This window comes from Embleya sp. NPDC059213, from assembly GCF_042754445.1.
GTDB lineage: Bacteria > Actinomycetota > Actinomycetes > Streptomycetales > Streptomycetaceae > Embleya.
Genome location: NZ_JBHZAV010000008.1, coordinates 32,551 through 90,221, shown reverse-complemented (window position 1 = coordinate 90,221; position 57,671 = coordinate 32,551). Strand labels below are relative to the sequence as shown.

Genomic DNA, 57,671 nt, shown 5'->3' with positions numbered 1-57,671 from the left:
CCGCTGACCTGCACGGCCGCACTGATCGAGGCGGCCTTCCACGACCCGGTGAAGAGCACCGGTCGGCGGGCCCGGATCCGGCTCGCCGATCCGCCGTTGGGCGCGGTCGCGCTGTTCGGCCGGCCCGGCCACGTCGCCCTGATCGAGGAACGCGCGGGCGAGCCGACCCACGTGCCGTTCGATCCGGATCGGCTGGGCCTGCGGATCGTGCTGGCGGTGCCCCGCCGGCCCGCCGGCGACGCGGACCCGGTCGGCGGCCCGGCCGTCGACCGAAACGCCCACCCGTCCCCGCCGGCGCGCAACGCACTGGCCGCGGGCGCGATCGAGGCCCGGCCGCTGGGTGCGGGCGGGTCCACGATCGCGGTGGTGCCGGGCGCGGCGCTGGCCGCTGTACGCCGGGCGTTGGTGGACACCTACACCCGGGCCGGCGAACCGGCGCCGCGGGTACTCAGCGCCTGGGTCGGGTCCCCCTGCACCCGGGTGGCGTAGGGCGGGCCCGGCCGATCCTCAGCCGCGGTCGAACGCGCCGACCCTCACACGTACTCCATCTCCTGAACGCCCTGGCGTCGGGTGTAGTCGAGCAGCGCCCGCACCTCCCGACTGATCGGCCCGCGCCCGCGCACCAGGCCGACCGTCCGGATCAGCCGAGGACTCATCGACCGCACGGCGACACTCGACGCGAACGGCTGGGCCAGGTCGGCGTACCACAACACCGAGCCGTGCCCGGCCACCACGCACGGGATCCAGGCGCCACGATCGTCGGTCTCCATCGCGACCGTCGGCCGCGCCCCGGCCGTGGCGAACAACATCTCGAAGTCGGCCCGCCGCGCGCTGCGCCGGGGCGGCAGGATCATCGGCAGCCCGTCCAGGTCCGTCCAGGAGACCGGATCCGGCAGTCGGGTGTGCTTCGGCGAGACCAACACCACCTCGTACGAGCGCAGCGGCAATACCTCGAAACCGCCGGGCGCGGGCAGATCCACCAGCGCGATGTCCGTCTCGCCGGAGCGCAGCGACGCGAACAGCGCTTCGCGGCTGTCCTGTCGGTCCACCACGATGTGCAACTCCGGGTGCAGCTTGGCCAGACCGGGGAGCAGGCCACTGGTGCACTCGATCGCCAGCGTGGCGGTCGCGGCGAGGTGCACGGTGTCGCGGCAGGTCGGTTCCTCCGCCTGCACGATGTCCTTGATCGCCTGCACTCCGCGCAGCACCTTGCGGGCGAGATTGACCACCTGCGCGCCGGCCGCCGTCGGCACCAGGCCGCGGCCGACCCGGGTGAACAGGACCACGTTCAGCTCGCGTTCCAGGCTCTGTAACGATCGGGACAGGGCCGGCTGGACCACGAAGAGTTCCTGGGCGGCACCGGTCATGCTGCCGTGTTCGGCCACGGCGATGAGGTAGCGCAACTGTTGGAGGGTCACGGGGTATCGCCGCCTTGGCCCGGGACCCGGGCCGCGAAGGTTCGATCATGCGCTCGGATCCGGCTTGGCTCTCGGTGTGCCGCACGGTGGCTGTCGACCATGGTGTTCCTCCAAGGTGTGCCGTGGTGCCGGGGGGCGAATGAAGAGGTGACGCGGTGCGGCCGGGCGGGCCGCGCAGCGCCCGAGGCACATGCCCCGAGCGCCGAGCCGACCGGCCCGGCGGAAGTGGTGCGCTTCGACTGTGGGTCAGAACCAGCTAACGGTCCAGGGGAACGACGCGGTGGTTTTGGCCCCGGTGGAGTCGGTGGCGGTGACCTCGACGGCGAACGTGCCCACTCCCCACGCCCGACCCGAGACCACGCACGAGAGCGGATTCAGGAACAACCCCGCCGGGAGACTGCGCCCCGCACACGAATACGGTCCGCTCCCACCGGAGACCCGAAGCGTCAGATTCACCTGCTGGTTGAACTTCGACCGGGTGAGCCGATCGGGGACGAATCCTCGGCCGGTTTTCGGAATGTGATCTGTTCATGTTTCCAGGAGATGAGGCCGATCTCACCCACGTCCAATACCGGTCCGGCATGCATTCATGACGGACGGACATGTGTGCGCCGGCAACGCACCGCTTGGGCATCGGTGCATGAGCGCTGGTTCTGAGTGCGACCGGGCGCACCCGGGCCGGCCGGCTCGGCCGGCGCCGTTCCGGGCCAGTTCAGGCCCGGCAGCGCCCCGGTGGCGGGCCCGGCGGACCGCGGTGCCGGCGGTTCCGTTGCCCGCGACGGACGTTGATTCCGCAGGTCACCGCATCCACGCTGCGATTCCGCTTCGTCCACGCCCAAGGAGGCGCCAGGTCATGTCCGACTCCGGATCCAGGTCCCGGTCGACGGCCCGGGGCAAGCCCCGATCGGCCAAACTCGTCGCGTTGTCCGTCGGGTTCGCGCTCGGCGCGATCGCCGGCGTCACCGCTCCCGCCTCGGCCGGTCCACCCGACCGGGCACCGGCGGCGGTCGCCGCCGCGATCCCGCGCTACGACCACGTGGTGGTCGTCGTGCACGAGAACAGCAACTACGAGGAGATCATCGGAAGTTCGCAGGCGCCCTACCTCAACCAGTTGGCCGCCGGCGGAGCCTCCCTGACCGACTTCCACGGCGAGACCCACCCCAGTCAGCCCAACTACCTGGCGATGTTCTCCGGTTCCACGCAGGGCGTCACCGGTGACGAGTGTCCGCCGCCCGGCGCGCCGTACACCGCGGACAACCTCGGTCGGCAGCTCATCGACGCGGGTGTCACGTGGGGCAGTTACAACGAGGACTGGTCGGCGGCGAACCCGGGGGTGTGCACGAGTGGTTCGTACGCACGCAAGCACAACCCGTGGTTGTCCTTCTCGAACGTGCCCGCCGCCACCACCTATCCGGTCACCGCGTTCCCGACCGACTACAACACCCTGCCCACGGTCTCGTACGTGGTGCCCAACCTGTGCAACGACATGCACGACCGCCTGTTCAACTCGGCCTGTGGCATCTCCACCGGGGACACCTGGACCCGGAACAAGCTGAGCGGCTACGCGGAGTGGGCCAAGACGCACAACAGCCTGCTCGTGGTCACCTGGGACGAGGACAACTTCCGCAGCGAGAACCGGATCGCGACCATCCTGTACGGCGCGCACGTCAAGCCCGGCCAATACCCGGGTCGCAAGGACCACTACAGCCTGCTGCGCACCTTCGAGGACATGTACGGCACCCGGCGCTCCGGCCAGGCCGCGACCGCGACCCCGATCACCGAGATCTGGCAGGACGGCAATCCGTCGTCGGTGTCGGTGGTGAGTCCGGGTGCGCAGGCGGGGTCGGTGGGTGTGCCGGTGTCGTTGGCGGTGCAGGTGTCGGGTGGTACGGGTCCGTACACGTGTGTGTTCCAGGGGTTGCCGGCGGGGTTGGCGGCTTCGGGTGGCGGGTGTGTGGTGTCGGGTTCGCCGACCGCGGCCGGGAGTTCGCAGGTGTCGGTGACGGCGACGGACAGTGCCGGGGCGGTGTCGGCTCCGGTGTCGTTCGGGTGGACGATCTCGTCGACGCCCTCGGGTGGGGTGGTGATCGCGAGTCCGGGGCCACAGGTGTCGAAGTTCAACCAGCAGGTGAATCTGACGCTTCGGGTCTCCGGTGGGAGCGGACCGTATTCGTGTGCGGGGCGCAGTCTCCCGGCGGGGTTGTTCCTGAATCCGCTCTCGTGTGTGGTCTCGGGTCGGGCGTGGGGAGTCGGCACGTTCGCCGTCGAGGTCACCGCCACCGACTCCACCGGCGCCAAGGGCACGGTCGCGTTCCCCTGGACCGTGAGCTGGTTCTGATCGTTCGACGCGTCGTCGAATAGGCCCGCCGTCGTGGGTGTCGAAGGCCCGAACCCGCCCTCGACACCCACGACTTCCGCCCTTCCCCGTGCCGAACCGCAGCCGGAGGCCCACGATGTATCTGTCGTCCAGCCGTTCCGCCGACCTCGCGTCCGGTGCGCGCGGCGGCCCGGGTGCGCAGGCACCGCCGCCGCCGACCGGGCGCGGCGCCCGGCGGGTCGCGCCCGTCGTACTCACCCTCGGCGTGGTCTCGCTGGTCACCGACGTGTCGGCGGAGATGGTCACCGCGGTGCTCCCGGTCTACCTCGTGCTCGGACTCGGGCTCTCGCCCATGGCGTTCGGCATGCTGGACGGCCTGTACAACGGCGCCACCGCGCTGTCCCGGTTGCTCGGTGGGCTGGTCGCGGACCGCTTCCGCCGGCACCGCACGGTCGCCGCGATCGGCTATGGGATCTCCGCCGGGTGCAAACTGCTGTTGCCCGCGGCCGGCGGGGTCTCGGCGATCGGCGGGGTGCTCGCGGCCGATCGGGCGGGCAAGGGGCTGCGTACCGCGCCGCGCGACGCGTTGATCTCGATGGCCGCGACGCCGGCGGAGCAGGGTCGGGCGTTCGGCGTGCATCGGGCGATGGACACGGCGGGCGCGTTGTTCGGACCGCCGGTCGCGCTCGCGGTGTTGTGGGTTACGGCCGACGCGTACGACGCGGTGTTCGTGCTGAGCTTCTGCTTCGCCGCGTTCGGGCTGTTGGTACTGCTGCTGTTCGTCCGCGACCCGACGCCCGGAGGCGTCACGACCGGCGTGGAGAGGGGCGTGGACGCAGCCGCCGGCGCGGGCCCTCGCGCGGGGCGGACGGCGGACCGCGCGCCGGTGCGACTGCGGGACGCGGCGGCGGTGTTGCGGGTGCCGGGCTTCGCCCGGGTGTGTCTGGCCGCGCTGGTGCTGGGCGCGACGACCGTCGGTGACGCGATGCTCTACCTGCTGCTGCAGCGGCACACCGACCTGTCACCGCACCTGTTCCCGCTGTTGCCGCTGGGCACCGCGCTGGTCTTCCTGCTGCTCGCGGTCCCGGCCGGCGGTGCCGGGGATCGGTACGGACGCGCCCGGGTGTTCCTGGCCGGCCATGTCGCGCTGCTCTGCGGCTACCTGGTGTTGCTCGCGCCGCTGCCCGACGGCGCGCTGATCGTGGCGATCCCGGGTCTGCTCGGGCTGTTCTACGCGGGCACCGACGGCGTGCTGATGGCGCTCGCGGCCCCGGCCGCACCGGCCGCGCTGCGTGGTGGAGCGCTCGCGCTGGTGCAGACCGGGCAGGCCGGCGGGCGGGCGCTGGGGGCGGCCGGGTTCGGCACGGCGTGGACGCTGTACGGCCCGCACACCGCCGGCATCCTGGCCGCCGCCGCGTTGGCCCTCGCGCTGCTCGCCGCCGCCGTGCTGTTGGCCGGCGGCACGCTGACTCCGGGCGGCACCCGCCCGACCGGCCCGAAAGGGGCATCCCGATGACCCGAACCACGCGCCTGATCGTGCTGACCGTGGTCACCACGCTGCTCGTCGGCCTCGCGGTGGTGTACACGCTGCGCGCGGCCGGCGACGCGGAGGCGGGCCGGAACGGCGACTACACGACGCTGAGCCTGGATCGCCCGGGGCGGATCCTGTTCCGCAGCACCGCCGCCGACGCCGGCCGGGACCACCTCGCGGCGGTCGACGCGGCGCGTCCGGGCGAGCGGGAGGTCGCCGCGCGCAGTTGCCTGGTCTTCCACGCCGCGCACGGCACGGGGGTGTGCCTGCAACCGGCCCGACTCGCGCTCGGCACGTACGACGCGGTGCTCCTGGATGCGAACCTGCGCGAGAAGGGTCGGCATGCGCTGGCCGGGACGCCCTCACGCGCCCGGGTCTCACCGAGCGGACGGCTGGTCGCGTGGACGTCGTTCGTGAACGGCGAGTCGTACGCGGGCCTGAACTTCGCCACCCGGACCGCGATCCTGGACACCCGGACCGGCCGACTCGACGACAATCTGGAGTCGTACGCCCTGCACCGGGGCGACGAGTCGATCCATTCCCCCGACGTCAACGTCTGGGGCGTGACCTTCGCCGCCGACGACAACACCTTCTACGCGACGGTGGCCACGGGCGGACACACCTGGCTGGCCCGCGGCGACGTGGCCGCCCGCACGCTGCGCACGGTGCGCGAGAACGCCGAGTGCCCGTCGTTGTCCCCCGACGGCACACGCGTCGTGTACAAGAAACGTGTCCCCGGCGCGGACCCCGACCGCCCCTGGCACCTCTTCGCCCTCACCCTGGCCACCAACACGGAAAGCCCCCTCGCCGAAACCCGAACCCTCGACGACCAGGCCGAATGGCTGGACAACGACCGCGTCGTCTACAGCCTCCCCGGCGACCTCCGCGCCGACATCTGGACCACCGACGCCGACGGCTCGGGCCACCCCACCCTGCTGATCCCGCATGCCCTGTCCCCGGCGATGCTGCGCGGTTGAGCCGATCCGGAGTGCGCGCGGCGCCGAAGGCCATCGACCCCACGCGGCGCGATGAGTTCGGGCGGCGGATCGGGTCTACCTTGACATGACTCGAATCATCGCCGACATCTCCGTGTCCCTCGACGGCTTCGTCACCGGGCCCGATCCCGGCCCGGACAACGGACTGGGCACCGGCGGCGGGGCCCTGCACACGTGGGCGTACTCCGACGACCCCGACGACCACCGGATCCTGCGCGAGGGGACCGTGCGCTCGGGCGCCGTCGTCCTCGGCCGCCACCTGTTCGACCTGGTCGACGGGCCGAACGGCTGGGACGACACGTGCGGCTACGGAGCGGGCGAGGTCGGCAAACCCCCATTCGTCGTCGTGACCGGCTCGCCGCCGGAGTCGGTACGGACGACCGACCTCGACTGGACGTTCGTCACCACCGGCCTGTCCGACGCCGTCGCCGCCGCGCGCAAGCGAGCCGAGGCGGCGTCGGCGGCCGGCGGCCGGGACCTCGACGTCGTCCTCATGGGCGGCGGCGCCACGATCCGCTCGGCGCTCGACGCCGGGCTGGTCGACGTACTGATCCTGCACCTCGCCCCCGTCGTGCCGGGCGCCGGCACACCACTGTTCACCGGTGGAACGCCGCGCACCCTGGTACAGCGGAGCGTGGTCGCGACATCGACCGCGACCCACCTCGCCCACGACGTCTCCCGGTGACCCGATGACCACTGTCGAAGCCAATGAAATCGCCCTGGGCATCGAGTCGTTCGGTGCCGACGACGCGCCGCTCGTCCTGCTCGTGGGCGCAACGACGATGCTCTCCTGGCCCGACGCGCTTTGCGCGCACCTGGCCGCCGGCGGGCGCCGGGTGGTGCGCTACGACCTGCGCGACAGCGGGGAGTCGACGACGAGGGACCCGGAGGCGCCCACCTATACCCTGCGCGACCTCGCCGACGACGCGGCGGCCCTTGCCGACGTGCTCGGCGGAGGGCCCGCGCACCTCGCGGGGATCGGCGTCGGCGGGATGGTCGCCCAGGTGGCCGTGCTCGACCATCCGGGCGCGTTCTCGGCGCTCACCCTGGTCGGCACCCGCGCGGTCGCCCCCGGCCCGCCCGACGACGACCTCCCGGACCACGACCGGGCGACGATGGGCCGGCTGTTCGCGCGGGCGCTGCCCGACTGGAGCGACCGCGAGGCGGTTGCGGAGTTCTCCGCCGCCGGCGCGGAGATCCTCGGCAACGACCCCGTCGCCGCGCGCGCGGTCGCCGCGCGCATCTGGGATCGCACGCCCGGCACGGCACCACCGGTCCAGACCGCCAACCAGATGGGCCTGGTGTTCTCCAGGCTCGACTGCAAACCCCGCTGGCGCGAACGCCTGCCCGAGGTCGCGGTCCCCACGCTGGTCGTCCACGGCCGCCGCGACCCGTTCTTCCCCAGCGGCAACGGCGAGGCGCTCGCCCGCGAGATCCCCGGCGCCCGCCTGCTCGTCCTCGACGAGGCCGCCACCACCATCCCCGACACGGCGATCGCCGAGGTCGCCAAGGCGATGCTCACCCTCGGCTAGAAAACGGCGCGTGCCGCGTCGGCACCGAATCCGTTACGCCGCGGATCCGGCCGCGACGGCCGCCGTACCTCGTCCTCGACGGGTATCCGGCACGACGCGTTGCTTCGGTGCCCGGAAGCCGCCGATCTGCTGTTCGAGCAGTTCGGCCAGCCGCAGTGGGGTGCGGTCCTCGAACATCGGACCGATGAGCTGCACTCCCACCGGCAGGCCCTCGGCGGACCGGCCCGCCGGTATCGCGGTGGCGGGCAGGCCGGGCATGGTGGCCAGACCGGCCCAGACGAGCTGGTCGAAGAACGGGTATTCGACGCCGTCGATGTCGATCCGGCGTGCCAACAGGTCGGGGTTGTGGTCGTGCGGGAACGCGGGAGTCGGCGTGATCGGGCACACCACGGCGTCGAACTCGGCGAACAACTGCCGCCAGCCGTGGCGGTGGAGCTCGCGACGGTTGTTCACCTCGACCCAATCGCGGTGGCTCAGCACCATCCCGCGCAGCCGCGCCGCGTCCAGGCTCCGGTCTTCCGCGCTCAATCCGGCGGCGCGGGTTTGCAGCCGCTCGTACTCTTCGACGGGAAAACGCGCAACGGAACCCGAGAACAGCAACTGCGTGTAGATCAACGCGGCTTCGGCCGGGTCGGGCAGCAGCGGACTGTGCCGTTCGACGTGGGCACCGCCGTCGACGAGTGCGTCGGCCACCCGGTTCACACCGGCCCGCACCGCGGACCCGGTCGGAATCAACGGATGCTCGTCGAGGACCAGGACCCGGAAGTCGCCCAGCCGTTGGTGGCGTGCGGGCGGCAGGTTCAGGTCGTGCGCCACGCCGAACGTCAGCGGATCCGGCCCGGCCATGACGTCGAGCAGGAGCGTGAGGTCGCGGGCGGTGCGCGCCATCGGGCCGACGACGGCGAGGTCGAGGTCGATCGGGAATGCCGGCGTGGCCGGCGGGACCATGCCGCGGTTCGCCACCAGCCCGAGTGTCGGCTTGTGCGCGTGGACACCGCAGAAATGCGCGGGGGTGCGCAGCGAGCCGCCGATGTCGGAGCCGATGGACAACGCACCGAACCCGGACGCCAGGGCCGCCGCCGATCCGCCGGAGGACCCGCCCGCCGTACGACCGTGATCCCACGGGTTGTTGGTGGTGCCGTAGATCTCGTTGAAGCTCTGCAGATCCTGCAGTCCCAGGGGCACATTGGTCTTGCCGAGCACCACCGCGCCGGCGGCCTTGATCCGCGACACCTGTACCGCGTCCTCGGCGGGCACAAAGTCCCGGTACTGCGGCATGCCCCAGGTCGTGGGCAACCCGGCGATGTCGTAGGACTCCTTGACCGTCACCGGAATACCCAGAAGCGGCCGATCCTCGCCCCGGCCGAATGCCCGGTCGGCATCACGCGCAGCCGCCCGGGCCCGATCGAAGTCGGACACACAGATCGCGTTGATCACGCCCTCGTCCCGCTCGATCCCAGCGATCGCCGCCTCGGTCAATTCCACCGAGGACACCTCACCGGCACGCAACGCAGCCGCCGACTCTTTGGCCGACCGAAAATTCCAATCCATGATTCCGACGCTAACGGACCGCCGCGGAAGCCATAAAACTCCACTTCCCACAACGGAAAAGTCCGCGAAGAATCGCCGTTCGGCGGACAGGCCGACTTGGTTTGGCCGGCCCGGGCGGGAGGGCCGGCGTTGCGGGAGGGAATCCCTGCCTGGGCGGGTGCGCTCAGCTCGGCCCGGACTCACGCCCAGAGCAATGCTCGGGCACAGCGAAGGCGCCCGGCAAAACGCCGACGTCTCCCCCGATGGAGTTGCGACAATTCCCGGCATGGCGCGCCGCACCCACCACTGCCGTTCGAGCGTTCGTCACCGGAGCAACAGCGGAAGCGAAAACGCGGAACCTCCCCGACCAAGCCGAACGGTGGACCTCGCTACTCGCGCGGTGACGGCCTGGCCGTGACCCACAAGTGAAAGCCCCGGCGACCGCTGGAACGGTCCCGGGATCGGCCGACAGTTTTCGAGGAGCCGACGACGTGACCCACTTTATCGCTGCCATTCTCGGATGGCTGTGCCAACCGCGCACCCCTCCGAAGTCGGCCGGCAAGCACGCCCGGACCGCCGAACCGAAGCGGCCCCGGCCGAGTCGACCCACCAGCCCCAAGCCGCAAACCCACCCCCGGTGGCGCGACTTCGTACCGCCCACCCCCGCCGCCGACGATCCGCCGATCCAGGACTCGGCCACAGTCGTCCCGCCCTACCCGATGACACCCGAGGAAGTCGCCCAGCGACGCCGCAAGGTCGCCGAAGCCACCCGACAAGGCCGCCTCGCCGCGATCGCCACACCCGATTCCCGCCGGCCCGCGCAGCCCGTGGCGCGGGGGTGACCGCGTGATCCTCGCCCTGTCCTACCGCCACTCCTGCCGCTGCGAGCAACACGACGGGCTCGTCCCGGTGCAGGTGATCGACTCCGTCCGTGGCGCGGCCGGCCGGACCCTGTGGGCCTGCCCCGAGCACGCCCCGGCGTTTCCGCCACTTGCCCGACCCAACGCCGACACCACCTCGCTGCCGCCGGTCGCACGCGCGTCCCGGCTCCGCTCGGCCCCGGCCGGTCATCCGGCACCGGACGGGGGCGGCCCGAGCGCGAATCGCTCACTCGTGCCGGAACACCACGCGCGCCGACGTCTGGTCCCGCGCCAGCACCATCATCGAGTCGATGTTCACGTGCGGCGGCCGAGTCGCCACCCAGCCCACACATTCCGCGATGTCCCGGCCGACCAGCGGCGTCATCCCCGCGTAGACCGCCGACGCGCCCTCCGCGTCGCCGCCGAGCCGGTTGAGGGTGAACTCGGTCTCCACCATGCCCGGATCGATCTGGCACACCCGCACCGGCTGCCCACGCAGTTCCAGCCGCAACACCCGGGTCATCGCCGTCACCGCGTGCTTGGCCGCGTTGTACCCCGCGCCGCCCTCGTACGGCTCGCGCCCGGCCACCGAGCCGATGGTGATCACCTGACCGTCGCCGGAGGCGATCAGCAACGGCAGGAACGCCTTGGTCACCCGCAGCGTGCCGAGCACATTCGTCTCGTACATCGCGGTCCACGCCGCCTCGTCGGCCTCGGCCACCGGCTCGGTGCCCCGCGCGAAGCCCGCGTTGTTGACCAGGAGGTCACAACGCTCGACGGCGGCGGCGAACGCGGTCACCGAGTCCGGGTCGGCCACGTCCAGCGGCAACGCCCGGCCGCGTCCGGCGCACCGCGCGACCACCTCGTCCAGCCGGTCCTTGCGCCGCGCGCCGAGCACGACGTCGTAGCCCAGACTCGCCAAATGCACGGCGGTCGCCGCGCCGATCCCGCTGCTGGCGCCGGTGACCACCGCACAGCCTCGGGACGGGGTCGTGGGGGTCGCGCTCTCGCCCTGGGTCATCGCGGGATTCCTCTCGTCCGTGCCATCCGTGCCGCGGGCACCGCATACCGCCCGTGCGGATGTCGGTGACCACGGTGCCGATCCTCCCGCACCGTACGACGAACCGACGCGGCCCCGATCGCCGCCCCGCCTCAGTCCGAGCCGCTGCCGTGCCCCGACGCCCAGGGCCACCCGAGCCGCCCCCGCCGCGGGGCCGGCGAAGCGGGCGCGGACGGCGCGGGCCGGGCGGCCGGCGACGTCGGCAACGGCGGCAACACCTCGCGGTACAACCACGCGTCGAACAGCTGCTGCAACGACCCGGCGGCGTACCGCGCCGCGTGCGCGACGAAGTCGTCCGTGGTGACCACGCCGTGCCGGTGCGAGGTGACCCAGTCCCGCAACATCGTGAAGAACGCCGGGTCGCCCAGCGCGCACCGCACCGCGTGTACCGTCAACGCGCCCCGGGCGTAGATGCGTTCGTCGAAGATCAGCTTCGGGCGCGGCGCCCCGAGCAGCAGATCCTGCGGCGCACCGCCCAGTCGGGTGTGCTCGACGGCGGCCTGCACGGCGGCGGGGCGCCCGCCGGAGCGCTCGGCCCACAACCACTCCGCGTAGCGCGCGAAGCCCTCGTTGAGCCAGATGTGCCGCCAGTCCGCCAGTCCGACGCTGTTGCCGAACCACTGGTGCGCCAATTCGTGCGCGACCAGCCGCTCGGCCCCACGCGCGCCGTCGACGTGGTTCGCCCCGAAGGTGGCCAGCCCCTGGGCCTCGATCGGGATGTCGAGATCGTCGTCGGTGACCACCACGGTGTATTCGTCGAACGGGTACGGCCCGAACAACTCCTCGAAGAGCGTCATCATCTCCGGCTGCCGGGCGAAGTCGACCAGGAAGCGCGGGACCAGCCGGCCCGGCAGGTGGGCGAACTGCGGCACGCCCGCGTTCGGCTCCAGCGGCCCGATCGTGTCGTAGCGGCCGATCGAGACGCTGACCAGGTAGCTCGCGGTGGGCGCGGGCTGCTCGTAGACCCAGGTCGAGGTGCTGCCCCGGGTGCTGCGGGTGAGCAGCGCGCCGCTGACCACCACGGTGTAGGCCGACGGTGCGGTGACCGAGATCTGGTAGGCCGCCTTGTCGTCGGGCCGGTCGTTGCACGGGTACCAGGACGGTGCGCCGATCGGTTGGCCGGCCACCAGCGAGCCGTCGGTCAATTCCTCCCAGCCCACCCCGCCCCACGGGCTGCGCACCGGCTTGGGATTGCCGACGTAGTGCACCTCGACGGTGAACGCGGCCCGCGCAGCGATCGCCGCGCCCGGCCGCACCCGCAGCTTGCCCGCGCGGTGCGTGTAGCGCGCCTGGCGGCCGTTCACCAGCACTCGGCCGATCCGGAATTCGCCCAGGTCGAGCGCGAACTCGGTGAGCGGCCGATCACCGGCCACCGCGCCGATCCGGGCGGTGCCGGCCAGCCGATTGGGGCCGGGGCGGTAGTCCAGGTCCAGCTCGTAGCGATGCGCGTGATAGCGCGGATCGCCGTGGGTGGCGAAGTACGCCTCCCCGGCGGCCGAGCGCGGCCCGTGGTCGATCACCGATTCGTGCTCCGTCCCCGTCGCGCCCACCGTCGCGGGACGGGCCGTGTCCCGCGACGCCGTCTCGAAACGCATTACCGTCGCCATGCCTCGATCGGATTGCCCAGCCAACCGGTGTCCTCGGGGACCGTCTCGCCGCGCATCACCAGCGAGGCGGGACCCAGCGTGCTGCGTGCCCCGATCGTGCTGCCCGGCAGCACGATCCCGCGCGGGCCCAGGGTGGCACCCTCGCGAAGGATCACAGTATCCATCCGCATGATCCGGTCGTGGAAGAGATGCGTCTGGAGCACACAGCCGTGCCCCACGCTGACCGCGTCCTCCAGGGTGACCAGGTCCGCCTCCGGCAACCAGTAGCTCTCGCACCACACGCCGCGGCCGATGGACGCCCCGAGCCCGCGCAACCACACGTTGAGCACCGACGTACCGGGCACCCGGCCGATCAGCCACGGCACCGCCAGCACCTCGACGAAGGTGTCGGCCAACTCGTTGCGCCACACGAAGCCGCTCCACAGCGGGTGCTCGACCGGCTTGAATCGGCCGACCAGGAGCCACTTGGCCGCGATCGACACGACGCACGCGAGCACGCCGCAGCCGAGCAGGACCAGGCCGGACAGCAGCGCGGCCAGGATCGGCGAGTGCGCGCCCAGCCAGGCCAGCGTGGCCAGGGTGAGCACGGCCAGCGCGGCCGAGCACAACACCGGCACCACCCGGCACACCTCGACCAGGCCGCGAGCCCAGCGCAGCCGGGCGGGCGGGTCGTAGGTCAGGCCCTGGTCCGCGACGTCCGCCGAACGCGGCAGTCGCATCGGCGGCATGCCCAGGTACGAGCCGCCCTTCTTGGTCTTCTTCGGCGTCGCGGACAACACGCCGACCAGGCCGCGGGCGGGCACCGAGCGGCCCGGCGCGGTCATCCCCGAGTTGCCCAGGAAGGCCCGCTCGCCGATCCGCGCCTCGCCGATCCGGATCCGGCCGCCGCCGAGTTCGTAGGAGGCGATCAGCGTGTCGTCGGCCAGGAACGCGCCGTCGCCGACCGTGGTCAGGCTCGGCAGCGCGAGCACCGTGGACGCCTCGACGCCCTTGCCCACCTTCATCCCCAGCGCCCGCAGCCACACCGGTGTGAACAGGCTCGCGTACAGCGGGAACAACTTGTCCCGGGCCAGGTCCATCAACTGGGTGACGGTCCACGCCTGCCAGCCGATCCGGCCGTGCAGCGGGTGATAGCCCGGTCGCAGCCCCAGGCTGAGCAGGCGTACCAGGAGCACGATCGACAACGCGTAGACCAGCGCGAACGCGGCCACGGCGGGCACCAGGGCGAGCATGGCGCCGGCGAGCGCCGCGCCGAGGCCCTCGCCGGGGCGCACGAACACGCCGAGGATCGGCAGTACCGGCAACACGGCCAGGATCGGCAACAGGGTCGGCAACAACCCGCTCAGGCCGTACAGCACCGCCCAGTGCGTCCTGCGCGGCGGACGCTCGCCGAACCGGCCCCGGTCGACCTTGCCGAGCCGTATCGCCGGCACCCCGCCCCAGCGGCGCCTCGGCGGCACGTTCCCGGTGACTGCGGAACCCGCCGCCACCTCGGCCGAACGACCGATCCGGGCCCCGGGGAAGAGCGTGCTGCGGGTGCCCACGATCGCGCCGGCGCCGACCTTGATCGCGCCGATCTCCAACCGGTCGCCGTCCAGCCAGTGGCCGGACAGGTCCACCTCGGCCTCCACCGCGCAGCCTCGGCCGAGCTTGAGCAGGCCGGTGACCGGCGGCAGGGTGTGCAGGTCGACGTCCGGGCCGATCCTGGCGCCGAGCGCGCGGGCGTAGCGCTGCAACCAGGCACCGGAGAGCGCGGTCGCGCCGGCGGCGTCGGCCAGTTGTTCGGCCGCCCACAGCCGGATGTGCACGCCGCCACCGCGCGGATAGGTGCCCGGGCCCACTCCGCGCAGCAACAGCCGGGCGCCGCCGGCGGCGATCGCCACCCGGGCCGGGGGGCTGAACAACACCGCCCAACCGGCCGCGACCCACCACCACGAAGCGGTCGGCGCCCACGGGTACTCGCCGAACCAGGCGGCGACGTTGCCCAGCGCGAGCAGGCCGACCGTCCAGCGCAGGCCGATCAGGGTGAACAGCGGGATCAGCAGGAACAACTGGGCGATCCGGGCCCGGGTGGGCGTCGGGGCGACCTTGCGCACCGCGCCCGCGCCCTGGGCCGAGCGCTCCAGCCGGCGGGCCAGTTTGCGCAGCGTGGGCTGCTGGTAGATGTCCGCGACCGCGGCGGCCGGGTACCGCTCACGCAGCAGCGTGGTCAGCCGGGCGGCGGCCAGGCTGTTGCCGCCGATCGCGAAGAAGTCGTCCTGGGCGGTCTCCGGGGCGATGCCGAGCACGTCGGTCCACTGCTCGGCGAGCCAGGCCTCGGTGCCGTAGAGCTGCTCGGTGGGTCCGGCGTCCTCCGCGTCGGTGAGCGGCCACGGCAGCGCGTCCCGGTCGACCTTGCCGGAGGTGCGGGTGGGCAGGTCGGCCACCGGGGCCAGCCGGGGCACCAGGGCCGCGGGCAGCTCGGCGCGCAGCCGGTTCACCGCCTCCTCGCGGTCCCAGCCCTCGCCGGTCACCAGGTAACCGACCAGGAGCTGGTTGCCGCCCTTGACGGTGCGTACGGCGGCGGCCGCGCCGACCACGCCCGGCAGGGCCTGCAGGGCCGCGTCGATCTCGCCGAGTTCGATCCGCCGGCCGCCGAGCTTGATCTGCTCGTCGCCGCGGCCGACGAAGACCAGGCCCTCCTCGTCGGCGCGCACCACATCGCCGCTGCGGTAGGCGCGGTCCCAGCCCATCGACTCCAGCGGCGCGTACTTCTCCGCGTCCTTGGCCGGGTCCAGGTAGCGGGCCAGGCCGACGCCGCCGATCACCAGCTCGCCGGTCTCGCCCATCGCGACGGGTCGGCCGGTCGCGTCGACCACGGCCAGTTCCCAGCCGTCCAAGGGCAGCCCGATCCTGACCGGGCCCTCGCCGGTGAGCAGCGAGCCGCACGCGACCACGGTGGCCTCGGTCGGGCCGTAGGTGTTCCACACCTCACGGCCGTCGGCGACCACCCGCTCCACCAGCTCGGGCGGGCACGCCTCGCCGCCGAAGATCAGCAGTCGTACGTCGAGCAGCGCCTCGGTCGGCCACAGCGCGGCGAGCGTGGGCACCGTGGAGACCACGGTGATCTCCTGCTCGGCCAGCCACGGCCCCAGGTCGGCACCGGAGCGCACCCGCGAACGGGGCACGGTGACCAGGCACGCGCCGTACCGCCAGGCCAGCCACATCTCCTCGCAGGACGCGTCGAAGGCGACCGACAGGCCCGCCATCACCCGGTCGCCGGGGCCCAGCGGCTCCTCCCGGAGGAACATGCCGGCCTCGGCGTCCACGAAGGCCGCCGCGTTGCGGTGGGTCACCGCGACGCCCTTGGGCTTGCCGGTGGAGCCGGAGGTGAAGATGATCCAGGCGTCGTCGCCGGGGCCCGGGCGGGCGGGGGCGACGGGCTCGCCGGCGCGGGTGACGCGCAGTTCGCGCTCGGCACCGAGCACGGCGCGAACGCCCGCCTCGCCGAACACCAGGTCGGCCCGCTCGTCCGGGTCCTCGGCGTCCACCGGGACGTAGGCGGCGCCGGCGGCCAGCACGGCGAGGATGGCGATGTACAGGTCGTTGCTGCCGGAGGGCACCCGGATGCCGACCCGGTCGCCGACGCCGATCCCGGCGTCGGCGAGCCGGCGGCGCAGCGTGTCCACCTCGGCGGCCAGGGCGCGGTACGTCAGCGTCCGCCGGCCGTCGTCGAGGGCGGGCTCGTTCGGATGGTCCCGGACGGTGGCGTCCAGGATGTCCACGAGGGTGCGTGGCGCGGGGGCGGGGCGCCCCGGGTAGACGGCCGGGGTCGGCGTCGGTGCGGTGCCGGACGGGTCGTCCTGGGCTCGTACTGGTAGCGCGATGGCCATGAGGTCCTCATCATCCCTGGTCCCCGCTACGGCCCACTGGAAGGCTTCCGGGGAGGTGTCGCGGTCCCCGGTCCTGGCCGGCCGGGTCGCTGCTGGAGCGTGGCAACCCGACCGACACTAGCTCTGTTCGACGCACAACGACGACCCGTGATGCGATCAACTTCCTTTAGGACAAAGGGATCTGACGAACCGTCAGATATGAATTGACGACCCGTCAGATATCATCTGCCCCTGAAATGAAGCTTTTTGACGTCCCGTCAGCCCAGAACTCGACTTGGACACCAACACTCACTCCTGTGACCCACACAACACCGTAAGCCCGCCCCGAGCCCGCCGCCCGACCGGCTCGGCCGGACGGATGACGCCCCCGAGGGCATGGCGGACCGGGGCTCGGCGGCGTTTCGGGCGCCGCTACCTGCTCGACTCGCGGTCGGCGGCGGGCCCGGTGCCGGCCTCGGGGCGGTGCGTCGGCCCGGTGCGGCGCGGCCGCAGGACCGGGCCCGGATGGCGGAGCGCGAACACGGTGGCCCGGGTGACCGTCTCCTTCAGGCGGGCCGAGGAACGGCCGGTGAGCACGGCGGCGCCCAGTGCCGTGTCGTCGGCCCGGACGAACTGGGTCACGCCGTCGCGGCGACCGAGGCTGATGTTCTGCCACGCGTAGCGCAGCCGCAGTGGACCGGGCGTACGTCCGGTGAGCAGGTCGGCGATGCCGTTCGCGACGTGGAAGCCCATCGGCAGCGCGGTCTGGCAGGACATCCGCGAGGGACGGCCGTCCGGGCCGAGCGCGGCGGCCGCGTCGCCCACCGCGTACACCTCGGGGTGCGAGGTCGAGCGCTGCCGGTCGTCGACCGTGATCAGCCCGCGCCCGTCGACCGCGAGACCGGATTCGGCCGCGATCGGGGACGCCCCGAAGCCCGCCGCCCAGACCGTGAGCGCGGCGGGCAGGTCGCTGCCGTCGGCCAGCTCCAGGCGATCCGCGCCGACCCGGACGACCCGGGCGTGTTCGCGGACCGGCACGCCGAGCCGGTCCAGCCCGAGGCGCAGCCGAACCCGCCCGCGCTCGGACAATCCCGCGCCGAGTTCGCCTCCGGTGACCAGCAGCGGGCGCGGCCCACCGGGTGCCTCGGCCAGCTCCGCCACCAGCTCGATGCCGGTCAGCCCACCGCCCACCACGACCACCGGCCGATCCGGCGCCGCCGAGGCCAGCCGCCCGCGCAGCCGCACGGCGTCGTCGTGGCCGGCCACCGCCGACGCGTGCTCGGCCGCGCCCGGCACCGAAGCGGTCTCGGCCACACTGCCCAGGGCGTAGACCAGCGTGTCGTACTCGAGCACGTACGGCGCCGTGTCGATGCGCACCGTCCGCGCCCCGGCGTCGACCCCGGTCACCCGGGCCGGCACCAGCTCGACCCCGGTGCCGGCCAGCAGATCGGCCAGCGGCAGGTCGCGCAGCCGCTGTCCGGCCGCGAGCTGATGCAGTCGAACCCGCTCCACGAACCGGTCGCCGGCGTTGACGAGCGTGACGCGGGCATCGGTGTGCCGCAATCGCCGGGCCGTGCGCTTGGCGGCCATCAGTCCGGCGTATCCGGCGCCCAGCACCACGATGCGATGAGTCATGGTTCCTCCCGTTCGAGTCGGTCCCTCTCGGTCCCTCTTGAACCGGGCGGCGGGCGGATCCGTGACGGCCTCGAAGGTGAGCCGGGTCACACCTGCCGGGTCGCACTCGTCGGGGCGCGCTCGCCGGGGGCGCTCCCCCGATCACGCTCCCCGAGTCACGCTCCCTGCCGGGCGACGAAGGCCAACTTGTCGGGGTTGAGGATCAGCCGCACACAGGTGATCAAGCCGTCGGTGATCTCCGGTACGACCACCGCGGCGAGCGTGTCGCCGAGGTGGATCAGCATGGCCGATTCGCCGTTGATCTCCGCCGGGGCCGACCCGATCGGCCCGCCCTCCAGCCGGGCACCCAGGCCGAACAGGTAGCGCAGCACCTTCTCCCGGCCGACGATCGCCCGGCGCGCCGCCGTCATGTTGCCGCCGCCGTCGGCCCACGAGACGACATCCTCGGCCAGGAGCCGTTCCAGCCCCGCGACGTCCCCGGCGATGGTCGCGGCGAAGAACCGTTCCACGATCCGGGCCCGCTGCGCGGCGTCCACCGCGTAGCGCCCACGCGGCTCGCCGACCCGCAGCCTGGCTCGGCGATGCAGTTGCCGCGAGTGCTCCTCGCGCACGTCCAGGATCTCGGCGATCTCCCGATGGCTGTAACCGAACGCCTCGCGCAGCACGAAGACCGCCCGCTCGGCGGGGGTCAACTCCTCCAGCAGTGTCAGCAGCGCGAGCGAGACCGACTCCCGCTGCACGGCGGTCTCCAGCACGCCGAGCACCTCGCCCCGGTCGGTCCGCACCGGCTCGGGCAACCACGGCCCGACGTACGACTCGCGCCGCGCCCGCGCGGAGGCCAGCCGGTTCAGGCAGAGGTTGGTCAGCACCTTGGTCAGCCACGCGGCCGGCACCAGCACGCCCGCGCGGTCGGCCCCGTTCCAGCGCAGGTAGGTGTCCTGCACCGCGTCCTCGGCCTCGCTCACCGACCCGAGCAGCCGATACCCGACCGCGAACAACCGAGCCCGATGCGCCTCGAACTCCCGCGCCGCCGACTCCGCGTCCCCACCGGTTTCCATCGTCACTCCTTCAGCATTCCAGCCCACCTTGAACACCGGGCACGGCGCACACCCGGGCGACGGCGCGCGGGTGGCAGGCGGCGCGCGGGCGGGATCCCGGACCGGCGATCCGCGCCCGCGGCTTCCGCCTCGGGTCAGATTCCGGTTACCGCCAGGGGGAGTTCGGCCAGCCGGGCGGGGTCGGCGATCACCTCGATCCGGGTGATTCGGCCCGCCTCGATGGTCAGGCGCAGGGCGGCGAAGAGTCGGCCGTTGGGCGCGATCACGATTCCGGGTCGGCCGTCCACGAGGGCCGGCTCGCCCGCTCGGGCCCGGTGCGCGAAGATCCGGGTCTCCTCGGCGACCGCCCGCGCGCCCCGCACGTCGCGGGTGACCCCGTCCGGCACCGCGAAACGGTCGGCCACGCGGACCACGTCCGGCGCGAGCACCCGGAGCAGGGTGTCCAGGTCGCCACCGCGCGCGGCGGACAGGAACGCGTCGACCACGCCGTAGTCCTCGGCCCGCTCGGCCTCGTCCGGGGTGACCGGCCCGCGTACCCGCTCCCGGGCCCGGCTGGCCAACTTCTTGCTCGCCACCGTCGTGCGGCCCACGACCGGCGCGATCTCGGCGAACGGAACGGCGAACAGGTCGTGCAGGACGAAGGCGACCCGCTCGGCGGGGGTGAGCCGGTCCAGCACCACCAGCAGGGCCCGGCCCACCGACTCGGCCAACACCGCCTCCTGCTCGGGTTCGATCCCGCCCGGCCGCTCCAGCACCGCCTCCGGGATCGAGGTGAGGGATTCCTCGCCTCGGGTCCGCCGGATCCGCAACATGTCCAGGCACACCCGCGCGACCACGGTGGTCAACCACCCGGCCAGGTTTTCCACCCCGTCCACGCCCGCCCGGTCGACCCGCAACCAGGCGGCCTGTACCGCGTCTTCGGCGTCGTCCAGCGAGCCGAGCATCCGGTAGGCGACCCCGCGCAGGTGGTCGCGGTGTGCCTCGAAACGCGTGGCCAGGCCCTCGGGTCCGTTCATGGTCACCTTTTCGGTCGAGCATCGGTCAAAGGGGAGACGACCACTCCGCACGATGCCGACGGCAAGGAGACAACAGGCGAGTTTACCGTCGCCGCACCGCGCCGGGCCTGGCGCGTGCCACCCGGCCACACCCACCCGAGCCGCCCGCCGAACCGGAACCGACCCGGTTCGCGCGGCACCCCGTGTTGCCCCGAGCGGCGCTTCCGGCCGCCCGATCCGTACCAAGGAGAAGCCCGATGAAGTTCTTCCGACTCGACTCCAGCATCCGCGTCGACGACTCGGTCAGCCGCACCCTCGCCGACCTGGTCGAGGCCGAATGGCTGCGCGCCTTCCCGGACGCCGAGTTCGTCCGCCGCGACCTGGGCCGCCGACCGCTGCCCGGCGTCTGGCCCGTCGCCGAGGCGAGCCGGACCACCGAGGAGTGGGCCCGGACCGACGAACAGCGCGCGGCGACCGCGCTCGCCGCCGAACTCACCGACGAGCTCCTCTCCTGCGACGCCTTCCTGCTGGCCGTGCCGATGTACAACTTCGGCGTCCCGCAGCAGGTCAAGCAGTGGTTCGACGTGGTCATCACCGACCCCCGGGCCGCCGACGTCAGCCGGCCGATCCTGCCGGGGAGGCCGGCCGTACTGGTCGAGGCCCGAGGCGGTGGCTACGCGCCCGGGACTCCGCGCGCCGGCTGGGACCACGCCACGCCGTACCTGAACCGCATGCTCACCGACGTCTGGGGCCTGGACGTGGTCACCGCCCGAGCCGAACTCACCGCCGCCGACGTCAACCCGGCGATGGCGGAATTCAGGCCGCTCGCCCACCGCCTCCTCGCCGAGGCCCGCGTCGCGGCGACCGAACACGCCCGCGCGGTCGCCGCGCGACTGCGCGCCGTCCCGAACACCCGCACCCCCACACCCGCCTGACCCCCCGCCCGCGCCCCGCGTCGGCGTGGGGCGCGGGGCACGGGTCGACGCCGCCTACCCGCGACCGGGCCTTCGGTGCGGCGCCCGACGGAGTGCGGTGGTCAGTCGGCCATGAAGGTGGTGGTCTCCGGGATCGGGGCCCGGTCCGTGCGCACGGGGTGCGTGTCCAGGTCCTCGAAGCCGATCGACATGCCGCAGAACAGGAGCAGGCCGTCGGGCGGCGAGACGACCTCCGCGACGGTCGTGCGGTAGACCGACCAGGCCATCTGTGGGCAACTGTGCAGGCCCTCGGCGCGAAGCAGCAGCATGACCGTCTGGAGGTACATGCCGACGTCGGCCCACTGGGCCGCGCCCATCTCGCGGTCGATGTAGCAAAAGAGCGCGGCGGGCGCGCCGAAGCAGTCCCAGTTCGCGGCGACGGCCGCCGAGCGGGCCTGCTTTTCCCCGCGCGAGATGCCGAGCGCGGCATAGCGCCGCTCGGCGGCGGCGAACCGCCGCTCGCGGTAGGGCGTGCGCAATTCGGGCGGGTACATCGGGTACTCCCGCTCGTCTCCGGGGTCGCCCGCGGCCACCCGCTCGCCGGTGCGCTTCTTGAGCCGGTCCAGCGCGGGGCCGGTGAGCACGTAGGTGTTCCAGGGTTGGAGGTTCGCTCCCGACGGTGCCCGGGACGCGGCGGACATCACCCGTTCGAGTACTCCGCGCGGGATTCGCTCGTCCGCGAAACCGCGTACCGCGCGCCGACTCGCCACAGCCTCGTACACGTCCAAGAACATGTGCCTCTCGCATCCGATCTCGTCGCCCCTCGGCCGTCGTCTGCGGCGCCGACGGGGCTCCTTCCGCATTTCTGACGATCGGGAGGGCGCGGAGGTGACGGCAAAACACCCGTAACGGGCAACCCGGGCGTCGGGCGGGCGGCGTCGGGCGGCGACTGAACCACGACAGATCCGGTCGCCGGTCGGCCGCGGAACCCTAGCCTTGAGCCCTGCCGCAGGCCGCGACACCGCGACGGTCCGTCCGCGCCCGGCAACCCTTCGGCCCGGCGAAAGGCGACCCGTGAGCACCATCACCGTCATCCCCGGCGACGGCATCGGCCCCGAGGTCGTCGACTCCGCGCTGCGGGTCCTGACCGCGCTCGACCTGGGCCTGTCCATCGACGTGCTCGACCATGTCGACGCGAACGGATACACGCCGGGCAGCGGTGCGCTCGACGACGCGGACCTCGCGCGCATATCCGCGAGTTCCGCGCTCCTGCTCGGGGCGATCGGCCGGCCCGATCTCGACGAGACCGACTACACCCGCAGCGTGCTGCTGCGCATTCGCCAGGAATTCGACCTGTACGCCAACCACCGTCCGGTCAGGCTGTGGCACGACCGGCTGAGTCCGCTCCGGAACGCGGCGAGGCGCACGATCGACTGCGTGATCGTGCGGGAGAACACCGAGGGGCTCTACAGCGGGATCGGCGGCAGTCTCCGCGGCTTTTCGCCGAACGAGATCGCCATCGACACGGACGTCAACACCTGGCACGGCGTCTCGCGCATCGTGGACTACGCCTACACGGTGGCCCGCCGCGAGGTGTGCCTGGTGGACAAGGCCAACGCGGTGCGCAACGGAGGTCGGCTGTGGCAGGAATGCCGGCGCCGGGCCGCCGAACGCAACCCGCGGACGATCTCCTCGCATCTGTACATCGACGCCGCCGCGATGAAGCTGGTCACCGACCCCGGCTGCTTCGACGTCATCCTCGCCAACAACTCCTACGGCGACATCCTCAGCGATCTGGCCGCCGCGCTGGCCGGCGGCATCGGGCTGGCCCCGTCCGCGAACCTCAATCCCGAGACGACGTTCGGGCTGTTCGAACCGGTGCACGGTTCGGCTCCCGACATCGCCGGGAAGGGCCTGGCCAACCCCTTCGCGTGCCTGCTCACGACGGCCCTGCTGGTGCGCCACCTGGGCTTCACCGCGGCGGCGACCGCGATCGAGGCGGCGGTGGCCGAATCGATCGCGGCCGAGCGGGTCACGCCGGATCTGGGCGGGAGGCTGAGCACGGAGGAGGTGACCCGCGCCGTGCTCGCCGCCCTGTGAGCCCTCACGGGGCGGGATAGACCTCGGGTTGTGCGTTGGAACTGGTGCGGAGCACTTCGGCGACGCTCAGTTCGTAGAAGTCGTACCACTTCTCCCGGCCGAGCCGCTGCGCGTCCAGGTGTTCCGGATCCTCGCGCCACTTCTCCAGCGTCTCGGGATTGCGCCACCACACCAGGGCGACGCGCTCACCGTCGTCCGCGACGTAGTTCTTGATGTGCAGGAGATCCTCCCCCGCCATCTCCCGGACCTTCTTGGCCAGATGATCCTCGGTCGTTCCGTACTCCTCGTCGACCTGCGCGGAAAAACGTGACCTGAAGACGACCAGAATCACTTGTACCCTCCCTGGGGTCTCGGCTGTACCGGGCTGTCCGTGCGGGGAATCGGCGTGCCACGTCTCACCCGGACGAGACGCATTCGCGCAGCCGCGGATCGGGCAGGTCGATCGCCGCGGCGCCGTGCCGGTTGAGAATGCGCCGGGCCAGTGCGCGCAGTCGGCGGTCCTGGTCCAGCGCGGAGCGATAGCTCTCCTCACTGAACGCGCAGCGTTCGTAGAGCGGGACGAAGCGGTCCGGCATCAGGCCGACCAGCCGCCGGGTGATCGCCTCTTCGGCCTCGTGCCGGGCATCCGGCAGCCGCGACATCGTCCGGTAGTGCTCGTAGGAGATCTCCGCGATCGCCTCGCCGTCGCTGCGGCGGATCCGCTCGTACTCGGCGAACGCCGAGGCCCAGTCGGGCTCTCGGTCGAGGCAGTTCACCAGCGTGCGCACGTCCTCGAAGGCGCAGTTCATGCCCTGGCCCATGAACGGTGCCATCGCGTGGCAGGAGTCGCCGATCAGCGCGGCCCGGTCGCCCAGGACCCAGCGGTCACAGCGGGTGACCCGCAGCGAGGAGACCGGCTTGGTCGCCAACTGCCTTTGCAGGTCCGGGATGTTGCGGGCCGGCTCGGGAAAGAGCCGGGTGAACTGCTCGGCCAGTGCCCGAGTGCCGGCCGCCGCGCGGTAGGACGGACCCGGCCCTTCCCGACGCAGGAACACCGACCCCGCGAACAGGTCGGAGGAGACCATCGGGAACGCCCCGAACAGGGCATCGCCCGCCGGCCAATAGTGCATCAGGCCGCGATCGCAGGCCGGCAGCGGCAACACGATCTCCTGGTAGGCCAGTTCCAGGGTGCCGACCTCCTCGCGACCACCCTTGGCCACCAGCGCGGCGCGGACCGTGGAGCGAACTCCGTCGCAGCCCAGGATGTGATCGCACTCGATCCACCGCTCCGCCTCGCCGGCGCGCACCAGCAGCGCCGGTGCGTCCAGATCCACCTCCAGCACCGGGCGTTCGAAGTGCAGCCGCACTCCCGGCTCGGCCTGCGCCGCGTCCAGCAACATCCGGTGCAGCCGCTCCCGCTGGACCGCCCAGATCGGTGCCCCGTCCCGACTGTAGGGAGTCACCACCGTGCTGCCGTCGGGCAGGTGACCGCACCTGCCGGTGAGCGGCGAGCAGATCCGGCGTACCGCCCGCTCCAGGCCCAGTTCGCGCAGGACCCGCCAGCCGCGGTTCGACAGGATCACCATGAGCGAACGGCCCGGTCCGGCCGCGCTGCGTCGCGGATCCGGGTGTCGTTCCAGCAGGGTGACCAGGTCGTGGCGCCGGGCCAGATAGATCGCGGCCACGGGGCCGGCCAGTCCGGCCCCGACGACCGCGACATGTTTGCCCGTCCCGAACCCGGACGTGCTCGACGTGTGCATGACTGCTCCCAGCGACGGCGGCACCGGCGAATGACGACCTCTGCGATCACCCATGTGCGGGCCGATTACCAGGCCACCGGAAGCTCGCGCACGCCGTACGCCACGCCGTCGTGTTTGAACGGCACGTCGTCGAAGTCGATCGCGAGTCGCAGGGTCGGAATGCGCCGGTAGAGCGTCCCGTAGACCACCTGTAGTTCCAGCGCGGCCAGCGGTCGACCGAGACAGTGGTGTGGGCCGTATCCGAAGGCCAGGTGGTGCTGGGCGTCGCGGCCGAGGTCGAGCCGGTCCGGGTCGGGGAAGTTCTCCGGGTCGCGATTGGCCAGTTCGCTGGCCAGGATGATGCCCTCCCCGGCGCGGATGATTGTGTCGCCGACCGCGATGTCCCGGATGGCGACCCGCCGCCGGCCGGAGTGCGAGATGTTGAGGTAGCGCAGCAGTTCGTCGACCGCGCCTTCCACCACCCGGCGGTCCTCGGTGCCGCGCAGCAGTTCCAGTTGGTCCGGATTGCGCAACAACGCCAGTGTGCCCAGCGCGATCATGTTCCCGGTGGTCTCCAGTCCGGCCACCAGCAGGGTCACCGCGATGTAGGAGAGTTGCTCCTCGCTCAGTTCGCCGGTGCGCACCTGGGCCTCGATCACCGAGGAGATCAGGCCGTCCGCCGGTTCCTTCTTCTGCCGCTCGATCAGCTCCCGCAGATAGCTGCGCAGCGCCTCCTGGGCGCCGACCATCGCCGCGGGCTCACTGTCCCGATGCAGCATGCGCGACGTCTGATCCTGGAAGAACTCGTGGTCGGCGTAGGGCACTCCGAGCATCCGGCAGATCACCTGGGTCGAGGTGGGGAAGGCGAAGCGGCTAACCAGGTCGGTCGGATTCGGCCCGGCGAGCAGGTCGTCGATCAGGCCGTCGACGATGTTCGTTACGTCGCCGCGCAGCGCCTCGATGTTGCGGATGGCGAACGGCAGCGACACCATCCGGCGTTGCCGGGCGTGCTCGGGGTCGTCCAGGGCGACGAAGGAGCGCCCGTCCTTGCGCCGCTCCCGGCTGCCCTCGTCGAAGTGCGGGTAGCCCGGTGTCGTCGAGTCGGCGCTGACCCGGGGGTCGACCAGGAGCTTGCGCCCGAGGTCGTAGCCGGTGACCAGCCAGGGTGTGCTGCCGTCCCACAGGGTGACGCGGGTCAGTTCGTCCAACGCGCGCATGCTGCCGGCCGGGTCGAACGGGCAGGCGGCGTCCTTGCGGATCGGGAAGCGGATCAACTCTTCGTTCACGGCATCTCCTTCTGTTGCCGCGCCGTGCCGCTCCCGGTGGGCGGCTCTGCTTCGGCGGTTGTCGGTGGCTGGATGCGTCCGTGCAGGAATCGGGCTATCTCCCCCAGGTCGCCCGCCTCCAGGACCGTCCGGATCGGCAGGCGCACACCCAGTTCCTCGCGCACCGCGCCGATCAGCCGGCCCGCGATCAGCGAGTTGCCGCCCAGGTCGAAGAAGTTCGCGTCGAGATCGACCGTCGACAGGCCGAGCAGGCGCGCGACCACGTCACCCAGCAGGGCGTCGGGCGTGCGCGGCCCGGCCGGCGGTGCGGGCGGCTCCGGCGCGTCCGCGTCGCTCGGCGCGCCCAGGGCTCGCCGGTCCACCTTCCCGTTGGGCAGGGTGGGGAATTCGTCGAGCACGGTGATCCGCGTCGGGACCATGAACTCCGGTAGCGCGGCGGCCAGTTCGGTGCGCAGCGCGGCAGGGTCGAGGGTGGCGCCCGGGTGCGCGGTCAGATAGGCCACCAGTCGCGCGTCGGCGAGTTCGCCCTCGACGACCACCGCGGCCAGGGCCACGTCCGGTTGCCCGGTCAGGCAGGTCTCGATCTCGCCGAGTTCGACGCGGAACCCGCGCAGCTTGATCTGCCCGTCGACCCGGCCGGCGAAGTGGAACCGACCGTCGGCGTCGCGCCGACCCAGATCGCCGGAGCGGTACATCCGCGCGCCGGGTGGGCCGAACGGGTCGGGCAGGAAGCGCGACGCGGTCAACTCCGGGCGGTTGACATAGCCTCGGGCCAACCCCGAACCGGCCAGGTAGAGCTCGCCTTCCCGGCCGTCGGGCACCGGCCGCAGGTGCTCGTCCAGCACCCGGACCCGGGTCCCGACCCACGGGAAGCCGATCCCGACGCCGTCCGCCTCGGTGATCGGCCCGGCGATCGTGGAGCCGACGGTGGCCTCGGTCGGCCCGTAGCCGTTGAACATCCGCCGCCCGGGTGCCCACTTGCGCAGCAGGGCGGGGGTGCAGGCGTCGCCGGTCGACATGATGGTGCCGCCCAGCAGGACACCTTCGCTGTCGGTGACGCTCAGCGCGGCCGGCGGCAGTACGGCATGGTCGATCTCGTACTTGGCCAGCGTCTCGTGCAGCGCGTCGCCGGGCAGCAGGTCCTCGTCGTCGGCCATCACCAGCGTGGCCCCGTGCAGCAGCGCGAGGGTGACGTCCCAGAAACCGGCGTCGAAACTCATCGAGGCCCACTGCAACACCCGGTCACCGAGGCCCGGCCGAAACCGCTGCGCCTGGGTCGCGACGAGGTCCGCGACGCCGTCGTGGCTGATCGCGACGCCCTTGGGGGTCCCGCTGGAGCCGGAGGTGTAGATCACGTACATCAGGTGCCGGTCCGTCAACGGCTCGCGGCGGTCGGCCTGGCGCACATCCGCGTCGTCGAAGGCGGCGCACGCGTCGGAGTCGAGGTCGATCTCCGCGAGTTCCACCCCGGGCACCCGCCCGCCGCCGGCACGCACGAGCAGCGTCGGGGCGGCGTCCTCGACCATGAACGCCTTGCGGGCCGCCGGGTAGCGGGGGTCCAGCGGCAGGTAGGCGCCGCCCGCCTTGAGGATCGCCAGCACGCTCACCACCAGCTCGACCGACCGGGGAACGGCCACGGCCACCAGGTGGTCCGGGCCCACGCCGCGGTCGATCAGCAGCCGGGCCAGCCGGTTGACCCGGCGGTTGAGATCGTCGTAGGTGAGCGCGGTGTCCTTGTAGAGCACCGCGAGCGCGTCCGGACTGCTCGCCACCTGTGCCTCGAAGAACTCGGGCACGGTACGCGGAGCCGATCGCCGCGTCGTCACCGCGTGCTCCCCAGGTAGGGGCGCACCTCGGAGGCGAACAACTTCAGGCTGCGTTCCATCGACTCCAACGGCTGCTGGCCGAAGTCGAGTTGGAACAGCACGATGTCGGTGTCCAACTCCTGTTCGATATGCCGCAGTTGCTCGATCGCGGTCTGCGGCGAGCCGACCACGGCCAGCCCGGCGTCCTCGCTCGGGCCGGCCTGGTGCTTGTCCACCACGGCCTCGCGGTAGCCCTCGTACGAGCTGGAGGTCCGGTCCCGCCAGGCGTTCGCGGCCGAGCCGAAGACGTCCCAGTGGCGGCGCAACGCGGCGGTGCCCTCTTCGATCGCCTCCTGGTCCGTTTCGGCGAGGTAGAGCGCGACACTGATGGCGACCCGGGGTTCGCGGCCGGCGTTGCCGGGCGCGGCGCGGAAGCGGGCCCGGTACAGGTCGATCATCTCCCGGACCTGGTCCACCTGTTCGCGGCTGGGCGCGGAGGCTATCAACAGGTTGTGGCCGGCGTCGCCGATCCATTCGAAGCTCGAACGGGTGAGCAACGCGGCGGCCCAGACCGGCGGGTGCGGCTCCTGGGTGGGCAACGGCAGGGAGTTCGCCGCCCGGTAGCGAAAGAACGGGGTGTCCTCGCTCACGTCCGACTCGGTCCACAGCCGCACCACCGCGTCGACGGTCGCCCGGAAACGATCCTTGCTGCTGTCCAGGTCGATGCCGAACGAGTCGAACTCGTACGGCAGGAACGCCCGCGCGAAGCCGACGTCCAGGCGCCCGTTGCTGAGTGCGTCGAGCTGCGCGGTGCGGGCCGCCAGTTGGATCGGGTGGTGGAAGGACGCCTGGATGCCGCCGGTCATCAGCCGGATCCTGCTGGTTCGCGCGGCCACGGCGGACAGGAAGGCGAGCGGGTCGGGGCAGTAGCCGCCGTAGGGATGCAGGTAGTGCTCGGTCATCTTGACGTATTCGAGCCCGAGGTTCTCCACCAGCTCGGACACGGTCAGCAGGTTCGTGTAGTAGTCACCGGCGCTACGCTGCTGCGGCGTCGTGTCCGGCAACAGGGAGATCCCGTAGCTCGTCATCGCGGCCTCTTCGTATCCGTGTGCGGCTGATCGTCCGTTGTCGTGGTGGTGGTGCACTCCCGCGAGCCGGCCCCGCCCGGGGTCAGGGACCAGTACTCGCGCATCCCGTAGACCAGCGGTCGCGGCAGCACGTCGCCCGCGGTGCTGACCTTGACCACCTCGCCGAACACGACGACGTGGTCGGCGACCGTCACCGACTTGGTGACCCGGCAGTCCGCGATGGTGTGCGCGTCCTGCACCAGGTGGGGTCCGCCGAAGCCGGGTCGCATGGTCCACGCGACCCGCTCGAAGCGATCCGGGCAACGGGCGGCGAACAGTTCGGCCGTCGCGCGGGCCTGATCGTCGAGCAGGTTCACGGTGAAGGCCCGCGTCCTGGTCAGGACGGCGAGGGTGCGGCCGGCCTGCTGGGCGCACACCAGCAGGGTCGGCGGGCTGGCCGACACACTGGCGATCGCGGTGCAGGTCATGCCGTGCAGCGGACCGCCCGGCTCGGCGGCGGTGAGCACCGACACACCGGCCGGAAAGGCCGCCATCAGGTTTCTGAACTCGCTTGTGGACACCGGCTCCGTCGCAACGCGGCGATCGGCCTCGGCGATGGGAATCGACATGGTGGTTGCAGCACCTCCTGGTGTGCTGTCACGCGCTGGGAACGAGGCGCCCGCCGGCGGCCCCGCCGTGCCGGGCGACCTGGTGGGCCAGGTACTCGTACTGCCCGGGCAGGCGCTCGATCAGGGCCGAAGCCTGCTTGCGCACCCGCTCGAACTCGTTGCGCGCGGTGGTCGGATCCAACTGGTCGAGCACCGGCAGCGACCGGACCGGCAGCCCGCCGAGGCCCAGGATCATGGCGGTGTACGAGTACGGTTCGAAGCCGTGGAAGCGCGGGAAGACGGAGTTCTCGTCCGGCAGCGTGGCGCTCCATTGCTCCAGGCGCTCGGCCAGGCCGTCGGGCACCGCCCGGGTCTTGGTGTCCCGCCAGTAGTCGTTGTCCGCCCGAGCCGCGGCGTAGTAGTGCAGGAACAGGAACTCCCGTACCCCGTCCATGACTCCGCTCACCTGGTGGTTGTAGGCCCGGCGCAGCGGCTCGTCGTCCCGGGTGCCCGGGAAGTGCTTGACCAGTTGCTCCACCCCGTTTTGGATGAAGAAGATGCCGGTGGACTCCAGCGGCTCGACGAAGCCGCTGGACAGGCCGATGGCCACGCAGTTCTTGACCCATGACCGGGCGCTGCGGCCGATCCGCATCTTGATGTGATTGGCGGCCAGGTCGGCACTCTTGGGGCCGACGAACCTGCGCAGCGTGCGCTCCGCCTCCTCCGGCGTGGTGTAGTCGCTGGAGTAGACGTAGCCGGTGCCGAGCCGGTCGAACAGCGGAATGGTCCAGATCCAGCCGGCGTCCTGTGCCGAGGCCGTCGTGCAGGGCCGCATGCCGCCGGCGGCGACGTCCACCGGGACGCGCAGGGCCACCGCGCTGTCGTTCGGCAGGGAATCCTGGTACGAGACGAACGGCTCGCCCAACTTCTGGTTCAGCAATAGACCGCGGAACCCGGTGCAGTCGACGAACAGGTCGCCGCCGAGCGGCCCGTGCTCCTTGGTCAGTACGTCCGTGATGTAGCCGTCGGCGTCCAGGCGCACGTCGACCACGTCGTCCCGGACGTGTCGCACGCCGCGTTCGACGCCGTACTCGGCCAGGAATCCGGCGAGCAGGGTGGCGTCGAAGTGGTAGGCGTACGGGAATTGGGTGCTCTGGCCCTCGGGGGTCGCGCGGGACATGTCCTGTGCGTCGCCGGTGGTGAAGTCCCCTTCGAACAGGCCCCCGTCCAGGTGGCGGGGCGAGCGCTTGGCGTCGCAGAGTGCGGCCAGCACGGAGCAGTCCCGGTCGAACCGGTCGGACGGGCGGTCCCGCAGCCACCATTCGGCGAGCGGGAAGCCCTCGACCACGCGGGGTCGTTCGAAGGGGTGGTAGAAGTGGTGGCCCGGGGCGCGCCAGTTCTCGAATCGGATGGCGAGTTTGTACGAGGCGTGGCAGCGGGGCATCCACTCCGGTTCGGTCAGCCCCAGGTGCCGGAAGAATTTCCGGACGGTGCTGAACGTGGCCTCGCCCACTCCGATGGTGGGCACGGCCTTCGATTCCACGAGTGTGACCGACAGTCGATCACCGAAGCTCGCCTTGAGATGGGTGGCGGTCATCCAGCCGGCTGTACCTCCGCCGACGATCACTACGTTCTCGATCATGATTCCCGTCTTGGTCGATGCCTCGAATGGGACGGGACCCGGCGATTCGGTATGAGACTCCAGCGGGATCCCGGTAATGCACCCGACTCTGACACGGGCGTCCACAGGGTCGGTCGACGGGAAAAGATTCACGAAAGACGCGCTTCTTTCCGGCCGGGGCGACCGCGGATATGCGGGTGATCTTTCACCGACCGGCTCGGTTGCCCGGACCGGTCCGGTGTGTTGCCGGTTATCCCCGGGATCGATAAACGGATCACCGTATTCCGCTGCGCGGCGTCGGGGGCGTCAGGGTTCGGGCAACAGCCGTATGCGCAACGGTTCCAGCCAGGCGCGACCCGCGAGCAGTTCGTACTCCCGGACCCGACCGTCCTCGATGGCGAAGCGAATGACGAGTCGCAGCCGCCCTTCCGGCGCGACCAGCAGGCCGACGCGGCCGTCGATCATCGCGAGTTCGACGTGTTCGGCGGCGGCGCAGAAGTGGCTGATCTCGCGAGCGACGGGTCCCGCGCCGCGCACCTCGCTCGGGTGGTTCGCCGAGACGGCCGCGGCGTCGACGCGCCGCACCACGTCCGGAGCCAGGCGCGCGGCGATCTTGGCGGTGTCACCGGTGCGGGCTGCGGCGAGGAAGGCGGCCACCACCTCGCGGTGTTGGGCCAGTTCGACCGACCGGCGATGCTCGTGCGGTTCCCGCACCTTGTGCCGGGCCCGGCTGGCGAGCTTCTTGGCCGCCGCCTCGCTCCGGCCCAGGGTCGCGCCGATCTCGTCGAAGGGCACGCCGAACATGTCGTGCAGTACGAACGCCACCCGCTCGGCGGGGCTGAGGGCGTTCAGGACGACGAGCAGCGCGATGCCGACGGATTCGGCTTCGAGCACCCGCTGTTCGGGATTGCCGCTCGTCACACCCGTGGCCGGGGGCGGCAGCGGATCGCTCGGCTCCTCGGTGCACACGTGTCGGCCGCGCAGTATGTCCAGGCAGATACGGGAGACCACGGTGCGCAGCCAGCCCGGCAGGTTCCGCACCGACGCGGCGTCGACCCGCTCCAGCCGCAGCCAGGTGTCCTGCACCGCGTCCTCCGCCTCCTCGCGCGAACCGAGCATGCGGTAGGCGAGGGCGAGCAGGTCCCTGCGGTTGTCCTCGAAGCACGTTGCCAGGAATTGGCGCTGGTCCATCGGTCACCTTTCCGGTGTGCAATCCGTCGTACAGATGACCCTGAGGTAACGGGTCGTGTGACGAATGCCTGACGAGGAAAGGTGCCATGGCCATCCAAAGCGACGAGACCGTCGGGATTCGCCCTGTGTGCGGACCTCGTTCACGTCCCGAACCCGACGGGCCCCGAGCCCCCGTCCTCTGCCCGGCTAGGGATCGGGCAGAGGACGGGATCGTCCGCCACGCCGGCGACGAGGCGCCCGGCGTCGGCCGGTCCGGTGGCGGGTTACATGGTCTCGGGTTCGAGGATGTAACCGCGTCCCCAGATGGTTCGGATGCTGAGGCGTACCGAGGCGATGCGGCGGCGCAGTCGCATGATCTGAAGATCGAGAGCGTTTCTGGTGATCTTCCCGGTCAATTCGATCAACTGTTCCTCGAGCTCCGCGCGATAGACCACTTCGCCGTAGTGCGCGACGAACTGTTCCATCAGACCCGCCTGCGTGCTGGAGATGGCCACCGAGTCCGTACCGAAGTAGAGCACTCCGGTGGAGTCGACGGCCGGAATTATGAGCCCGTGCGCACGTTGTGTTAACGCTTGGATCCGGGCTTCGACATCTTCCCGAGGGGCCGGCGTTCTGATCCAGTCCTCCGAGGGATCAACGCAGATGGGAGCCCGATTTCCGGCCTCCACGACGAGAAGGCAGGGAATGCCCGCCTTCTTGCAATCGTCTCGCGTGCTCGCCTCGATGGGCCAGCGCACCAACTTGACGCTCTTGCTCAAGGGTGTCCCCCAATGCACAGAGTTCTGTTGTCGATATTCCCTTTTTGCACCCCATGGTTCACGCGATCCTGCAAATCGGATGGTACGTACGAAAAAAGCAGACCGAGGCCGGGATGCCACGCCGCGGCTCCAGATGTGTACCCACCCGGATTGGATTTCTCATTTCCCCGGACGCCATTTTTCACCGGGCGCCGAAGTCGCGTGTTCGCGGAGCATGGAGCTCCGCGAACACGCTGCCCCGGCGGACGGGACGATGGAACGAGTCACCGCGAACGATCGCTGAGCGCCTCACTCTCCCGGGGGCTTTCCGACTCCGGCTTCGCCTGCGGCCCCACGGCCACCGAACGCACGGCCCGCTGTCGGAACCCCGCGTACGCGACGGCGGCCGCGACCAGGGTGCAGGCCGAGGCCAGTCCGACGGCCATCTGGTAGCCGTGCAGGAAGGAATCGATCGCGGTCTGCTTGACCGAGGGGCCCAGCGTGTCCACGACCTTTTCCACCCGCCCGCCGCCGACGTTCTGCGCCTGCTGCGTGGCCTGGGCGTGCCGGACGCCGTCCAGGCCGGAGGTCTTGCTCCGCCACGAGGAGGTCGCCATGTTGACCCCGACGGTGCCCAGCACCGCCAGGCACACCGAGGAGCCGATCTGCCGGGAGGCGTTCAGGACGCTGGAGGCCGCGCCCGAGACCCCTGCGGGCACGTCGCGCATGGCCGCGTGGGTCGTGGCCGGGACGAACGTGCCGAACCCTCCGCCGTAGAGCGCGAATCCCAGCGCGCTGACCGCGAACGGGGTGGTCCCCGCCCGGCTGAGCAGGAGCACACCGACCGCGGCGACCACCGTGCCGCTGACGGTCACCACCCACGTCTTGAACCGGGCGTCCAGGCGCCCGCCGAACTGCGCCATGACCAGGAACGGGATGTTCATGAACAACCACGACAGGCCGGTGCGCATCACGGACCAGCCCGCGACGTTCTGGAAATACAGCGTCACCCAGAACAACGCGCCGGTCATTCCGCCGTAGCAGAGCATGTAGATGCCCGAGGCGCTCACGAAGCTGCGCGCGCGCAACAGCGCGGGCGGCAACATCGCGTGCGGGATGCGGCGCTCCCACCAGAAGAACGCGGCCAGCAACACGGCTCCGGCGACCAGGGGTAGGGCCACCAGCGTCGAGCCCCAGGGGTGGGCGGAGGACTCGACGAAGCCGAGCGTGAGGCAGACCAGCGCCAGGCCGCTGATCGTCATGCCCGGCACGTCCAGCTTCCGGGCCCGCGGATTGCGCGATTCGCGGACCGCGACGACCGTGCAGACGATGCCCAGGGCGGCGAACGGCAGATTGATCCAGAACACCGACTGCCAACCGAAGAAGGTCAGCAGGATGCCGCCGCCGACCGGTCCGGCGCCGAAGCCGGTGCCGCCGATCGCGGCCCAGGCGCCGATCGCGCCGGCCCGCTGTTCCTGCGGGTACGTCTCCATGATGATGGGCAGGCCCAGGGCGAGCATCGCCGCGCCGCCGACGCCCTGCAGGGCGCGGAAGGCGATCAGTGAATTCGCGTCCCAGGCAAGGGCGCAGGCGACCACACCGATGGTGAAGACCACCATGCCGGTGAGGAACACCCGCTTACGGCCGTAGCGGTCGCCGAGGGCGCCGCCGGCCGGGATGATCGCCGCCAGGCTCAGTGAGTAGGCGCCGATCACCCACTCCAACTGCGCGGCGCTCATGTGCAGTTCGTTCTGCACGGAGGGAAGTGCCACGTTCACGATGGTCAGGTCGAGCGAGGTCATGAACGTCGCCATGCACATCGCGAACAGGACCAGGCGGCGATGTTGCGTCTCGGTGAGTCGGAGGCTCATGTGCCCTCCCGGTCGGTCGTCGGGCACAGTGCCGACCCGACTACGCTATGCGATGTGGTGATCATCCGTACTCCCAGTGAATCCGTGACTGCCAGGTCCTGACCGCCCACTGGTAATGACCCCTGTCGCCCGAGGAGTGTGACCGTGTCCGATCCCGATCAGCTTGCGGAGCAGTTCGAGCTCGCCCGGCCACGGCTCGGCACGGTCGCCTATCGCATGCTGGGTTCGCATGCCGAGGCCGAGGACGCGGTCCAGGAGAGCTGGATCAGACTCAGCCGCACGGACGCGGACGAGGTGGAGTCGCTCCCGGCGTGGCTGACGACCGTGGTCAGCCGGATCTGCCTCAACGTGCTGCGCTCCCGTGCGGCCCGGCCGGAGGATCCGATCGGGCTGCGGCTGCCCGATCCCGTGCTCGGCCGGGAGGAGACCTTCGGCCCCGAGGACGATGCGCTGCTGAACGATTCGGTCAGCCTCGCGCTGATGATCGTGCTGGACACGCTGGCGCCGACCGAGCGGGTCGCCTTCGTCCTGCACGACATGTTCCATCTGACGTTCGACGAGGTGGCGAAGGTGGTCGGGCGCTCCACGGTCGCGGCGCGTCAGCTCGCCAGCCGGGCGCGCCGACGGGTGCAGGGCGCCTCGGCGAGCTCGGCGGACGGCGACTTCGCGACCCGGCGCCTGCTGGTCGACGCGTTCTTCGCCGCGGCGCGGGGCGGGGATCTCGACGCGCTGGTGGCCCTGTTGGATCCGGACGTCGAGTTGCGCGCGGACGGCGGGCGTACCCTCGTCTCCGCCTCGGCCGTGGTCCGGGGGGCCGGGCCCACCGCGCAGCGGGCGGCGTTGTTCCGGCAGCCCGGGGTGGTGGTGCGGGCCGTGCTGGTCAACGGCTCGCCCGGCGCGCTGGTGGAGCGGGACGGGCGGCCGGTCTCGGTGATGGGGTTCGCCATCGCGCGGGGCCGGATCGTCGGGATCCAGATCCTGCTGGATCCCGACCGGCTGGGGGCGATGGATCTGGCGGCGCTGCACGGGTAGCGGGCGCGGGGTGGCCTGCGTGGGCGCTGTGTGGGTGGCCTGCGCGGGCCGGCTGCGCGCGGGCGGCCGGCGCAGGCGGCTTCCGTGCGCGGCTGCTGCGGGCGGGCGGCCGGGAGGTCCGTCAGGACACGCCGACCAGCTTCTCGCTGCGCCGCAGGCGGGCCCGTTCCTGCTCGTTGACCTCGATGCGTGAAAGGGCCCGGCGAAGTACCGGCGGGGTCATCATCGTGGTGCTGATCGCGATCAGTACCACGATGGTGTAGGCGGCGGTGTTCAGCACGCCCAGTTGCAGTCCGATCCCGGCCACGATGATCTGAATGACCCCGCGCGCGTTCATCCCGGCGCCGAGCACGAGCGCGGTGCGATGGTCGAGACCGGCCAGTCGGGCGCCGAGGAAGGCCCCGGCGAACTTGCCCACGACGGCCACGGCCAGCGCGCACAGCGCGGCCAGGGCGATCACGGGTCTGCCCAGCACGGTCAGATCCAGCCGCAGGCCGGCCTCGGCGAAGTACAGGGGGGCGAACACCGACAACGTGACCGCGCGCAACGGCGCCAACCGGCCCACCGTTTCTCGGGTGCAGGTGCCGATCAGCAGGCCGCCGACGAGCGCGCCGAAGGACGCCTCCATGCCTGCGGCCTGGGTCAGCGCCGCGCTGCCCAGGATCACCACGGTCGCGGTGGCGATGGTCGTCCCCGCCGCGGTCACCCTGGCCATCAGCCACCCAATGGCCGGCCGGACGATCAGCGTCGCGCACACCACGATCAGCAACAGCCAACAGACCGGCTTCACCACCGAGACGACGGTGAGGCCGCCCACAGCCGCGGCGGACGCCACGGACAACAACATCCAGCCGCTGACGTCGTCCACCACCGCGACGGCGATGGTCAGTTGGCCGAGGTCGCGGTGCAACAGGCGCATGTCGGCGAACATCTTGGCGATCACCGGCAGGGCGCTGACGCACATCGCCACCCCGACGAAGAACGCGAACAGGCCGCGATCGTGATCGGCGGGCAGCAGGCTCGCGGGCGCCGCGAAGCCGATGGCGACCCCCAGGGCCAGCGGGATGAGCAGACCGAGGAGGCCCACGCCGAGCGAGGTCCGACCCTTGCGGCGCACCAGGCCGAGATCGATCTCCAACGCGGTCACGCCCACGAGCAGGATCACTCCGATCTGCCCGACCGCGTCCAGCAGGTGCGTCTGCGGTGCGGACGAGGTCTCGAGCCAGTCCCGAAGCCCGGGCGCGAGCCCGCCCAGCACCGATGGCCCCAGCAGGACGCCCGCGGACAACTCGCCCAGGAGGGCGGGCAGTCCGAGCCGCTCGGCGAGCCGGCCGAGCAGCAGTGCCACACACAACAGCGTCGACACTTGAACCAGGAGCAGCAGGAGCGAATGGCCGCCCAGGGGCGCGGCGGTGTCGGACGGCATGACGTGCTCCTAGGCGTCGGATTCGGGGAGCACGGCGATCGCCCGAGACGGGCAGACGCGCGCCGCGTGCCGCACTCGGTCCTCGAGTTCGCCGGGCACGTCCTGGCGGAGCAGGTGCACGATGCCGTCGTCCTCGCCCTGGTCGAACACCTCGGCCACCGCGAGTACGCACATTCCGGAGCCGATACACCGCTGTTGGTCGGCGGTCACACGCATGACAGATCCTTTTCTCGCGTCGATTCCGATTCCGACGGTCGCATTCCACGGCCGGTCGCAATTCCACGGCCGGCCGCGCATTCCGCGACTGCTTGCGTCACCGCGGTGAAAAGCGCACCGGCAGGCTGCTGTACCCATTGAGGAAATTGGACTGGATCCGGGTCGGCGTCCCCAGGAGTTCGATCTCGGATACCGCGCCGACGAGCGCGCCCATCAGCGCGCGCAGTTCGACCCGACCGAGGAAGGCGCCCAGGCAGTAATGCGGGCCGTGTCCCAAGGCGACGTGCTTGTTCGGGGTTCGGGACAGCTCGAAACTGCGCGGCGCCGGAAAGACCCGCTCGTCGTTGTTCGCCGAGATGTTCCACAGGGACACGATCTCTCCCGCGCGCACCGCCTTGTCGCCGATGACCCGGTCGCGCACGGCGGTACGGGCGAAGTGCAACGAGGGCGTGGCCCAGCGCAGGGCCTCCTCGACGGCCGTGTCCGGGTCGATCCGCCCCGCGCGCAGGGCGTGCCACTGCTCCGGGGCCTCCGCCAGCGCCTTGACGGTGCCGACCGCCGACACCCGCGAGGACTCGTCGCCGCCGATGACCAGGCTGTAGCAGTTGAGGGCGACTTCCTCCAGGGTCAACGGCTCGCCGTCGATGGTCCCGGTCGCGATGGTGCTGACCACGTCGTCGCCCGGATGTGCGCGGCGGAAGGCGCCCAGATTCATGAAATACAGGACGAGTTCGTTGCGTGCTTCGAGGGAATCGAGTTCGTCGGCACCGGCGAGTGCGCCCTTGCTCCAGTCGAGCAGGTCGGGGCGATCCCGTTCGGGCACGGAGAGCAGATCGCAGATGGTGTTCATCGGCACGTGTTCCGCGACCCGGGTGGCGAAATCGAAGCTGCCCTCCTCGACCGCGGCGCCGATCAACGCGGTGGTGTACGCCTCGACTTCGCGTACGACCCGATTGAGCACCTTCGGCGAGAGGGCGCGCCACAGCAGGGCCCGCAACTGGCGATGCCGGGGTGGGTCGGTCACGGCCAGCATCTTCCCGCCGGCCGAGTCGTCGCCCCGAAGCAGCACGTCGAGCACGGTGCCGCGGCCGGAGCCCAGGGTCGCGGGATCCCGGTAACAGTCCACGACGCTGTCGTAGTCGGTGACCACCCAGAATCCGGGCAGATCACCCGACGCCTCGTGCCAGTACACCGGTTCGCGGGCCCGGGCCGCCGCGAAGAACTCGTAGGGATCGTGCTCGAAAAACGTGCGCGAATCGGTCAAATCAACCGAGGTGGCTGCCGCTGGGCTCATTGTTCGAAATCCCCATCGTAAAAGGTACCGACTCCGGCACGCGGATCCTTACACGCACCCGGGACCGTACGAACAAGTTGTGTCAGAGATCTGTCGCAGGCGACCGGGAATTGACGGAGAGTCGAAAGATTTCCTCGATGCATTCATCCGCCATGAGAACTTACGAAGGCATCGGAGCGGAGGAGTGAAAAGATGCCCGTTACACGCCGGAATTACTGCCTGCGGACTCTGACCGACGCACCGGTCACCCCGGCCACCCCGCAGCCCGTCGCGCGGCTCGTCTGTCTCCCCCACTCCGGCGGGACCGCCGCCGCCTACGCACCGTGGGCCGCGAGCCTGCGACCGGACATCGAGCTGCTCGCCGTGCAATACCCGGGGCACGGCGACCGCTTCGGCGAGCCGGCACCGGACGACGTGCGGACACTGAGCGCGGAACTCGACGCGGAGCTCTCACGACTGGACCCGCTGCCCACCTTCCTGTTCGGGCACAGCCTCGGAGCCCTGGTCGCCTACGAGAGCGCCCTCGCCCTCGCCGCCGACGGTCGGCCGCTGCACGGCCTGCTGGTGTCCGGTTGCCTGCCGCCGAGCAGGCAGGGCGGGGGCCGCACACACCTGTGCCCCGACGAGGAACTGTGGTCCGTGGTCTGCCGCATGGGCGGCGTCGACCCGGAGATCGCGGACAACCCCGACCTGGCGCAGGTACTGCTCCCGGTGCTGCGCGCGGACATCACCGCGCACGAACGCTACCGACCGGCTGCCCGGGCCACGCCGCTGCGCTGCCCCGTCCGCTGCCACCACGGCGCACAGGACCCCCTCGTCGACGGCACCGGGTTGGCCGGCTGGGACGCGGTCGGCAGCGGGACCTTCAGCCTGCTCGAACGACCGGGCGGACACTTCCACCCGTTCCGGGACCCGGCCGGGCTGGTGGCCGAGATCCTCGCCTTCATCGACGCCGCACTCGATTTTTCGGACTCTAGGACGCGGAGCCAACCATGGCCGACCTGAGCTATACCTCCTACCTCCAAACGGAGACACTGCTCGCGCTCCAGAAGACGCAGATCCCCGAGACGGCCGACCGGACCGTGGTCCTGGCCGAGCACTTCTTCATCGTCGCGCACCAGTCCTGCGAACTCTGGCTCAAACAAACCATCGCCGACCTGAACCTGGTCACCGAACTGCTGTCGACCTCCCCGTATCGCTCGACCCCCGCACATCGTTCGGCCAACGGGTATCGCCCGGCCTCCCCGTATCCCGGCGGCAACGGGATCGAGGTGAGCGTGGAACTCCTGCAACGGGCAAGCGAGTTACTGCGGGTACTGCACGAGCAGGTGATCGTCCTGGAGCGCCTCCAGCTCCGCCACTTCGTCGAGTTCCGGCCCTACCTCGGCACGGCCAGCGGAGCACAGTCGGATCAATTCCGCGTACTCGGCCGCCTGATCGGCGACAACAAGCGCGACGGAGAACTCTACGAAGCCTTCGTGCAGAGCGCCGCGCACCACGGGCACAGCGTGGCCGAGATCTGCCGCCTGGGCCCCGACATCGGCGGCCTGCACCGCGTCGCCGAGGCGCTTCTCGACGTCGGCAACGGCTACTGGCGATGGAAGGTGGCCCACCTCGGGCTGATGTCGAGGATGGTCGGCGGACAGGAGGGCACCGGCGGCACGACGGGGGAGGAATTCCTGATGCGCCGGATCACCCTCCCCTTCCCCGAACTCCGCCGGTTGCGCGGCTCACTCCACGCGGCGGAACTCACGAGCAGCCCGGCGTGACGTCGGCGGGCACCCTGCCCACCCCGGCGGCACAGGCGGCCTCCCCCGGCCGCGGACGTCCGGTCCCGATCCGAAACGGCTGACACATGCTGGAATTCGACGCAGCGGACATGACCACGCGGCAGCGCGAACGGCTGCTGCTGTGGAGCGTCGTCCCCCGACCGATCGCCATGGTCAGTACGGTCTCGCCGGACGGGGCGGTCAATCTCGCGCCCTTCTCCTACTACACCGCTGTGGGCTACTCCCCGATGGCGCTGCTGTTCTGCGCGGGCCGCCGCGCCGACGGCTCCGAGAAGGACTCGTGCCGCAACGCGCGACCACCGGCCGAGGGCGGCACCGGCGAGTTCACCGTCAACGTCCTGATCCAAAAACACGCCGAGGCCGCGACCGGCGCGGCGAAACCCATCCCCCACGGCCGATCCGAATACGAACTCGTCGGCCTGCTCCCCATCCCCGGCACCCGGGTGGGCAGCCCGCGCATCGACGGCTCACCCATCGCCTTCGAATGCCGAACCTCCGCCATAGTCCCGATCGGCGACCACTTCGTGGTCATCGGCGAGGTCGTCCACGTCACCGCCGAGGAAGACCTGCTCGACACCGACGACTTCCACGTCGACCTCACCCGCCTCGACGCCATCGGCCGGATGGGCGCCGCCGACTACCTCAAAACCCAGGACCGCTACACCCTCGACCCCTGACCCCACCCGAAGCCCAGGACAGGGTGCCGTCCTGGGCTTCCCGCGGCCCCGGCCGCCCGCCTGCCACGCGACCTCCGCAGGGTCGTCCGTCCGCAACAGAGGCATGAGCGGCCGGGCGCCGGCGATCCCATACCTACGGTGCGGGGAGGGGCGGGGAGACAACCTCCACCGCTACGCCTGCCACCCCTGCGTTCCTCAGGATGCTCGCGAGGAACTCGACCTCCAGGTGGGTCCCGGACCAACCGGACGCCATGGCCTGGCTCGTCATCGTCGACGCGGTCCTGAGGTCGACCTGGGATACCGCGCGAAATGCCTTGAGCAACTGGACTTTCGCCCGAGAAGAGTCCCCGACCACGAGTCTCCGAGCAGCGTGCTCGGCCAGAATTGCTTCTCTGACGAAATCCGGCGCCGGGTCCACCCCCTCGTCGTCGATGACGACCCCACAGCTCCCACAACACCGATCCACGGCCCAGTGCAGGACTTCGTCGTCCATGAATTGGGCGAACCACCCCTCGACGACCCCACCACAGTGACCACAATCCTCCGTGAACCGCGCACCTTGGGTGATCATTACGGCCATCCTTCGGAACAGACGGTCGTCCTCGGACGCGAGCTCGTCATTCCATCTGCGACGCGGGCTTCGACGGCGCCGTCGGCCACTTCCCGGCGGGCGGTCGCCTGGGCGATGTGCTCGTCGTGCATCTCGACACTCTACGAGGCGGGTCCCACAACGCCCCGTTGCTCAGCTGATCTGCACGATCGTGACGGTCACGCATCGATCCTCGATGATGAACGTCGCGGTGCCCTCCACGCAGAACGCATACTCGCGCATGTTGTCGGAGCGCGTGGGCGAGCCGACTCGCCAGGGGTCGGAGGCGAGGCGTCGGGTCATGTCGTCGTAGGCGCCGGTCACGTGGGCCGGCTGCCCTTTGAGCCAGCGCTGGACGGTGTAGGTGGACTCGACGCTGTAGCTCACGGGTGGTCTCCCCACTGTGTGCGGTCGGCCGGGACGGTGTCGACGGGCAGGCCGGCGTTGATCCGCCGGATGGTCTCTTCGGTTTCCGGCCAGTCGGGGCTGCGGCGCATGCGGACCTCGGATTGCCAGGGGCCGAGCATGTCGGCGAGGGGCTGGAGGTCTCCGCTGTCGCGGGCGGTGTCCAGGGCCTGGCCGTACTCCTTTTCGAACTCGTCGCGGAGGTCGGCGGGAAGTTCGGCGCGGATCTCGGCGGGGGTGGCGTGGTGGGTGCCGCCGAAGCCGATGGTGTGCCGGGGCCGACGGGGGTCGGTGGTCTGCTCGTCCATGCCGCCAGGGTGACACCGCACGGGTGGTAATCGGTAGCCGGCGCACACGGGTGGGTTACCCGCCGGCCGCGCGCCGGTCCAGTGCATCGAGCACACGGACCCACGGGTAGGTCGGGATGCGGCTGCCGCCCGTGCCCGGCGGGTGCGGCCGAAACCCGTCGGTGCCGTACAGGACCTCGACCCCGCATTCCCGAAGGGTCGCGACGGCCCGGTCGACAGCGGGTGGGCGGCCTGGGCGGCGTTCCAAAACGGCAGGGCGGCGATCGGCAAGCCGAGCCCGATCGCCTCGGTGAGAACCCTCAGGGCGTAGGTGTCGGCGTGTCCGTCCGCCCACTTGGTGACCGTGTTCATCGTCATCGGCGCCACGGCGACGGCGTCCGCCTTCGGCCACCGACCGGGCTCGTCCGCCCGCCGATAGCGGTGGCGGACGGGGCGGCCGGTCACTGCTTCGATGGCTGCGGGATCGACGAACCCGCCGCCCTCGGCCGCCGGCGTCGCGATCGTGCACACGTCTCAACCTCGTCCCTTGGCCGCCTCCACAAGGACACCGACCTGCGGCGCCGGCCCGGCCGCGCACACGACCAGGTACAGGACTCGATCGCTCACAGGGGTACTCCCGATCGGACGGCCAGGGGTCGCAGCTCCGGGAGGCGACCGTACTCGTCGCGACGCACCAACTCGCCGATGAGGTTCCGCGCGACGGTGCGGGAGCGGATCTCCTCGGGTGCCTGCTGCTCCTCCGCCGCGGGCAGGGCGATGCCGGCCCGCTCGGTGCGTCCGCAGACGGCGAGAGCCCGAGCGACGTCGAGCCGGAACACCGCCCCACGCTCGGCCGCTTCGAGGCCCGCGACGTCGACACCGCAGGCGCCTCGACAGCCTGCCCGGCGTCGCCCGGCGTGAGGGCGAGGGACACCCTGTGGACGCTGACGTTGATGGGGCCGAACGCGGTAAAGGCGCGGTTGCGGTCGCCGTCGAGCATGGCCGCCGCCTGTTGCGTCCGAACACCGTTCTTCCACTGGCGTGTTGATGATCCGCCCCCCGCGAAACGCCTGCCCGAGCTCGCGAACCGGTGAAGAGCATCTTGCGATGTGTGCGATTCCCGGCGGAGGCGAGAGCGGGGATTCTACGGTGTGGCCAGCAATGAACCGGTTCCGGGCGATCCGGCGGTTTGTCGTGTGGCTGTAGCGAAGGGGGACGGGCATGGGTCGTCGGCAGTTGGTGTACGTGTTGCCGGGCATCGGGGGGAGTGTTCTGGAGGAACCGCCGTCCGGCAAGCGGCCGGGTCGGCGGGTGTGGGACGCGGGATTGGGGGACATCGCGGCGTCGTTCCTGCGTCCCGGCCGGCTCGATCCCGACATCGCGCTGCGACCGGTCGGGTTGATCACGTCGAAGCGATTGCTCGGCTGGACGCCGGTCCACGGCTATGAGCGGCTGATCAAGGAGGTGGGTGCGGGCGCTGTCGTGGACTGCGGACACCCCGATACCCGCGACCTCGCCGCCGATGTCGTGTTGTTCCCCTACGACTTCCGGCTGAGCGTCGTCGAAGCCGCACACCGCCTGGCCGCCGACGTCCACGACCGGCTCAAGGATTGCAGCGAGAAGGAACGGGCGGGACGCGTCGTGGTGGTGGCGCACTCGATGGGTGGGCTGGTGGCCCGCTACTGGCTCGGTCCGTTGGAGGGCCGGCGGGTGTGCCGGTCCCTGGTCACCCTCGGTACACCCCATCGCGGTGCGCCCACGGCTCTCCGCTGGATGGTCAACGGCATCCCGCTCCGGCCCGGCATCGGCGGCCCGAAAGGAGCCCTCACCCGATGGCCGTCGATCGCCGAACTCCTCCCCCAGTACCCGGCGGTGTGGGATGACTCGGCTCAAATATCCCTGTACCCGAAGGACTTGCCGATCGAATGGTTGCGCTCGCGGGCCGAGACCGGCGCACGGACGCACGCAGACATCAAGAAGGCGTGGGACGTGTTGCCACGCACGACGGAAATGGTGCCCCGGGTCGGGTGGAGCCACGCCACCGACGGGGTCGCCCACTGGGACGGAAAGGCCCTGCGGATCACGGGCGAGCAGCCGACCTGGCTGGACCTGGCCGGCCGCGAGGACGAACTCGGCGACGGCACCGTCCCCGCGTGCTCGGCGGTGCCGCAGGAAATGAGCGGCCACAACACGATCGCGATGCGCGTCGCCGAGAAGCACGGACCGATGTCCGCCGCCGCGTGGGTCGCACCGATGCTCGTGCCCTACGCGGAAAGGCGCCCGCTGGACGCTGTCCGAGGCGACCGCCACAAGACGACGCTGGGCCTGGACATCGACGACGTCCACGCCGAACGCAGCCCGCTGTCGGTCCAGGTCGCCATTCGCGGCGAGGACGCGCCTGCCGGTCCCCCGGCCGATGTGGAGGTATGGGCGACCCTGCGGCCCGCCGATGCCCCGCCGGGCACGCCGGAAATCGAGGTGTGCTTGACGGCGGACTCGACCGCGGGTGCGTACGTGGGCGAATTCGCCGGGCAGCCGGTGGGGGTGTATGAGATCACTGTGGATGCCGAAGCCGTCCCGGGTGCCGGCGACCTGACCGCCCGCGACCTGGTCGCGGTGGTCGCCCCGTGAGCGATTGGCCCACCTGGAGCCTCACCGGCGACGACGCCGCACTGGCCCGATACGTCGTACCCGACGAGGTCGCGGGCCTGGTCCACGAACTGCCTCCCAAAGCGCTCCTGAACAGCCCCATCGCCCACCTTCGGGCGGTCTACGAGGCGTTGGCCGCACACGGCATCCTCTACGACCACGAAGAACCCACCACCGACTCCGGCCGCCAGGTGATCCGCGAACCCGGCGAAGTCCTGTGGAGCCCCGGTCGCGGCACCTGCCTCGACCTCGCCCTGGTCATGGCGGGGGCCTGCCTCAAGGCCGGCCTGCACCCGATCGTCGTGCTCGTCGACTCCACGAGCGGCGGCGCGTCCCACGCGCTGCTCGGCGTGTGGGTCCGCGACGCCCCCCACCCCGTGGAGCCCTCGGGCGTGTGGCACAACCCGCCCTCCGCGTGGGGCGGGCTCACCCGTCCCTCGCCCTCGGGCCGCCGGCCCCCGCTCGTGCTCGTGGACCCGGTCGGGATCGCCCGGGGCCTGCCCACCGCCGCCACCCGCGGCCTGAACGCCGACTTCGACGAGGCGGCGCGCTCCGCCACCCACTACACGCCCTTCCCCGACGAAGCCGGCACCGCGTCCTGGGCATGGCGCGTCGGCGTTGACGTCAAGCGCCTATGGCGCGCCCAGAGCGTCCACCCCACCACCAGCCGCCCGGCCGGGGACCCGCTGCGCGAGCCGTACATCAGCCTGGACACGGTCCCCGAAGCCGCCCGCACGCCGATGCAACTCCTGCGCGCGGACTACGGCATCGTGCCCTTCGAGGCCCGGGACGAACTCACCGTGCTCGCGGACTGGTGCCACACCGTCGCCGCCGGCCGCCGCACCGGCATCGCGGTCGTGCACGGCCCCGGCGGCGCCGGCAAAACCCGCCTCGCCCTCGAACTCGCCCAGCGCATGCGCACCCGCCACGACTGGTACACCGGCTACCTCAAGAGCGACGAACCCCTCGACTGGCTCGGCGCCGTCGTCACCCCCACCCTGATCGTCGTCGACTACGCCGACGCCGCCTCCGACCGCACCCGCGAACTCCTGCGCATCCTCGGCCTACGACGCGGCGCCCCTGCGGCCGTCGTGATGACCGCCCGCTCCGTCGAAGGCGACTGGCTCGACGACCTCCGCGCCTCCTGGACCCGCAGGGGACAACTCTGCGACGAACTCCGCCTCCGCCTGCCCTCCGAACACCCCGCCCGCAGCAGGCTGTTCCGCAGCGCCATGGACGCCTACGCCGCGCCGCGGGATCCGGGCACAACGCCGCAGGACACGACACTCGACGCACTGGTACCCGACCGGTGGTCCACCCTCGACTACGTGCTACTCGGCCTGCTCGCCGCCCGCCGCGAGGGCCCACTGCCCGCCACACGCGGCGACCTGTACGACGAGGTACTCGACCACGAACGCCGCTACTGGGCCCAGACCCACCAGGACCTCACCGGCACCCGCAAAGCCCCCACCGCCGTCCTGGCCCGGGCGGCGGCCTGCCTGACCCTGCGCGCACCCACCACCGACGCCCAGGCCCACGCGGCGCTCCGCGCGGTCGAGGAACTGTCGGACGACGGCCGATGGCGGGAGGAGGTACGCACCACCCTGACCACCTGCCTACGCCCCGGCGTCGGCGAACCCCTGGTGGTACGCCCCGACCCGATCGGCGACCACCTCACCATCCAGCGGCTCGCGGACGACCCCGCCCTTCTCGAACGTGTCCTGAACGGCCTCGAACCCGACCCACTGCATCAGACCCTCCTCCACTTCAACCGCGCCGCAGCCGCAGACCCCGAAACCGCCAACTCCCGTCTCCTCACCTGGATCGATGCAGGCGCAAACCGATGGGAGGCGGTCCTGCCGGTCGCCTCCGCACAGGGCGGCGCCGCCCTCGCCACCTTGGAACTCGCGGTCCGCCGACCCAGGACACCAACCTGGCTCGACGAACTCGCCCGTGCCCTGCCGGAGGCTCACACCGGCCTGGTCCACCTCGCGCACGATGTCGAGGTACGCCGCCTGACGGACTTACGAAACGACAATGCGACGCCAACGGAAGCACTCGCCGCGCAACTGACACGCCTCAGCCCGCGACAAGCGGACATCGGTGAGCACAATGCGGCGCTGCTCTCCGCCACCGAAGGCGTGGACCACTACCGCGCACTGGCCCAGGCGAACCCGGCAACCTTCCTCCCCGGCCTGGCCGGAGCCCTCAACGGCCTCTCGAACCGCCAGTCGGAGACCGGGAACCGGAAGGCCGCGCTCAGCTCGGGTGCCGAGGCCGTCAACCACTACCGAGTACTCGCCCGGGCCGATGCCGCAACCTTCCTCTCCGGCCTCGCCGCCGCCCTCAACAACCTCTCGACCTGCCGGGGCGCAACCGGGGACCGAAACGGGGCGCTCACCGCAAGCACCGAAGCCGTCGACCACTACCGCACACTCGCCAACGCCGACCCCGCAGCCTTCCTCCCCGACCTCGCCGCGTCCCTCAACAACCTCTCGAACCGGCAATCCGAGAGCGGGAAACGGGACGCGGCACTCATCTCGATCGTCGAAGCCGTCCAGCTCCGACGCACACTCGCACAGACGAACGCTGCGGCATTCCTCCCCGACCTCGCCATGTCCCTCAACAATCTCTCGAACCACCTGCGCGTAACCGGTGATCGAATCGCGGCACTTGCCTCGGCCACCGAGGCCGTCGACCACTTCCGGGCACTCGCCCAGGCCGATGCCGCAACCTTCCTCCCCTCCCTCGCCGCCTCCCTCAACACTCTCTCGAGCCGCCAACGCGCAACCGGGGACCGGCACGCGGCACTTGCCTCGGTCACCGAGGGCGTCGACCACTACCGCACACTCGCCCAGGACGACCCCGCAGCCTTCCTCCCCGACCTCGCCGCGTCCCTCGACAACCTCGCGAACTGCCAGTCGGAGACCGGGAACCCGAACGCGGCACTGACCTCGATCACCGAGGCCGTCGGCCACTACCGGGAACTCGCCCAGGACGGCCCCGCAGCATTCCTCCCCGACCTCGCCTCCTCCCTCAACACCCTCTCGGTCCAGCAGTCGCGAACGGGGAACCGAGAGGCGGCCCGCACCTCAAGCACGGAAGCCGTCGACCACTACCGCACACTCGCCAAAGCCGACCCCACAGCCTTCCTCCCCCGCCTCGCCACGTCCCTCACCAACCTCTCGAACCACCAGTCGGCGACCGGGAACCGGGACGCGGCACTCGTCTCGAGCACCGAAGCCGTCCGACTGCAACGCCCGCTCGCGCAGGCGGACCCCGCCACCTTCCTCTCCGACCTCGCCGCCTCCCTCAACACCCTCTCGACCTGCCAAATCAAGACCGGGGACCGGCACGCGGCACTCACCTCCAGCACCGAAGCCGTCGACCACTACCGCACGCTCACCGACGCCAACCCGGAGACCTTCCTCCCCCACCTGGCCACATCCCTCACCAACCTCTCGAACTGCCGGTTCAAGACCGGGAACGGTCACGCGGCACTCACCTCAAGCACAGAAGCGGTCCACCACTACCGCACACTCGCTCAAGACGACCCCGCGACCTTCCGCCCCCGCCTCGCCATGTGCCTCAACAACCTCTCGGTCCAGCAGTCCCAAACCGGAAACCAAAAAGCAGCCCTCACCTTGATCACCGAGGTTGTCGACCACTACCGCGCACTCGTCCAGGACGACCTCGCGACCTTCCTCCCCCACCTCGCCACGTCCCTCAACAACCTCTCGGTCCAGCAGTCCCAAACCGGAAACCAAAAAGCAGCCCTCATCTCGATCACCGAAGCCGTCGACCTCCACCGCACACTCGCCCAAGACGACCCCACAACCTTCCTCCCCGACCTCGCCATGTCCCTCACAAACCTCGCGAACTGCCAGTCCGAGAATGGAAGCCCGGACGCGGCGCTCACCTCGATCACCGAGGCCGTCGACCTCCACCGCGCACTCGCCCAGGACGACCCCGCAGCCTTCCTCCCCGACCTCGCCATGTCCCTCGAGAACTTTTCGCTCCTGCAGACGGATGCCGGCCTGACGAAAGCAACCTGGCTGGGCGTCTTGGACGACCTGAGGCCAACCCCGATCGCCATGGCCGAACTGCGCACCCGCTACGCCCGATATCTGATGGACAGCGACAGATCTTCCGAGGCAACAGATCAACTGGTCCAAGCAGCGGCTGAAACCTATGAAGGATCGTCACATCGCCTGGGACTGACACGACGGGCGATCCGCGATGTGGTGCTGCTCGGCAAAAGCCGGGACGAGCGGCTACCGGCCTGGGCGGTATTCCATCCGGACGACGAATGCGCCGCCCTCCTGGAGGCATGGGCCGAGATCGAGACCTGGGCCGGCGTCGAGGCGTTCGTCACGCAAAACTCCACCTGGCTTCGGACGGCGGCCGGCAGAACCGACCTCGACGCGGCGCAGTCCCTGTACCCGGGACACGCCGCGCTCGGCCGCCTGGCCGAGACATTCGACGCCATCGCACGACTCGGTGTCGCCACGTTCCTGGCCGAAGGTCGCGACGACAACGAACGCCGAGCGGTCGTGAAGGCCTGGCTCGACACGCCGACTTGGGACGACTCGATCCGCTTCCTCGCCGAGCATGCCGACGAGCTGCACACCCCGGCGGTCCGGCAACTCCTCACCGCAGCCGGCGACACCGTCGACTCACGCCGACACCGGGCCATCCTCGACCTCAGCGAACACATGGCCGCGGCAGACGTACTCGCCCTGCTCACCGACCCGTCCGTCGCGGCCAACCATGCCCTGGACGCCATCGAACACGCCGACGTGCCCTGGATGACAGCCGTGCTCGCGGCCTGCCCACCCGTCCTGGAGAACCACGACGCCAACGCCGCAGTCCTCACCGCCGTCCTGGCCCTCGCCGACGGCTCCCCCGACGAGGCCCGCGCCTGCGCGATGTACGCCGCCGAACACGCCGACGACCTCCAACGCCGAGCCCACGCAATCCGCCTACGCGCCCTCCACCACGGCCGCCCCGACCTCGAAGCCGCAGCAGAACTCGTCGACATCATCAACCCCTGACATCGGCCCACCCGACCGCGCGCCACAGCCATCGCAGCCGGCAACCACCAGGTCCCGAACGGGGCACAACCGTCGATTTCCGACGCCCCGCTGCCCTCGCACCCCAAAAGCCCCACCCGCCACAAAACGCACCCCGCCCGTCCCGGCCGGCCCAGAGCAGCTCTACGCCTTCACACGGTGATGTGGCGGCAGCCGGATAGTGCAGGCACTGCACTATTTCGGCCCCAATCCGGCCCCGGCCGGAATCAAAACGGGCATCCATCTGGTTGGATGGATGCCCGAACCAGATAAACACCCAGGTCAACCAGGGTGGGCACAGACAGACTCGAACTGTCGACCCCTGCTTTGCAAGTGCCGATGGGGTGGTGACGGGAGGTACCACAGAGGGATGCTGTACCCCGGGCCTCACGTAGTCCGTCGAACTGCGACAAATCACCACAGGATCAACTCATGGCGACTTCGGGGCCAACCAGGTTCCCACCCCTCTCAGGCTCGATGTCGCCCTGGCCCCGGTGCGCGAGGCGTGACATCGTTCCAGCGCCGCCATCCACCCCACCGCCGGTGGTTCGGGGACTGAGCGGCACCACCCGTCACCGCGTGATCGGCGAAGCGCAACAACGTGATGAACAGCCAGGGGCCTGCAACCGACGTGCGCCGAACGCCCCCGAGAACCTGGGCAAGCCGCGCCCGCGATAATGGAGCACGGCTGCAGTGCACTGGTGGATTTCGATATGTTACTAAACTCTAATAAATTGGCCAAGTAATTGACATTCATAATATCGCGAATATTTTCGCGAATAAGTCGCAGAACCATGGTCGCCGTGCGGCGCCGGCCGCAGGCGATTCGGTGCGGCGCCGTCGGAGTGGCGGTCCTCGGATTTCTCATCACCATGGAGATTTTCGCACGTCGCTACGGTCTACCGGGGCCGATCACCAGCCAGGGGCGCGAGCTGATATTTGCTCCCCGTTCGGGACAGCTGCTGTATGCCGGTTTGACGTTGATGATGGTGGTGCTCACCTGGCGGCAACGGTTTATTGCGGTGGGTGCGGCAATCGGCATCGACATCGCCTTCTGGCTGGTGCGGTGGGTGGTCGACGCCAGAATGAACTACGGCAACGGCGCGTTGTGGGTGATTTTTGGCTGTGCGGTCTTTGCTCTCACGCGCCGCACCGGCGGGGAACGCGTCCTGATGCTGAAGGGCGCCGGACTGGGACTGCTGCTGGTGGCAGGCCACAAAACCGGCGCCACCTGGCTGCTCATCACGTCGGAGACCCGCCCGGCTGTGCTCGACCAGTACGTGGCGACTGCCGATCACGCGTTGAGTGACCCGTCGTGGCTGGCCGGCCGGATGGTCGCGGCCACCGACCCGATCAGCTCCCATGTCCTCGGCACCGTCTATGGTCAGCTTCCCCTGGCAGCGGCCATCGTTGCGCTGTACCAACTGCGACACGTAGTGGTCGAGCGCCGCTTCCCGGGCCATCACCTGGTGCGCACCTTCCTGGCCATCGGCCTGCTCGGGCCGAGCATCTACATGATCTTCCCGGTGGTCGGACCGGTCTTCGCCTACGGCCCCGACGGCGGGCCCTGGGCAGTGACCGACCTGTGGCCGAACACGCCGCCGTCGATCAGTACGCCAGTCTCGATGCAGTTCGACGAAATCACCCCTCGCAACTGCATGCCCAGCCTGCACACAGCGTGGGCTACCATAATTTTCGTTCACTCTCGCAAGGGCTCGCGGTTTATCCGATTCGCAGGAACGTTCTGGCTGATTGCCACGCTCGCGGCCACGCTGGGATTCGGCTACCACTACGGCGTGGACCTCGTGGCCGGTGTGGTCTTTGCGCTCACAATCGAGACTGGAATGCGCTCGCTGAACCGCGGCTGGGACTGGCAAGGAATTTGCCTGGTCATCTACGGCGCGACGGTTTTCACAATGCTCTTGGTATCGTACCGCTATCTGCCGATGGAGATGGCACGCTATCCGTGGGCATTTGGACCACTGCTTATTCTGGCGATGGCCTCGGTTATCTACGCCTATGTGCGGACCACCAATGTGTGGGACCCGAAGGCCGCGCCGGCGGAGCAGCTGGAACCGCAACTCCAACCGGCGTGATCGCCGTGCGCCCGGTCACGTCACCACCGACCGTGTGCAGCGGTTGTTTCACGGCCACGGAACGTGACCCTGTCGGGACTTGGTGTTCCCGGTGCGCGAGCATGATCGGCAGGCATACTCGGGGCCGTTTCGTAGATCGATGCGGCTGCCGAGGTGTCCGTTTCGCTCCGTCCCCGTTCGGGTGGGCAAGTCCCGTCTTCGACCGCGCAGATCGCACGGACGAGCAACCCGGCCGGCACCACGGCGATGCGGGTCAGCGACCGACTGGACGGACTGTGGTGCGACGAGAACTTCGCGCGCCGGTATCCGCGCGCCGGGCGTCCCGGGCTCTCACCCGCCCGACTGGCCACCGTCTGCGTGCTGCAGTTCCTGCTCGGCCTGTCGGACCGGCAGGCGGCGGAGGCGGTCCGGTGCACCTGGCTTTGCCGTTCCCGCCGGGCTTCTGCGGCCTGGACATCGAGGAACGAGGACCGCCCCGGCTGGACCCGAACTCGCCCGGCGGCTGCGCGTCAGCAACGCCACCGCTTCCGCCCACACGGCCGCGCTGCGCGGCGCGGGCCTGATCACCACGGTCCGCGCCGGACGCGCGGTCCTCCACCAGCGCACCGCCCTGGGAAGCCTGCTGGTCCGGCAACACAACGGAACGCGGAGCGCAAACGGCTGACCGTCATCGCCCGGGTCGGGGGCGAAGCTCCCGACCCGCTCACCGAGTTCGAAGCCGCCGACGGTGTCCGCGTCCCCGGATCCGTCTGGATCGTCCGCCTCGCCCGCGCACGAACGAACCCGTTCGATAACGCAACTCGTCGTCCCGGGCATGAGCGGCGGAGAATGGGCGGGCACGGCTTTCACACCCCGGCTTCCGGGGATGTGACCGCCGACCGGCAGGTGGGCGAGCCTTTCACCGACCACAGCGACCGTGTCCGACTGGTGGCCACCACGGTGATCGACGGACGTCCCCACGCGATCACCGACGGACACCGAGGAAGGAGTTACCCCACCCTGCGCGGCACCATGCGGGTCTGGGATCCGACCACCTTCCGACAGGCCGGACGAGAACTCTTGTTCCCGATGCCCGTCCACTCGGTAACCGCTGCTCCCAATGACCGGCTCGTCGTCGGCTTCGGCAGCGAAGCCGCCGCGCTCAGCCGCCGCTGACCGGCGGAACCACATCGTGAGTGGAGCCCACTTCCTCGGTCATGCACCCGGCGCGGTTTCGAGAGCGTCGGCGAGTGTGGCGTCCCGGAATCGGGAGAACGCCAGGGCGAGGACTGACAGGGCAAGTCCGGCGATGGCGATCCAGAGGGCGGTGCGGTATCCGGCGGTGTCGGCCAGGAGTCCACCGAGAGGCGCGCCGATGGCGATCACTCCCCAGTTGAGGGAGCGAATCGTGGCATTCATCCGCCCCTGCAGGCGGTCGGGGGTCACGGACTGGCGGTAGCCCATCTCGGTGGGGCCCTCGGTTCCCAGGCCCAGCCAGAGGACGAACTGGGCCGCCGAGACCGCCCACAGCGCACCGGGCCCGGCGGTGGTCAGCGGCACCACCATCCAGGCCAGGGGGGCCAGGGCGCGTGACGCGACCATCGTCGGGCCGACGTCGAACCGGCGGCCCGCCCACGTGGAGAACGTGGTGCCCAGGACCGCGCCTACGCCGGCACAGGCGTAGGTGATGCCCAGACCCAGCGCACCGATGTCCAACTCGCGCAGAACATAGAGCACATAGACGGTGCTGAGCATGCCCGTGAACAGGAACCGGCCGTGGGAAGTCAGGGCCATCGGGCCGAGTGTTCGATGCCGGTAGACCCAGGACAGGCCCTCGCGCAGTTCGGCCCGCAGGTCTCTGCGCTCCGCCCGCCGGACCGGCTCGGGGTCCGTGATCGAGGCGAGCAGCAGACCGGAGGCGAGGTAGGAGGCGGCGTCGACGAGCATCGCCACCGGCGCGCCGACCGCCTTGACCAGGATTCCGCCGAGCAGCGGCCCGGTGGTCTGGGCCACGGAATCGGACTGCTGCAGCCGCGCGTTGGCGGACGCGAGGAGTTCGCGCGGCACCAATCGGGGGAGATAGGACTGATTGGCGGCCTCGAACACGAGCGACAGCGTGCCGAACGCGAACACGAACACGACCAGCGCGGTCATTGTCAGCCGGTCGGCGAGGTAGAGGAGAGGAATCATGCCGAGCAGAGCCGCTCGGCCCAGGTCCGTGCCGACGAGGATGGGTTTGCGTCGGTACCGGTCGACGAGCACTCCGGCAACCAGACCGAACAGCAGGTACGGCAACCAACGCGCCGCGCTCAGCACGCCGAGTTCGAAGGCGGTGGCATGCAGCGTCACGGCCGCGAGGATCTGCAGCGCGAGGATGGTCACGTACGTGCCGAAGCACGACACAGTAGAGGCGGTCCACAACCGGAGATAGCCAGGAAGATCCACCAGCCGGGACATGGGAGAACGTTAACGACGGTGGCGGCGACGGGGAAGGGCGGGTCCCGCACGCGCACGACGACCAAACGAGGCATACGGCTCGATCGCGGATCTCGAGATCGGGCCCGAGGTGGCGGTCACGCCAACCTTGATCCTGCCGATGCGTCGCCACCTCGCCCGAGGCGACCGAGGAGTTCGTAGCGCCCGTCGACGATGCGGCGTGTGTCTGGCAGGGCCGTCCCCCTGTCAGTCCGTGTGCCGGCTTTTGATTCGATGGTCTACCAGCGGTCGAGGGCGAGACCTCTTGCAAGCCGTGCGGCAGGCGGCTCCCGATCACATCTTTGGACTGGGGCGCGCTACAGCCACACAGAAGCCCGCAGCAAGAAATCGCGGGCACTGCATTATTTCGGCCCCAATACGGCCCCAGCAGGAAACAAAACGGACACCCATACGTTTTGATGGGCGTCCGCATTGAGCAAAACCGCAGGTCAACCAGGGTGGGCACAGACAGACTCGAACTGTCGACCCCTGCTTTGTAAGAGCAGTGCTCTAACCAACTGAGCTATGCGCCCGGATGCGAGAGGACAGCCTACCGAATCCGTGGGGGTGGTTCGTGCCGTTGGGGCGTGGGGCCGGTCACCTCTGCGTGAGGTCGGGGGTGGTGGGCATGCGGCGGAACCAGGGGAGGCGGGTCAATGGGGTGTCGACGGTGATCTCGGTGGGGCCGTGGTGGGTGGTGCCGTCGTCGGCCTGCCAGGTGCCCGGGGGGATGGTGACCTTGCGGGAGTGGGCGCCCTTGGTGGTCACGGGGGCGACCAGGATCGTGTCGCCGAGCAGGAACTGGTCGGTGACGGCGGCGTAGCCCCGGCCCGGGAAGGCGTAGTCGAGGGGGCGCTGGATCGGCTCGCCGGTGTGTGCCGCGGCGCGGGCCAGGGTCAGGATCTCCGGGCCCAGCTCGGTGTGCAGGCGGGCGGCGGCCCGGCACGCGTCGAGGTGCTCCGCGTCCAGCACCCGCCACGGTGCCGCGGAGAATTGCATCATCGGGAAGAGCGCGGCGGTCTGCGCGTATCGGACGAACAGCTCGGGGTCGAAGCCTTCGCCGTCCGGGCCCGGGACGAAGCGGAACTCGCCGCCGCCGATCATGTCCGGGCAGGTGAACGCGTGGCCCGTGATCGACTGGGCGAGGGCGTTCGGGACCAGGCTCTCCAGCCCGAATCGTCCTTCCCACAGGTGGTACTTGTCCTGTTGGCGCTGGGCCAGCGGCAACCCGGCCGCCCGCCACGAATCGCGGAACTCGTTCAGCGGCCACTGCGCGCCGAATCGGTTCCACGCGTGCGTGTACGCCTCCGGGTCGGCCACACCGAGCGCCCGCCAGAACGGCGCGTCGCCCCCGTCGAACTTGAACCCGTCGATGCCGACCGACTCCTGAAGCTCCGTCAACTGCGCCCGCAGCCAGCCGGTCGCGTTCGGATCGAGCAGGTCCAACCCCGCGCTGTAGCCGTTCCACCACGCGTGCACGCCGAAGTACCCGTCCGGGCGGCGGATCAACAGCCCCTGATCGTTGAGTTGCCGGCAGGTCGGCGAGTCCGGGGTCACGTACGGCACCAGCCACAACATCACCCGGAAGCCGAGTTCGTGCAGCCGCGCGACCATGCCGGCCGGGTCCGGGAAGCGTCCCGGGTGGAAGGTCCAGGTCCCGTAGTCCTCGCTCCACCGGTCGTCGATCATCAGCACGCCGGGCGGAAATCCGTGCCGCAGCAGGTCTTCCGCGTAGGCGAGCACCTTGTCCTGGGTGGGCTCGAAGACCGTCTCGATCCACAGGTTGTACTGCGGCGCGGTAAACAACAACGGGTCCGGCAGCCCACCGGTGGCCGGGTAGTGACGCTGCATCACCTCCAGGTACGCGTCCCGCAACGTGCCCCCTGCGGCCACACCCGTATCGACGACCACATCCGCGTCCGCAGCCCCGAAGCCCTCACCGGCCTCCGCGGCCCCCGACCTCCCGGGGACCTCGATCACCGGCCGTCCCTCCCGGATCCGAAACGTGAACGGCCGTGTGCAGTGCACCCATCGGCCGTGGTCGGAAAGCAGCACCGGCATGCCCTGATTGGCCTTCACATCCCGCAGGTCGATCTCGTACCCGTCGGTGAACGGCATCCGGCGACCGTCGGCGCTCGCTCCGCCCCACCAGCGTTCGCCGACGCGCGGCTCCAGCGCGAGCACGCCGTCCTCGATCGACCCACGATTCGCCATGACGCTCTGCTCTCCCACGTTCACGATTCCCTCCGCGCGCCCACCAACCGGTGGCGGTGGGCCCCCCGTTCGGCCCACCCCCCCCCCCCCACCCCCCCGCCGGGGTAAAAAAAAAACCCGCCCGGGGCCCCCCCCCCCCCCCCCGGGGGCGTTTAAACAACAG

45 protein-coding genes, 1 tRNA gene and 2 pseudogenes (1 of these 48 running past the window's edge) are annotated in these 57,671 nt (G+C 70.7%); 18 read left to right on the top strand and 30 right to left on the bottom strand.

Annotated features, from left to right (window positions below; all coding sequences use genetic code 11):
* Window positions 1-489, top strand: the 3' portion of a protein-coding gene (locus tag ACFXMF_RS05495) for a hypothetical protein (protein WP_379988672.1). Its footprint begins 414 nt before the window's first position; the window shows 489 of its 903 coding nt (coding positions 415-903); its start codon lies off the left edge, out of view; the stop codon is at window positions 487-489.
* Between the two features lie 44 nt (window positions 490-533).
* On the opposite strand, the gene ACFXMF_RS05490 is transcribed toward ACFXMF_RS05495, so the two are convergent.
* Together ACFXMF_RS05490 and ACFXMF_RS05485 are read right to left on the bottom strand one after the other, a co-directional pair.
* The gene (locus ACFXMF_RS05490) at window positions 534-1,418 is read right to left on the bottom strand and encodes a LysR family transcriptional regulator (protein WP_360310374.1); all 885 of its coding nucleotides are present in this window, start codon (window positions 1,416-1,418) and stop codon (window positions 534-536) included.
* A gap of 246 nt (window positions 1,419-1,664) precedes the next feature.
* Entirely contained in the window at window positions 1,665-1,937 is a 273-nt protein-coding gene (locus ACFXMF_RS05485) for an Ig domain-containing protein (protein ID WP_379988687.1), read from the bottom strand.
* Window positions 1,938-2,271: 334 nt separating this feature from the next.
* Here ACFXMF_RS05485 and ACFXMF_RS05480 point away from each other — a divergent pair, with 334 nt between their 5' ends.
* From ACFXMF_RS05480 to ACFXMF_RS05460, 5 genes are all read left to right on the top strand, one after another.
* Window positions 2,272-3,756 carry an alkaline phosphatase family protein gene (locus ACFXMF_RS05480; RefSeq protein WP_379988673.1) on the top strand — a complete coding sequence of 495 codons (1,485 nt, stop codon included), beginning with the start codon at window positions 2,272-2,274 and terminating at the stop codon, window positions 3,754-3,756.
* A 115-nt stretch (window positions 3,757-3,871) separates the two neighbouring features.
* On the top strand, window positions 3,872-5,251 hold the full coding sequence (locus ACFXMF_RS05475) for an MFS transporter (RefSeq protein ID WP_379988674.1): 1,380 nt from the start codon (window positions 3,872-3,874) through the stop codon (window positions 5,249-5,251).
* Window positions 5,248-6,243, top strand: a complete 996-nt coding sequence (locus ACFXMF_RS05470; RefSeq protein WP_360310382.1) for a TolB-like translocation protein — start codon at window positions 5,248-5,250, stop codon at window positions 6,241-6,243. The genes ACFXMF_RS05475 and ACFXMF_RS05470 overlap by 4 nt, the downstream gene beginning before the upstream one ends.
* A gap of 85 nt (window positions 6,244-6,328) precedes the next feature.
* Window positions 6,329-6,946: a dihydrofolate reductase family protein gene (locus ACFXMF_RS05465; protein ID WP_379988675.1), complete on the top strand. Its 618-nt coding sequence runs from the start codon at window positions 6,329-6,331 to the stop codon at window positions 6,944-6,946.
* Between the two features lie 4 nt (window positions 6,947-6,950).
* Entirely contained in the window at window positions 6,951-7,793 is an 843-nt protein-coding gene (locus ACFXMF_RS05460) for an alpha/beta fold hydrolase (protein WP_379988676.1), read from the top strand.
* Window positions 7,794-7,826: 33 nt separating this feature from the next.
* Here the strand turns inward: ACFXMF_RS05460 and ACFXMF_RS05455 are convergent, their stop codons facing one another.
* The 7 genes from ACFXMF_RS05455 to ACFXMF_RS05425 all read right to left on the bottom strand — a co-directional run bounded on the left by ACFXMF_RS05455 (window position 7,827) and on the right by ACFXMF_RS05425 (window position 20,410).
* Window positions 7,827-9,344 (bottom strand): amidase, encoded by a 1,518-nt coding sequence (locus ACFXMF_RS05455; protein WP_379988688.1) that lies wholly within the window; start codon window positions 9,342-9,344, stop codon window positions 7,827-7,829.
* 1,086 nt (window positions 9,345-10,430) lie between these two features.
* Window positions 10,431-11,204 carry an SDR family NAD(P)-dependent oxidoreductase gene (locus tag ACFXMF_RS05450; protein ID WP_360310390.1) on the bottom strand — a complete coding sequence of 258 codons (774 nt, stop codon included), beginning with the start codon at window positions 11,202-11,204 and terminating at the stop codon, window positions 10,431-10,433.
* A 131-nt stretch (window positions 11,205-11,335) separates the two neighbouring features.
* Entirely contained in the window at window positions 11,336-12,850 is a 1,515-nt protein-coding gene (locus ACFXMF_RS05445; RefSeq protein WP_360310392.1) for a M1 family metallopeptidase, read from the bottom strand.
* Complete coding sequence (locus ACFXMF_RS05440; RefSeq protein WP_379988677.1) at window positions 12,838-16,722, bottom strand: Pls/PosA family non-ribosomal peptide synthetase; 3,885 nt, start codon at window positions 16,720-16,722, stop codon at window positions 12,838-12,840. Before ACFXMF_RS05440 ends, ACFXMF_RS05445 begins: the two co-directional genes overlap by 13 nt.
* 411 nt (window positions 16,723-17,133) lie before the next feature.
* Entirely contained in the window at window positions 17,134-18,336 is a 1,203-nt protein-coding gene (locus ACFXMF_RS05435; protein ID WP_379988678.1) for an NAD(P)/FAD-dependent oxidoreductase, read from the bottom strand.
* 155 nt (window positions 18,337-18,491) lie between these two features.
* On the bottom strand, window positions 18,492-19,394 hold the full coding sequence (locus ACFXMF_RS05430) for an RNA polymerase sigma-70 factor (protein WP_379988679.1): 903 nt from the start codon (window positions 19,392-19,394) through the stop codon (window positions 18,492-18,494).
* Between the two features lie 134 nt (window positions 19,395-19,528).
* Complete coding sequence (locus tag ACFXMF_RS05425; RefSeq protein ID WP_379988680.1) at window positions 19,529-20,410, bottom strand: sigma-70 family RNA polymerase sigma factor; 882 nt, start codon at window positions 20,408-20,410, stop codon at window positions 19,529-19,531.
* Between the two features lie 236 nt (window positions 20,411-20,646).
* Here ACFXMF_RS05425 and ACFXMF_RS05420 point away from each other — a divergent pair, with 236 nt between their 5' ends.
* Complete coding sequence (locus ACFXMF_RS05420; protein WP_360310402.1) at window positions 20,647-21,324, top strand: NAD(P)H-dependent oxidoreductase; 678 nt, start codon at window positions 20,647-20,649, stop codon at window positions 21,322-21,324.
* Between the two features lie 101 nt (window positions 21,325-21,425).
* Here ACFXMF_RS05420 and ACFXMF_RS05415 read toward each other — a convergent pair whose 3' ends face one another.
* Entirely contained in the window at window positions 21,426-22,091 is a 666-nt protein-coding gene (locus ACFXMF_RS05415; RefSeq protein WP_360310486.1) for a nitroreductase, read from the bottom strand.
* 286 nt (window positions 22,092-22,377) lie between these two features.
* Here ACFXMF_RS05415 and ACFXMF_RS05410 point away from each other — a divergent pair, with 286 nt between their 5' ends.
* Window positions 22,378-23,403 carry an isocitrate/isopropylmalate dehydrogenase family protein gene (locus tag ACFXMF_RS05410; protein ID WP_379988682.1) on the top strand — a complete coding sequence of 342 codons (1,026 nt, stop codon included), beginning with the start codon at window positions 22,378-22,380 and terminating at the stop codon, window positions 23,401-23,403.
* A gap of 4 nt (window positions 23,404-23,407) precedes the next feature.
* On the opposite strand, the gene ACFXMF_RS05405 is transcribed toward ACFXMF_RS05410, so the two are convergent.
* The 10 genes from ACFXMF_RS05405 to ACFXMF_RS05360 all read right to left on the bottom strand — a co-directional run bounded on the left by ACFXMF_RS05405 (window position 23,408) and on the right by ACFXMF_RS05360 (window position 35,307).
* The gene (locus tag ACFXMF_RS05405; protein ID WP_360310406.1) at window positions 23,408-23,734 is read right to left on the bottom strand and encodes an antibiotic biosynthesis monooxygenase; all 327 of its coding nucleotides are present in this window, start codon (window positions 23,732-23,734) and stop codon (window positions 23,408-23,410) included.
* 64 nt (window positions 23,735-23,798) lie between these two features.
* Window positions 23,799-25,142: an NAD(P)/FAD-dependent oxidoreductase gene (locus ACFXMF_RS05400; RefSeq protein ID WP_360310408.1), complete on the bottom strand. Its 1,344-nt coding sequence runs from the start codon at window positions 25,140-25,142 to the stop codon at window positions 23,799-23,801.
* Window positions 25,143-25,207: 65 nt separating this feature from the next.
* Complete coding sequence (locus ACFXMF_RS05395; RefSeq protein ID WP_360310410.1) at window positions 25,208-26,407, bottom strand: cytochrome P450; 1,200 nt, start codon at window positions 26,405-26,407, stop codon at window positions 25,208-25,210.
* Entirely contained in the window at window positions 26,404-28,233 is a 1,830-nt protein-coding gene (locus ACFXMF_RS05390; RefSeq protein ID WP_379988683.1) for a non-ribosomal peptide synthetase, read from the bottom strand. The genes ACFXMF_RS05395 and ACFXMF_RS05390 overlap by 4 nt, the downstream gene beginning before the upstream one ends.
* Window positions 28,230-29,300: an LLM class flavin-dependent oxidoreductase gene (locus ACFXMF_RS05385; RefSeq protein WP_360310414.1), complete on the bottom strand. Its 1,071-nt coding sequence runs from the start codon at window positions 29,298-29,300 to the stop codon at window positions 28,230-28,232. The genes ACFXMF_RS05390 and ACFXMF_RS05385 overlap by 4 nt, the downstream gene beginning before the upstream one ends.
* Window positions 29,297-29,908: a flavin reductase family protein gene (locus ACFXMF_RS05380; RefSeq protein WP_360310416.1), complete on the bottom strand. Its 612-nt coding sequence runs from the start codon at window positions 29,906-29,908 to the stop codon at window positions 29,297-29,299. Before ACFXMF_RS05380 ends, ACFXMF_RS05385 begins: the two co-directional genes overlap by 4 nt.
* A gap of 28 nt (window positions 29,909-29,936) precedes the next feature.
* Entirely contained in the window at window positions 29,937-31,529 is a 1,593-nt protein-coding gene (locus ACFXMF_RS05375; RefSeq protein ID WP_379988685.1) for a tryptophan halogenase family protein, read from the bottom strand.
* Window positions 31,530-31,814: 285 nt separating this feature from the next.
* Window positions 31,815-32,699, bottom strand: a complete 885-nt coding sequence (locus tag ACFXMF_RS05370; RefSeq protein WP_360310420.1) for a sigma-70 family RNA polymerase sigma factor — start codon at window positions 32,697-32,699, stop codon at window positions 31,815-31,817.
* 263 nt (window positions 32,700-32,962) lie between these two features.
* Window positions 32,963-33,457, bottom strand: coding sequence for a helix-turn-helix domain-containing protein (locus tag ACFXMF_RS05365; protein ID WP_360310422.1), 495 nt, complete (start codon window positions 33,455-33,457; stop codon window positions 32,963-32,965).
* Window positions 33,458-33,720: 263 nt separating this feature from the next.
* Window positions 33,721-35,307 carry an MFS transporter gene (locus ACFXMF_RS05360; protein WP_360310424.1) on the bottom strand — a complete coding sequence of 529 codons (1,587 nt, stop codon included), beginning with the start codon at window positions 35,305-35,307 and terminating at the stop codon, window positions 33,721-33,723.
* A gap of 144 nt (window positions 35,308-35,451) precedes the next feature.
* On the opposite strand from ACFXMF_RS05360, the gene sigJ reads away from it, so the two are divergent.
* The gene (gene sigJ, locus ACFXMF_RS05355; protein WP_360310426.1) at window positions 35,452-36,339 is read left to right on the top strand and encodes an RNA polymerase sigma factor SigJ; all 888 of its coding nucleotides are present in this window, start codon (window positions 35,452-35,454) and stop codon (window positions 36,337-36,339) included.
* A 121-nt stretch (window positions 36,340-36,460) separates the two neighbouring features.
* Here the strand turns inward: sigJ and ACFXMF_RS05350 are convergent, their stop codons facing one another.
* The 3 genes from ACFXMF_RS05350 to ACFXMF_RS05340 form a co-directional block, all read right to left on the bottom strand.
* Window positions 36,461-37,765, bottom strand: coding sequence for a cation:proton antiporter (locus ACFXMF_RS05350; protein ID WP_360310428.1), 1,305 nt, complete (start codon window positions 37,763-37,765; stop codon window positions 36,461-36,463).
* Between the two features lie 9 nt (window positions 37,766-37,774).
* The gene (locus ACFXMF_RS05345; RefSeq protein ID WP_360310430.1) at window positions 37,775-37,981 is read right to left on the bottom strand and encodes a ferredoxin; all 207 of its coding nucleotides are present in this window, start codon (window positions 37,979-37,981) and stop codon (window positions 37,775-37,777) included.
* A gap of 97 nt (window positions 37,982-38,078) precedes the next feature.
* The gene (locus ACFXMF_RS05340) at window positions 38,079-39,275 is read right to left on the bottom strand and encodes a cytochrome P450 (RefSeq protein ID WP_379989966.1); all 1,197 of its coding nucleotides are present in this window, start codon (window positions 39,273-39,275) and stop codon (window positions 38,079-38,081) included.
* Window positions 39,276-39,467: 192 nt separating this feature from the next.
* Between ACFXMF_RS05340 and ACFXMF_RS05335 the strand changes: the two genes are divergently transcribed.
* From ACFXMF_RS05335 to ACFXMF_RS05325, 3 genes are all read left to right on the top strand, one after another.
* Window positions 39,468-40,280: a thioesterase II family protein gene (locus ACFXMF_RS05335; RefSeq protein ID WP_379989967.1), complete on the top strand. Its 813-nt coding sequence runs from the start codon at window positions 39,468-39,470 to the stop codon at window positions 40,278-40,280.
* On the top strand, window positions 40,268-41,044 hold the full coding sequence (locus ACFXMF_RS05330) for a tryptophan 2,3-dioxygenase family protein (protein ID WP_360310436.1): 777 nt from the start codon (window positions 40,268-40,270) through the stop codon (window positions 41,042-41,044). The genes ACFXMF_RS05335 and ACFXMF_RS05330 overlap by 13 nt, the downstream gene beginning before the upstream one ends.
* Before the next feature lie 110 nt (window positions 41,045-41,154).
* On the top strand, window positions 41,155-41,742 hold the full coding sequence (locus tag ACFXMF_RS05325; protein ID WP_360310438.1) for a flavin reductase family protein: 588 nt from the start codon (window positions 41,155-41,157) through the stop codon (window positions 41,740-41,742).
* A gap of 133 nt (window positions 41,743-41,875) precedes the next feature.
* Here the strand turns inward: ACFXMF_RS05325 and ACFXMF_RS05320 are convergent, their stop codons facing one another.
* The 4 genes from ACFXMF_RS05320 to ACFXMF_RS05305 all read right to left on the bottom strand — a co-directional run bounded on the left by ACFXMF_RS05320 (window position 41,876) and on the right by ACFXMF_RS05305 (window position 43,862).
* Complete coding sequence (locus ACFXMF_RS05320) at window positions 41,876-42,313, bottom strand: hypothetical protein (RefSeq protein WP_379989968.1); 438 nt, start codon at window positions 42,311-42,313, stop codon at window positions 41,876-41,878.
* Between the two features lie 171 nt (window positions 42,314-42,484).
* Complete coding sequence (locus ACFXMF_RS05315; RefSeq protein WP_379989969.1) at window positions 42,485-42,718, bottom strand: hypothetical protein; 234 nt, start codon at window positions 42,716-42,718, stop codon at window positions 42,485-42,487.
* On the bottom strand, window positions 42,715-43,044 hold the full coding sequence (locus tag ACFXMF_RS05310) for a DUF6247 family protein (protein WP_360310444.1): 330 nt from the start codon (window positions 43,042-43,044) through the stop codon (window positions 42,715-42,717). Before ACFXMF_RS05310 ends, ACFXMF_RS05315 begins: the two co-directional genes overlap by 4 nt.
* Before the next feature lie 602 nt (window positions 43,045-43,646).
* Complete coding sequence (locus ACFXMF_RS05305) at window positions 43,647-43,862, bottom strand: hypothetical protein (RefSeq protein WP_379989970.1); 216 nt, start codon at window positions 43,860-43,862, stop codon at window positions 43,647-43,649.
* 382 nt (window positions 43,863-44,244) lie between these two features.
* Between ACFXMF_RS05305 and ACFXMF_RS05300 the strand changes: the two genes are divergently transcribed.
* The 6 genes and pseudogenes from ACFXMF_RS05300 to ACFXMF_RS05275 all read left to right on the top strand — a co-directional run bounded on the left by ACFXMF_RS05300 (window position 44,245) and on the right by ACFXMF_RS05275 (window position 53,995).
* The gene (locus ACFXMF_RS05300; protein ID WP_379989971.1) at window positions 44,245-45,654 is read left to right on the top strand and encodes an alpha/beta fold hydrolase; all 1,410 of its coding nucleotides are present in this window, start codon (window positions 44,245-44,247) and stop codon (window positions 45,652-45,654) included.
* Window positions 45,651-50,726, top strand: coding sequence for a hypothetical protein (locus ACFXMF_RS05295; RefSeq protein WP_380020535.1), 5,076 nt, complete (start codon window positions 45,651-45,653; stop codon window positions 50,724-50,726). Before ACFXMF_RS05300 ends, ACFXMF_RS05295 begins: the two co-directional genes overlap by 4 nt.
* 812 nt (window positions 50,727-51,538) lie before the next feature.
* The gene (locus tag ACFXMF_RS05290; RefSeq protein ID WP_360310454.1) at window positions 51,539-52,840 is read left to right on the top strand and encodes a phosphatase PAP2 family protein; all 1,302 of its coding nucleotides are present in this window, start codon (window positions 51,539-51,541) and stop codon (window positions 52,838-52,840) included.
* Between the two features lie 246 nt (window positions 52,841-53,086).
* Window positions 53,087-53,206: pseudogene (locus tag ACFXMF_RS05285) on the top strand (hypothetical protein); the annotation flags it as partial.
* Window positions 53,207-53,330: 124 nt separating this feature from the next.
* Window positions 53,331-53,504, top strand: a pseudogene (locus tag ACFXMF_RS05280) (ArsR family transcriptional regulator); the annotation flags it as partial.
* A 203-nt stretch (window positions 53,505-53,707) separates the two neighbouring features.
* Window positions 53,708-53,995 carry a hypothetical protein gene (locus ACFXMF_RS05275; RefSeq protein ID WP_379989974.1) on the top strand — a complete coding sequence of 96 codons (288 nt, stop codon included), beginning with the start codon at window positions 53,708-53,710 and terminating at the stop codon, window positions 53,993-53,995.
* 39 nt (window positions 53,996-54,034) lie between these two features.
* On the opposite strand, the gene ACFXMF_RS05270 is transcribed toward ACFXMF_RS05275, so the two are convergent.
* The 3 genes from ACFXMF_RS05270 to ACFXMF_RS05260 all read right to left on the bottom strand — a co-directional run bounded on the left by ACFXMF_RS05270 (window position 54,035) and on the right by ACFXMF_RS05260 (window position 57,532).
* Entirely contained in the window at window positions 54,035-55,276 is a 1,242-nt protein-coding gene (locus tag ACFXMF_RS05270) for an MFS transporter (RefSeq protein ID WP_379989973.1), read from the bottom strand.
* Window positions 55,277-55,753: 477 nt separating this feature from the next.
* Window positions 55,754-55,827: transfer RNA gene (locus tag ACFXMF_RS05265), tRNA-Val, on the bottom strand.
* Between the two features lie 64 nt (window positions 55,828-55,891).
* Window positions 55,892-57,532 carry a glycoside hydrolase family 31 protein gene (locus ACFXMF_RS05260; protein ID WP_360310505.1) on the bottom strand — a complete coding sequence of 547 codons (1,641 nt, stop codon included), beginning with the start codon at window positions 57,530-57,532 and terminating at the stop codon, window positions 55,892-55,894.
* Window positions 57,533-57,671 lie beyond the last annotated feature (139 nt).

Coding starts and splice junctions, on each gene's coding strand:
- ACFXMF_RS05460 (WP_379988676.1), top strand. CDS start 6,951: ATGACCACTGTCGAAGCCAATGAAATCGCCCTGGGCATCGAGTCGTTC.
- ACFXMF_RS05360 (WP_360310424.1), bottom strand. CDS start 35,307: ATGAGCCTCCGACTCACCGAGACGCAACATCGCCGCCTGGTCCTGTTC.
- ACFXMF_RS05310 (WP_360310444.1), bottom strand. CDS start 43,044: ATGGACGAGCAGACCACCGACCCCCGTCGGCCCCGGCACACCATCGGC.
- ACFXMF_RS05420 (WP_360310402.1), top strand. CDS start 20,647: ATGAAGTTCTTCCGACTCGACTCCAGCATCCGCGTCGACGACTCGGTC.
- ACFXMF_RS05320 (WP_379989968.1), bottom strand. CDS start 42,313: ATGATCACCCAAGGTGCGCGGTTCACGGAGGATTGTGGTCACTGTGGT.
- ACFXMF_RS05475 (WP_379988674.1), top strand. CDS start 3,872: ATGTATCTGTCGTCCAGCCGTTCCGCCGACCTCGCGTCCGGTGCGCGC.
- ACFXMF_RS05430 (WP_379988679.1), bottom strand. CDS start 19,394: ATGGAAACCGGTGGGGACGCGGAGTCGGCGGCGCGGGAGTTCGAGGCG.
- ACFXMF_RS05450 (WP_360310390.1), bottom strand. CDS start 11,204: ATGACCCAGGGCGAGAGCGCGACCCCCACGACCCCGTCCCGAGGCTGT.
- ACFXMF_RS05345 (WP_360310430.1), bottom strand. CDS start 37,981: ATGCGTGTGACCGCCGACCAACAGCGGTGTATCGGCTCCGGAATGTGC.
- ACFXMF_RS05385 (WP_360310414.1), bottom strand. CDS start 29,300: ATGACGAGCTACGGGATCTCCCTGTTGCCGGACACGACGCCGCAGCAG.
- ACFXMF_RS05370 (WP_360310420.1), bottom strand. CDS start 32,699: ATGGACCAGCGCCAATTCCTGGCAACGTGCTTCGAGGACAACCGCAGG.
- ACFXMF_RS05340 (WP_379989966.1), bottom strand. CDS start 39,275: ATGAGCCCAGCGGCAGCCACCTCGGTTGATTTGACCGATTCGCGCACG.
- ACFXMF_RS05400 (WP_360310408.1), bottom strand. CDS start 25,142: ATGCACACGTCGAGCACGTCCGGGTTCGGGACGGGCAAACATGTCGCG.
- ACFXMF_RS05380 (WP_360310416.1), bottom strand. CDS start 29,908: ATGTCGATTCCCATCGCCGAGGCCGATCGCCGCGTTGCGACGGAGCCG.
- ACFXMF_RS05425 (WP_379988680.1), bottom strand. CDS start 20,410: ATGAACGGACCCGAGGGCCTGGCCACGCGTTTCGAGGCACACCGCGAC.
- ACFXMF_RS05435 (WP_379988678.1), bottom strand. CDS start 18,336: ATGACTCATCGCATCGTGGTGCTGGGCGCCGGATACGCCGGACTGATG.
- ACFXMF_RS05325 (WP_360310438.1), top strand. CDS start 41,155: ATGACCACGCGGCAGCGCGAACGGCTGCTGCTGTGGAGCGTCGTCCCC.
- ACFXMF_RS05300 (WP_379989971.1), top strand. CDS start 44,245: ATGGGTCGTCGGCAGTTGGTGTACGTGTTGCCGGGCATCGGGGGGAGT.
- ACFXMF_RS05375 (WP_379988685.1), bottom strand. CDS start 31,529: ATGATCGAGAACGTAGTGATCGTCGGCGGAGGTACAGCCGGCTGGATG.
- ACFXMF_RS05465 (WP_379988675.1), top strand. CDS start 6,329: ATGACTCGAATCATCGCCGACATCTCCGTGTCCCTCGACGGCTTCGTC.
- ACFXMF_RS05440 (WP_379988677.1), bottom strand. CDS start 16,722: ATGGCCATCGCGCTACCAGTACGAGCCCAGGACGACCCGTCCGGCACC.
- ACFXMF_RS05480 (WP_379988673.1), top strand. CDS start 2,272: ATGTCCGACTCCGGATCCAGGTCCCGGTCGACGGCCCGGGGCAAGCCC.
- ACFXMF_RS05270 (WP_379989973.1), bottom strand. CDS start 55,276: ATGTCCCGGCTGGTGGATCTTCCTGGCTATCTCCGGTTGTGGACCGCC.
- ACFXMF_RS05470 (WP_360310382.1), top strand. CDS start 5,248: ATGACCCGAACCACGCGCCTGATCGTGCTGACCGTGGTCACCACGCTG.
- ACFXMF_RS05335 (WP_379989967.1), top strand. CDS start 39,468: ATGCCCGTTACACGCCGGAATTACTGCCTGCGGACTCTGACCGACGCA.
- ACFXMF_RS05290 (WP_360310454.1), top strand. CDS start 51,539: ATGGTCGCCGTGCGGCGCCGGCCGCAGGCGATTCGGTGCGGCGCCGTC.
- ACFXMF_RS05445 (WP_360310392.1), bottom strand. CDS start 12,850: ATGGCGACGGTAATGCGTTTCGAGACGGCGTCGCGGGACACGGCCCGT.
- ACFXMF_RS05350 (WP_360310428.1), bottom strand. CDS start 37,765: ATGCCGTCCGACACCGCCGCGCCCCTGGGCGGCCATTCGCTCCTGCTG.
- ACFXMF_RS05330 (WP_360310436.1), top strand. CDS start 40,268: ATGGCCGACCTGAGCTATACCTCCTACCTCCAAACGGAGACACTGCTC.
- ACFXMF_RS05455 (WP_379988688.1), bottom strand. CDS start 9,344: ATGGATTGGAATTTTCGGTCGGCCAAAGAGTCGGCGGCTGCGTTGCGT.